General features: G+C 68.9%; 63 protein-coding genes and 1 tRNA gene (2 of these 64 cut by a window edge). 22 read left to right on the top strand and 42 right to left on the bottom strand.

Annotated elements, in window-relative coordinates; translation table 11 throughout:
- Positions 1-720: the 3' portion of a mechanosensitive ion channel family protein gene (locus IEY26_RS04515; protein WP_188976254.1), read on the top strand. It extends 171 nt beyond the left edge of the window; the window shows 720 of its 891 coding nt (coding positions 172-891); its start codon lies off the left edge, out of view; the stop codon is at positions 718-720.
- Here IEY26_RS04515 and IEY26_RS04510 read toward each other — a convergent pair.
- Positions 701-1,105 (bottom strand): universal stress protein, encoded by a 405-nt coding sequence (locus IEY26_RS04510; protein WP_188976252.1) that lies wholly within the window; start codon positions 1,103-1,105, stop codon positions 701-703. The genes IEY26_RS04515 and IEY26_RS04510 overlap by 20 nt on opposite strands.
- 24 nt (positions 1,106-1,129) lie before the next feature.
- Positions 1,130-2,500 (bottom strand): bifunctional metallophosphatase/5'-nucleotidase, encoded by a 1,371-nt coding sequence (locus IEY26_RS04505; RefSeq protein WP_229773921.1) that lies wholly within the window; start codon positions 2,498-2,500, stop codon positions 1,130-1,132.
- 105 nt (positions 2,501-2,605) lie between these two features.
- On the opposite strand from IEY26_RS04505, the gene IEY26_RS04500 reads away from it, so the two are divergent.
- On the top strand, positions 2,606-2,845 hold the full coding sequence (locus IEY26_RS04500; RefSeq protein ID WP_188976250.1) for a DUF5816 domain-containing protein: 240 nt from the start codon (positions 2,606-2,608) through the stop codon (positions 2,843-2,845).
- 232 nt (positions 2,846-3,077) lie between these two features.
- On the top strand, positions 3,078-3,389 hold the full coding sequence (locus IEY26_RS04495) for a DUF7116 family protein (RefSeq protein ID WP_188976248.1): 312 nt from the start codon (positions 3,078-3,080) through the stop codon (positions 3,387-3,389).
- A gap of 38 nt (positions 3,390-3,427) precedes the next feature.
- Here the strand turns inward: IEY26_RS04495 and IEY26_RS04490 are convergent, their stop codons facing one another.
- Positions 3,428-4,609 (bottom strand): pyridoxal-phosphate-dependent aminotransferase family protein, encoded by a 1,182-nt coding sequence (locus IEY26_RS04490; protein ID WP_188976246.1) that lies wholly within the window; start codon positions 4,607-4,609, stop codon positions 3,428-3,430.
- 85 nt (positions 4,610-4,694) lie between these two features.
- Between IEY26_RS04490 and IEY26_RS04485 the strand changes: the two genes are divergently transcribed.
- From IEY26_RS04485 to IEY26_RS04460, 6 genes are all read left to right on the top strand, one after another.
- On the top strand, positions 4,695-5,216 hold the full coding sequence (locus tag IEY26_RS04485; protein ID WP_188976244.1) for a mechanosensitive ion channel domain-containing protein: 522 nt from the start codon (positions 4,695-4,697) through the stop codon (positions 5,214-5,216).
- Positions 5,217-5,318: 102 nt separating this feature from the next.
- The gene (locus IEY26_RS04480; RefSeq protein WP_188976242.1) at positions 5,319-6,260 is read left to right on the top strand and encodes a metal-dependent hydrolase; all 942 of its coding nucleotides are present in this window, start codon (positions 5,319-5,321) and stop codon (positions 6,258-6,260) included.
- 25 nt (positions 6,261-6,285) lie between these two features.
- The gene (locus tag IEY26_RS04475) at positions 6,286-6,912 is read left to right on the top strand and encodes a hypothetical protein (RefSeq protein WP_326838274.1); all 627 of its coding nucleotides are present in this window, start codon (positions 6,286-6,288) and stop codon (positions 6,910-6,912) included.
- Positions 6,912-7,550 carry a hypothetical protein gene (locus IEY26_RS04470; protein ID WP_188976240.1) on the top strand — a complete coding sequence of 213 codons (639 nt, stop codon included), beginning with the start codon at positions 6,912-6,914 and terminating at the stop codon, positions 7,548-7,550. Before IEY26_RS04475 ends, IEY26_RS04470 begins: the two co-directional genes overlap by 1 nt.
- Positions 7,551-7,581: 31 nt before the next feature.
- The gene (locus IEY26_RS04465; protein ID WP_188976238.1) at positions 7,582-7,779 is read left to right on the top strand and encodes a dodecin; all 198 of its coding nucleotides are present in this window, start codon (positions 7,582-7,584) and stop codon (positions 7,777-7,779) included.
- Positions 7,780-7,959: 180 nt separating this feature from the next.
- Complete coding sequence (locus IEY26_RS04460; protein WP_188976236.1) at positions 7,960-8,148, top strand: DUF5786 family protein; 189 nt, start codon at positions 7,960-7,962, stop codon at positions 8,146-8,148.
- 18 nt (positions 8,149-8,166) lie between these two features.
- On the opposite strand, the gene IEY26_RS04455 is transcribed toward IEY26_RS04460, so the two are convergent.
- The 6 genes from IEY26_RS04455 to IEY26_RS04430 all read right to left on the bottom strand — a co-directional run bounded on the left by IEY26_RS04455 (position 8,167) and on the right by IEY26_RS04430 (position 12,982).
- Positions 8,167-8,562 (bottom strand): hypothetical protein, encoded by a 396-nt coding sequence (locus IEY26_RS04455; RefSeq protein ID WP_188976234.1) that lies wholly within the window; start codon positions 8,560-8,562, stop codon positions 8,167-8,169.
- Positions 8,563-8,690: 128 nt separating this feature from the next.
- The gene (locus tag IEY26_RS04450) at positions 8,691-9,056 is read right to left on the bottom strand and encodes a HesB/IscA family protein (protein WP_188976232.1); all 366 of its coding nucleotides are present in this window, start codon (positions 9,054-9,056) and stop codon (positions 8,691-8,693) included.
- Between the two features lie 310 nt (positions 9,057-9,366).
- Positions 9,367-10,638, bottom strand: a complete 1,272-nt coding sequence (hisD, locus tag IEY26_RS04445) for a histidinol dehydrogenase (RefSeq protein WP_188977110.1) — start codon at positions 10,636-10,638, stop codon at positions 9,367-9,369.
- Between the two features lie 293 nt (positions 10,639-10,931).
- The gene (locus IEY26_RS04440) at positions 10,932-11,606 is read right to left on the bottom strand and encodes a hypothetical protein (protein WP_188976230.1); all 675 of its coding nucleotides are present in this window, start codon (positions 11,604-11,606) and stop codon (positions 10,932-10,934) included.
- On the bottom strand, positions 11,607-12,110 hold the full coding sequence (locus IEY26_RS04435; protein WP_229773918.1) for a permease: 504 nt from the start codon (positions 12,108-12,110) through the stop codon (positions 11,607-11,609).
- Positions 12,111-12,736: 626 nt separating this feature from the next.
- Positions 12,737-12,982, bottom strand: a complete 246-nt coding sequence (locus IEY26_RS04430) for a hypothetical protein (RefSeq protein ID WP_188976229.1) — start codon at positions 12,980-12,982, stop codon at positions 12,737-12,739.
- A 263-nt stretch (positions 12,983-13,245) separates the two neighbouring features.
- Here IEY26_RS04430 and IEY26_RS04425 point away from each other — a divergent pair, with 263 nt between their 5' ends.
- Positions 13,246-14,196 (top strand): D-2-hydroxyacid dehydrogenase, encoded by a 951-nt coding sequence (locus tag IEY26_RS04425; RefSeq protein WP_188976227.1) that lies wholly within the window; start codon positions 13,246-13,248, stop codon positions 14,194-14,196.
- Here IEY26_RS04425 and IEY26_RS04420 read toward each other — a convergent pair.
- The 8 genes from IEY26_RS04420 to IEY26_RS04385 form a co-directional block, all read right to left on the bottom strand.
- Positions 14,156-14,350 carry a hypothetical protein gene (locus IEY26_RS04420; RefSeq protein WP_188976225.1) on the bottom strand — a complete coding sequence of 65 codons (195 nt, stop codon included), beginning with the start codon at positions 14,348-14,350 and terminating at the stop codon, positions 14,156-14,158. The two genes, IEY26_RS04425 and IEY26_RS04420, sit on opposite strands and share 41 nt — an antisense overlap.
- A gap of 112 nt (positions 14,351-14,462) precedes the next feature.
- The gene (gene asd, locus IEY26_RS04415) at positions 14,463-15,494 is read right to left on the bottom strand and encodes an aspartate-semialdehyde dehydrogenase (RefSeq protein WP_188976223.1); all 1,032 of its coding nucleotides are present in this window, start codon (positions 15,492-15,494) and stop codon (positions 14,463-14,465) included.
- A 55-nt stretch (positions 15,495-15,549) separates the two neighbouring features.
- Entirely contained in the window at positions 15,550-15,729 is a 180-nt protein-coding gene (locus tag IEY26_RS04410; RefSeq protein ID WP_188976221.1) for a 30S ribosomal protein S17e, read from the bottom strand.
- A 160-nt stretch (positions 15,730-15,889) separates the two neighbouring features.
- Complete coding sequence (locus IEY26_RS04405) at positions 15,890-16,558, bottom strand: DUF447 domain-containing protein (RefSeq protein ID WP_188976219.1); 669 nt, start codon at positions 16,556-16,558, stop codon at positions 15,890-15,892.
- Positions 16,555-17,394 carry a triphosphoribosyl-dephospho-CoA synthase gene (locus IEY26_RS04400; RefSeq protein ID WP_188976217.1) on the bottom strand — a complete coding sequence of 280 codons (840 nt, stop codon included), beginning with the start codon at positions 17,392-17,394 and terminating at the stop codon, positions 16,555-16,557. Before IEY26_RS04400 ends, IEY26_RS04405 begins: the two co-directional genes overlap by 4 nt.
- Positions 17,394-18,137 (bottom strand): tRNA-dihydrouridine synthase, encoded by a 744-nt coding sequence (locus tag IEY26_RS04395; RefSeq protein ID WP_188976215.1) that lies wholly within the window; start codon positions 18,135-18,137, stop codon positions 17,394-17,396. The genes IEY26_RS04400 and IEY26_RS04395 overlap by 1 nt, the downstream gene beginning before the upstream one ends.
- Positions 18,134-19,138 carry a 2-phospho-L-lactate transferase gene (cofD, locus tag IEY26_RS04390; RefSeq protein WP_188976213.1) on the bottom strand — a complete coding sequence of 335 codons (1,005 nt, stop codon included), beginning with the start codon at positions 19,136-19,138 and terminating at the stop codon, positions 18,134-18,136. Before cofD ends, IEY26_RS04395 begins: the two co-directional genes overlap by 4 nt.
- A gap of 73 nt (positions 19,139-19,211) precedes the next feature.
- Positions 19,212-19,949: a DUF7537 family lipoprotein gene (locus tag IEY26_RS04385; RefSeq protein ID WP_188976211.1), complete on the bottom strand. Its 738-nt coding sequence runs from the start codon at positions 19,947-19,949 to the stop codon at positions 19,212-19,214.
- An 82-nt stretch (positions 19,950-20,031) separates the two neighbouring features.
- On the opposite strand from IEY26_RS04385, the gene IEY26_RS04380 reads away from it, so the two are divergent.
- Together IEY26_RS04380 and IEY26_RS04375 are read left to right on the top strand one after the other, a co-directional pair.
- Positions 20,032-21,276: an HD domain-containing protein gene (locus IEY26_RS04380; protein WP_188976209.1), complete on the top strand. Its 1,245-nt coding sequence runs from the start codon at positions 20,032-20,034 to the stop codon at positions 21,274-21,276.
- A gap of 353 nt (positions 21,277-21,629) precedes the next feature.
- Entirely contained in the window at positions 21,630-22,664 is a 1,035-nt protein-coding gene (locus tag IEY26_RS04375) for an amidohydrolase family protein (protein ID WP_188976207.1), read from the top strand.
- A gap of 70 nt (positions 22,665-22,734) precedes the next feature.
- On the opposite strand, the gene IEY26_RS04370 is transcribed toward IEY26_RS04375, so the two are convergent.
- From IEY26_RS04370 to IEY26_RS04330, 9 genes are all read right to left on the bottom strand, one after another.
- Positions 22,735-23,676, bottom strand: coding sequence for a biotin--[acetyl-CoA-carboxylase] ligase (locus IEY26_RS04370; protein WP_188976205.1), 942 nt, complete (start codon positions 23,674-23,676; stop codon positions 22,735-22,737).
- Between the two features lie 44 nt (positions 23,677-23,720).
- Positions 23,721-24,308, bottom strand: a complete 588-nt coding sequence (locus IEY26_RS04365) for a DUF7504 family protein (RefSeq protein WP_188976204.1) — start codon at positions 24,306-24,308, stop codon at positions 23,721-23,723.
- An 84-nt stretch (positions 24,309-24,392) separates the two neighbouring features.
- Positions 24,393-24,971 (bottom strand): DUF7504 family protein, encoded by a 579-nt coding sequence (locus IEY26_RS04360; RefSeq protein ID WP_188976202.1) that lies wholly within the window; start codon positions 24,969-24,971, stop codon positions 24,393-24,395.
- A gap of 147 nt (positions 24,972-25,118) precedes the next feature.
- The gene (locus tag IEY26_RS04355; protein ID WP_188976201.1) at positions 25,119-26,918 is read right to left on the bottom strand and encodes an acetyl-CoA carboxylase biotin carboxylase subunit; all 1,800 of its coding nucleotides are present in this window, start codon (positions 26,916-26,918) and stop codon (positions 25,119-25,121) included.
- Positions 26,919-27,154: 236 nt separating this feature from the next.
- Positions 27,155-27,349 (bottom strand): cold-shock protein, encoded by a 195-nt coding sequence (locus tag IEY26_RS04350; protein ID WP_188976199.1) that lies wholly within the window; start codon positions 27,347-27,349, stop codon positions 27,155-27,157.
- 121 nt (positions 27,350-27,470) lie between these two features.
- Positions 27,471-27,716, bottom strand: coding sequence for an acc operon protein (locus IEY26_RS04345; RefSeq protein WP_188976197.1), 246 nt, complete (start codon positions 27,714-27,716; stop codon positions 27,471-27,473).
- Positions 27,717-29,261, bottom strand: coding sequence for an acyl-CoA carboxylase subunit beta (locus IEY26_RS04340; RefSeq protein WP_188977108.1), 1,545 nt, complete (start codon positions 29,259-29,261; stop codon positions 27,717-27,719). It abuts the gene before it with no gap.
- A gap of 99 nt (positions 29,262-29,360) precedes the next feature.
- Positions 29,361-30,797 carry a sodium-dependent transporter gene (locus IEY26_RS04335; RefSeq protein ID WP_188976195.1) on the bottom strand — a complete coding sequence of 479 codons (1,437 nt, stop codon included), beginning with the start codon at positions 30,795-30,797 and terminating at the stop codon, positions 29,361-29,363.
- 147 nt (positions 30,798-30,944) lie between these two features.
- Entirely contained in the window at positions 30,945-32,297 is a 1,353-nt protein-coding gene (locus tag IEY26_RS04330; RefSeq protein WP_188976193.1) for a sodium-dependent transporter, read from the bottom strand.
- A 236-nt stretch (positions 32,298-32,533) separates the two neighbouring features.
- Between IEY26_RS04330 and IEY26_RS04325 the strand changes: the two genes are divergently transcribed.
- Positions 32,534-32,764, top strand: coding sequence for a hypothetical protein (locus IEY26_RS04325; protein WP_188976191.1), 231 nt, complete (start codon positions 32,534-32,536; stop codon positions 32,762-32,764).
- Between the two features lie 4 nt (positions 32,765-32,768).
- Here IEY26_RS04325 and IEY26_RS04320 read toward each other — a convergent pair whose 3' ends face one another.
- Together IEY26_RS04320 and IEY26_RS04315 are read right to left on the bottom strand one after the other, a co-directional pair.
- Complete coding sequence (locus IEY26_RS04320; RefSeq protein WP_188976189.1) at positions 32,769-33,725, bottom strand: NADPH:quinone reductase; 957 nt, start codon at positions 33,723-33,725, stop codon at positions 32,769-32,771.
- Between the two features lie 87 nt (positions 33,726-33,812).
- Positions 33,813-34,187 carry a hypothetical protein gene (locus IEY26_RS04315; protein WP_188976187.1) on the bottom strand — a complete coding sequence of 125 codons (375 nt, stop codon included), beginning with the start codon at positions 34,185-34,187 and terminating at the stop codon, positions 33,813-33,815.
- 129 nt (positions 34,188-34,316) lie between these two features.
- Between IEY26_RS04315 and sucC the strand changes: the two genes are divergently transcribed.
- Complete coding sequence (gene sucC / locus IEY26_RS04310) at positions 34,317-35,459, top strand: ADP-forming succinate--CoA ligase subunit beta (protein ID WP_188976185.1); 1,143 nt, start codon at positions 34,317-34,319, stop codon at positions 35,457-35,459.
- Entirely contained in the window at positions 35,456-36,325 is an 870-nt protein-coding gene (gene sucD / locus IEY26_RS04305) for a succinate--CoA ligase subunit alpha (protein WP_188976183.1), read from the top strand. Before sucC ends, sucD begins: the two co-directional genes overlap by 4 nt.
- A gap of 21 nt (positions 36,326-36,346) precedes the next feature.
- Here the strand turns inward: sucD and IEY26_RS04300 are convergent, their stop codons facing one another.
- Entirely contained in the window at positions 36,347-36,910 is a 564-nt protein-coding gene (locus IEY26_RS04300; RefSeq protein ID WP_188976181.1) for a hypothetical protein, read from the bottom strand.
- Between the two features lie 97 nt (positions 36,911-37,007).
- Between IEY26_RS04300 and IEY26_RS04295 the strand changes: the two genes are divergently transcribed.
- Complete coding sequence (locus IEY26_RS04295; RefSeq protein ID WP_188976179.1) at positions 37,008-37,277, top strand: hypothetical protein; 270 nt, start codon at positions 37,008-37,010, stop codon at positions 37,275-37,277.
- Between the two features lie 33 nt (positions 37,278-37,310).
- On the opposite strand, the gene IEY26_RS04290 is transcribed toward IEY26_RS04295, so the two are convergent.
- The gene (locus tag IEY26_RS04290; RefSeq protein WP_188976177.1) at positions 37,311-38,342 is read right to left on the bottom strand and encodes a DNA-methyltransferase; all 1,032 of its coding nucleotides are present in this window, start codon (positions 38,340-38,342) and stop codon (positions 37,311-37,313) included.
- An 89-nt stretch (positions 38,343-38,431) separates the two neighbouring features.
- Here IEY26_RS04290 and IEY26_RS04285 point away from each other — a divergent pair, with 89 nt between their 5' ends.
- Complete coding sequence (locus tag IEY26_RS04285) at positions 38,432-38,959, top strand: GNAT family N-acetyltransferase (protein WP_188976175.1); 528 nt, start codon at positions 38,432-38,434, stop codon at positions 38,957-38,959.
- 159 nt (positions 38,960-39,118) lie between these two features.
- On the opposite strand, the gene IEY26_RS04280 is transcribed toward IEY26_RS04285, so the two are convergent.
- The 4 genes from IEY26_RS04280 to IEY26_RS04265 form a co-directional block, all read right to left on the bottom strand.
- Positions 39,119-39,430, bottom strand: a complete 312-nt coding sequence (locus tag IEY26_RS04280) for a hypothetical protein (protein WP_188976173.1) — start codon at positions 39,428-39,430, stop codon at positions 39,119-39,121.
- Positions 39,431-39,609: 179 nt separating this feature from the next.
- On the bottom strand, positions 39,610-41,466 hold the full coding sequence (locus tag IEY26_RS04275; RefSeq protein WP_188976171.1) for an SLC13 family permease: 1,857 nt from the start codon (positions 41,464-41,466) through the stop codon (positions 39,610-39,612).
- A gap of 69 nt (positions 41,467-41,535) precedes the next feature.
- Complete coding sequence (locus IEY26_RS04270) at positions 41,536-42,180, bottom strand: SDR family oxidoreductase (protein ID WP_188976169.1); 645 nt, start codon at positions 42,178-42,180, stop codon at positions 41,536-41,538.
- A 112-nt stretch (positions 42,181-42,292) separates the two neighbouring features.
- Positions 42,293-43,084 (bottom strand): helix-turn-helix transcriptional regulator, encoded by a 792-nt coding sequence (locus tag IEY26_RS04265; RefSeq protein ID WP_188976167.1) that lies wholly within the window; start codon positions 43,082-43,084, stop codon positions 42,293-42,295.
- 193 nt (positions 43,085-43,277) lie between these two features.
- Here IEY26_RS04265 and IEY26_RS04260 point away from each other — a divergent pair, with 193 nt between their 5' ends.
- Together IEY26_RS04260 and IEY26_RS04255 are read left to right on the top strand one after the other, a co-directional pair.
- The gene (locus tag IEY26_RS04260) at positions 43,278-44,255 is read left to right on the top strand and encodes a DMT family transporter (RefSeq protein WP_188976165.1); all 978 of its coding nucleotides are present in this window, start codon (positions 43,278-43,280) and stop codon (positions 44,253-44,255) included.
- A 57-nt stretch (positions 44,256-44,312) separates the two neighbouring features.
- The gene (locus IEY26_RS04255) at positions 44,313-44,486 is read left to right on the top strand and encodes a hypothetical protein (protein WP_188976164.1); all 174 of its coding nucleotides are present in this window, start codon (positions 44,313-44,315) and stop codon (positions 44,484-44,486) included.
- 286 nt (positions 44,487-44,772) lie between these two features.
- On the opposite strand, the gene IEY26_RS04250 is transcribed toward IEY26_RS04255, so the two are convergent.
- From IEY26_RS04250 to IEY26_RS04235, 4 genes are all read right to left on the bottom strand, one after another.
- Positions 44,773-44,847 (bottom strand) — tRNA-Val (locus IEY26_RS04250).
- 39 nt (positions 44,848-44,886) lie between these two features.
- Positions 44,887-45,144, bottom strand: coding sequence for a DUF7553 family protein (locus IEY26_RS04245; protein ID WP_188976162.1), 258 nt, complete (start codon positions 45,142-45,144; stop codon positions 44,887-44,889).
- Positions 45,145-45,187: 43 nt separating this feature from the next.
- Positions 45,188-45,721 carry a cob(I)yrinic acid a,c-diamide adenosyltransferase gene (locus IEY26_RS04240; protein ID WP_188976160.1) on the bottom strand — a complete coding sequence of 178 codons (534 nt, stop codon included), beginning with the start codon at positions 45,719-45,721 and terminating at the stop codon, positions 45,188-45,190.
- Positions 45,722-45,982 (bottom strand): glutaredoxin family protein, encoded by a 261-nt coding sequence (locus IEY26_RS04235; protein ID WP_188976158.1) that lies wholly within the window; start codon positions 45,980-45,982, stop codon positions 45,722-45,724.
- A gap of 217 nt (positions 45,983-46,199) precedes the next feature.
- Between IEY26_RS04235 and aspS the strand changes: the two genes are divergently transcribed.
- The 3 genes from aspS (at position 46,200) to IEY26_RS04220 (ending at position 49,210) form a co-directional block, all read left to right on the top strand.
- Positions 46,200-47,510, top strand: coding sequence for an aspartate--tRNA(Asn) ligase (gene aspS, locus IEY26_RS04230; protein WP_188976156.1), 1,311 nt, complete (start codon positions 46,200-46,202; stop codon positions 47,508-47,510).
- 63 nt (positions 47,511-47,573) lie between these two features.
- Complete coding sequence (locus IEY26_RS04225) at positions 47,574-48,623, top strand: Vms1/Ankzf1 family peptidyl-tRNA hydrolase (protein ID WP_188976155.1); 1,050 nt, start codon at positions 47,574-47,576, stop codon at positions 48,621-48,623.
- 419 nt (positions 48,624-49,042) lie between these two features.
- Complete coding sequence (locus IEY26_RS04220) at positions 49,043-49,210, top strand: DUF7838 family putative zinc beta-ribbon protein (RefSeq protein WP_188976154.1); 168 nt, start codon at positions 49,043-49,045, stop codon at positions 49,208-49,210.
- A gap of 184 nt (positions 49,211-49,394) precedes the next feature.
- On the opposite strand, the gene IEY26_RS04215 is transcribed toward IEY26_RS04220, so the two are convergent.
- From IEY26_RS04215 to gcvPA, 4 genes are all read right to left on the bottom strand, one after another.
- Complete coding sequence (locus IEY26_RS04215; RefSeq protein WP_188976152.1) at positions 49,395-50,132, bottom strand: hypothetical protein; 738 nt, start codon at positions 50,130-50,132, stop codon at positions 49,395-49,397.
- A gap of 72 nt (positions 50,133-50,204) precedes the next feature.
- Positions 50,205-50,624: a nickel-responsive transcriptional regulator NikR gene (gene nikR, locus IEY26_RS04210; protein ID WP_188976150.1), complete on the bottom strand. Its 420-nt coding sequence runs from the start codon at positions 50,622-50,624 to the stop codon at positions 50,205-50,207.
- 50 nt (positions 50,625-50,674) lie between these two features.
- Complete coding sequence (gene gcvPB, locus IEY26_RS04205; protein WP_188976148.1) at positions 50,675-52,096, bottom strand: aminomethyl-transferring glycine dehydrogenase subunit GcvPB; 1,422 nt, start codon at positions 52,094-52,096, stop codon at positions 50,675-50,677.
- On the bottom strand, positions 52,093-53,138 hold the 3' portion of the coding sequence (gene gcvPA, locus IEY26_RS04200) for an aminomethyl-transferring glycine dehydrogenase subunit GcvPA (RefSeq protein ID WP_188976146.1). Its footprint extends 286 nt past the window's final position; 1,046 of the gene's 1,332 nt are visible here — the last part of the coding sequence; its start codon lies off the right edge, out of view — the gene reads right to left on this strand; its stop codon occupies positions 52,093-52,095. The genes gcvPB and gcvPA overlap by 4 nt, the downstream gene beginning before the upstream one ends.

Here is a 53,138-nt window from a genome sequence, read left to right as displayed (position 1 = left end):
CTCCGCCTCGTGAAGGCCGGCGGGGTCGCCGTCGGGGTGCTCAGCGCGTTCCACTTCGCGGGCATCGGCCTCGGGAACGTCGTCCTCTCGGTCACGGTGTTCTCCGCCGTGCTCGGTGTCGTGCTCGCGCCGCTCGTGGGGAGCGTCATCAACGGGGTGTTCGTCCTCTGGGACCAGCCCTACGAGATCGGGGACATGATCGAGTTGACGGACCGCGGCCAGACGGGGTTCGTCGAGGACATCACGCTCTCCTACACGAAGATTTTCACGCTGGACAACACGTTCATCGTCATTCCGAACGCGTCGATGCGCGAGCGCGACGTCGTGAACTACTCGGCGGAGGACGAGCGCACGCGCCTCTCGCTCACGCTCGAAGTGACGTACGAGGGAGACCTCGAACACGCCCGGGCGTTGATGGAGGGGGCGGCGGCGAGCGTCGACGGCGTCCTCGCGGGCGGCCCGGACATCCGCATCGGGAGCGCGCGGTATCCGGCGGGGCCGCGCGCGCACATCGACACGTTCGCGGACAGCGCGGTGCGCCTCCGCCTCCGGTACTGGGTGCGCGAGCCCTACCAGCTCTCGCGCGTCAAATCGAACGTGCAAGAAGCCATCTGGGAGCGCTTCGAGAGCGCGTCGGACGTCGAAATCGCCTACCCGCACATGCACCACGTGTTCGACGAGACGAGCGGCGAGGCGGCGGTCAGTCTACGCGAACGGTGACGACCTCGCAGTCGAGTTTCTCCTTCAGGTAGGATTCGATGTCGGGCGTGCCGACGAGTCGGCGGAGCGCGCGCCGCCACCGGCTGACGTGCGCGCTCCCGATGACGACGACGTCGGCACCTTCGGCGGCGGCCTCGTCGAGGATGGTCTCCTCGACGAGGAAGCTCCGGCGGACGACGTACCGGACGTCGGTGAGTCGGCCGAACGCGCGCTCGACGGCGTGTTTCAGCGCCGTGCGCGTGACGTGGCCGTCGTCCTGGTAGAGCGCGACGTGGAGGACGGTGAGTTCGGCGTCGCGCTCCTCGGCGACGTCGATCGCTGCTTCGAGGGTGCGCTTCGAGTGGTCCGAGAGCGGGTAGCGGACCGGGACGAGGACGCGAGTCATACCGGCGGTATGCGGGGCGTCCGCCTAAATCTGGTCGTTGACGCCGCGGCGGACGACGCGGCCTTCGATTTCGGGGTCGATGCCGTGCTCGCGGGCGTAGGCGGCGAGGACCTCGTGCTGGACGTCGAGGGCGGCGACGCGGTGGTCGGTGTCGAGGACGGGGAACTCCTCGTCGGAGAAGAAGAGGTAGTTCGTCGTCGCGAGCGTGTACGTCTCGTCGGGGGCGACGGCCTCGCCGCCGACGCGGAGGTCGACGAGTTCGTCCTGCGCGGCGTCCCACGTGACGCTCGCGCCGGAGAGGTGGGCGTGCCACCAGTCGGCCTCTCCGAACCCGAGCGTGGAGCCGGCGGCGTGTTCGAGGAGCGCTTCGAGCTCTTCACCCGTGAGTTCGGCGACGGCGACGGCTTCGTCGAAGGGGACGACGCTGACGAGGTCGGCGATGGTGACGTCTCCGGCGAGCGGGTGGCCCTCGCGGATGCCGCCGGAGTTCTGCAGGCCGACGTCGGCGTCCGCGGCCCAGCGGTAGGCGTCGGCGACGAAGTTCCCGACGCGCGACTCCCCGCGGAACGCGGTCGCTTCCGTTCGCTCGATGGGGTCGTCGACGCGCGCGACGACGTCCGTGAGGTCGGCGTCCCGCATGCGCCGGCGGAGGCGGTCGGCGAGAGCGGCGTCGAGCGGGCCCTCGGAGACGTCGTGCCGGGTCGCTGTCGGGCGTACACCCGAGAAGTCGATTTCGAGGAGGACGCGGCCGCCGACGCCGGGGCGGGTGAGGAGGACGTCGTCGACGTACTCGATTCGCTCGGAGTGGACGTGGCCGCCGAGAACGGCGTCGACGTCGGCGGCGAGCGCGAGTTCCTCGTCGCCGCGGCCGAGGTGACTGAGCGCGACGACGTGGTCCGCGCCGGCGTCGCGGAGGCGGTCAGCGGCGTCGGCAGCGGCCGCGTAGGGGTCGGTGACGGTCAGGCCGGCGGCTTCGGGGTTGAGCGCGGGCGTGTCGGCGTCGAGCACGCCGAAGAACCCGACTCGTTCGCCGTCTCGCTCTTCGAGGAGCGTATCGCGGACGCCGACGTCGCGGCCGAACGGCTCGCCGTCGAGTTCGATGTTCACGGACACCCACGGCTGCGGGCTGGCGGCGACGAGTTCTTCCGTTCGTTCGAGGCCGTAGTCGAAGTCGTGGTTCCCGAAGGTCTCGGCGTCCGGGCGGACCGCGTCGAAGAAGTCGAGCGCCTGCTCGCCCTCGGTGACGAGGGAGAGGACGCCGGGCGCGGTGTTGTCGCCCGTGCCGACGACGAGCGTGTCGGCGGCGCGGCGGTCGTCGATGAGGCCCGCGAGCCGGCCGATGCGACCGGGGTCGTCGTAGGCGTTCTCGACGTCAGAGTAGTGGAGGACTCTCACTGGCTGGAGAGAGCCGGTAGAGGCAGTAATGGGTTTCGTCCCGGGGCAGCGTCGGGCGGGTCGGGGGCGAAGCCACTAAGACGCGGCCGGGAAAACGAACGACGCATGGAAGCACGCGAACTCGACGACGGGACGACGGTCTACGTGTCGGACGACGAGGTGGAGCGCGGACAGAACGGCGCGTTCAAGGCGACGTACAAGGACCCGGACGCCGACGAGCGCTGGGGGTGGTTCTGCGCGAACTGCGAGACGTTCGACAACGCGATGGACTCGATGGGCCGCATCCAGTGTAACGTCTGCGGGAACCTCCGGAAGCCCGACGAGTGGGACGCGGCGCACGAGTAGTTCTCCCGAACGGACTCGCCCGCCTGGCCCTCCCTCACTTCGTTCGCGAGAACGCGGCGCACGAGTAGTTCTCCCGAACGGACTCGCCCGCCTGGCCCTCCCTCACTTCGTTCGCGAGAACGCGGCGCACGAATAAGCGCTCGCCTACTCCCCCTTGTTCTCGACGTCGGCGACGTGCTCGAAGTCGTTCCGCAACAACAGTTAAGACCCATCCGAGCGAATGGCGTGATAGATGGTGGCACACACCACCCCACCGGCGGCGGACGCGAAGACCATCTTCACCGACCTCGGCTACGACGTCGTGGGGGACGGCCCCGAGTTCCGAGCGACCCGCGACTGGAAGGAGGTGACTGTCCGCGCGGTCGCCGACGACGCGACCGACGCCCCGGACGCCGACCTCCAGTGTTACGTCACGTGGTCCGAGCACGCGCCAGCCCTCCAGCGACGCCTCGACGGCCGCGACTGCGACGAGTGGGCCGTCATCGGCGTCGACGACGACGGCGGCTACGAAGTGACGCGCGCCCCGCCCGCCGAGCGCGCATAAAACGAAGTACGGATTTTTCGAGACGTCGAGGACGCCGCTCAGAACGCGTCCCGGACGGCCGCGGGGCCGGCGTTCACGTCGACGTCCGCGCCCTGTTCGTCGAGCGCGTCGGCGAGCGCGGACACGAGGAAGGTGACGTTCTTCTCGCGCGCGCCGTGGCCCATGCAGCCGATTCTGAAGATTTCGCCGCTGAGGTCGCCGAGGCCGCCGGCGATTTCGAGGTCGTACTCGTCGAGGAGAAAGTCGATGACGTCGCTGTCCGTGACGCCGTCGGGGACGCGGACGGCGTTCAGGCTCGGGAGCCAGTAGTCGTCCTCGGGGTTGAGATCGAGGCCCATCGCTTCGACGCCGGCCTTGAGCGCGCCGGCGACGCGCTCGTGGCGCGCCCACCGCTCCTCGATGCCTTCCTCTGCCACTAACCGCAGGGCCTCGCGGAGCGCGTAGACGTTCGTGATGGGCGCGGTGTGGTGGTACGCGCGCTCCTCCCCCCAGTAGCCTTCGAGGAGGCTGAGGTCGAGATACCACGACCGCGCGGGCTCCTCGCGGGAGAGCACCTTGTCCATGGCGTCGTCGTTCAGCGTGAGCGGGCTCGCGCCCGGCGGGCAGGAGAGGCACTTCTGCGGCCCCGAGTAGGCGACGTCGATACCCCACTCGTCGACTTTGAGCTCGACGCCGCCGAGGCTCGTGACGGTGTCGGCGACGACGAGCGCGTCGTGGCTGTGCGCGACGTCCGTGAGCTCGGGGACGTTCGTCTGTTTCGCGCCCGTCGACGTCTCCGCGTGCACGAACCCGAAGACGTCCGGCTGGTGTTCGTCGAAGGCGTCCTGAACGTCGACGGGGTCGAGCGGTTCGCCCCACGGCGCGTCCACCTCGACGACGTCGCCGCCCGCGCGCTCCGCCATCGACGCCATCCGCCCGCCGAAGTAGCCGTTCGTCGGGACGAGCATCGTGTCGCCCGGCTCCACGAGGTTCCCGATAGCCGCCTCCATCGACGCGCTCCCTGTCCCTGAGACCGGAATCGTCCACTGGTTCTCCGTCCGGAACGCGTAGCGCAGGAGCTCCTGCGTCTCGTCCATGATGTCGAGGAAGGACGGGTCGAGGTGGCCGACGAGCGGCGTGCTCATCGCCCGCAGTACGCGCGGATGGACGGGGCTCGGCCCCGGTCCCATGAGCGTTCGATTCGGCGGTGCGAGTTCGTCAACGTCCGGCGGCGTCTCCATAGACACCCCTTCCCGCGAACCCCGCAAAAAGCTCAGGAATCCGGTTAGCCCCGAGGCCTTTACCCCGCCCGGTCGAACGCCGCGTATGGCCAACGTCGTCACGACAACGCTACGCTCGTTCGTCGACGGTATCGTCACCGCGCTCCCGGACATCCTCACCGGCCTCGTCTTCCTCGCGCTCGCCTTCGTCGTCATCCGCGTCGTCACGTGGGTCACCGGCGTCGTCGCCGCGCGCGCCTTCGGCGACGAGGAGATATACGTCCGCCTCGTCCGGCTCGTCGTCGCCATCTTCCTCTGGTTCGGCGCGCTCTTGACCTTCCTCACCGTCGTCGGCCTCGGCGACATCGCGGCCTCCCTCGGCACCGCGTCCGGCTTCCTCGCGCTCGGCGTCTCCTACGCCCTCTCCGGGATGCTCGCCGACGTCGTCGCCGGCATCTACCTCATCCGCGACCCCGACTTCGAACTCGGCGACCACGTCGTCGCCGGCGACACCGACGGCGTCGTCGAAGCCATCGAACTCCGTAAGACGCGCTTCGACGTCGGCGAGGACACCGTCGTCCGCGCGAACGCCGAAGTCGAGAAGAAGTGGACGAAGAAGAGCGAGTAGCCCACACTCTTCGAGCGCTGGCGCGCCAGCGCGCAGCTCGCGTGAGTCACTCGCACGATTGGGGCTAGCAGCATTTATTCGCGCGTCGCGTACTCGGGGACGATGTTCATCGGACACGAGACCGTCGCGTTCGCCGTCGTCGCGCTCGCCGCCGTTCGGCTCGGCGTCTCGAAGGAGCGGGCGCTCGCGCTCGGCGTCGCCGCCGGCCTGTTCGCCGCGGTCCCCGACGCGGACATGGTCTACGCCCTCTCCGGGCTCCTCTCCGCGCAGGGCGGCGTGTTCGGCGCGACCGAGGCGTTCTGGGCGGCGTCCACGGCGGTCCACCGCACCATCACGCACTCCGTCGTGCTCGCCGCCCCCGCCGCGCTCGCGTTCGCCCTCCTCCACGACGAACAGACGACGTTCCGCGCCGCCGGCTGGACCGTCCTCGTCGGCGTCGCCGGCGTCGCCTTCCTCGTGAGCGGCCCGCTCGCCCTCCTCGTCACGGCCGCGTTCGCCGCCGCCGGCCGCCTCGTTCTCCTCGCTCTCGACCGCTACGTCACCCCCGCCCTCTCCGCGCGCGACGTCGGGGTCGCCGCGTTCGCCGGCCTCGCCACCCACCCCTTCGGCGACTACCTCACCGGCCACCCGCCCGACCTCCTCTACCCCCTCCCGATCCACATTCTCACGGCGCGCCCCGACCTCTTCGGCGACGAGACCCTCAACCTCCTCGCCGCCTTCGGCTTCGAACTCGCCTGCATCTGGGCCGGCGTCCTCGTCGCCCTCCACCTCCTCGACCGCGACCCCCGCGACTACGTCTCCCCGAAAGCCACCGCCGGCATCGCGTACGCCGCCGTCGCCTTCGTCGTCACGCCGCCGACGCTCGACCTCTCCTACCCCTTCGTGTTCAGCGTCCTCGCCGTCGGCGTCGTCGGCGTCACCCCCGACTACACGCGCCGCCTCCCCGACGCCCCGACCGCCGCCCTCACCGGCCTCGCCGCCGTCACCCTCGCCGGCGTCGCCTACCTCGCCACCTACCTCGGATTCGTCTCCGAATACCTCTAAGTACCCGCCCCGTCACGAACTGGTAATGATGGACTCCGACCGCCTCGGTCGTCTGATCGAGGCGAAACGCTCGAACGCGGTGCTCGCGTGGCTCCTCGTCGCCTTCATTCTCCTCGTCTTCGCCGAGAGCCTCTGGATGCGCGACCTCGTCTGGGCCGGCTTCACGCTCGTCGTCGCCGGCGTCGCCCTCGTCCCGCCCGTCGTCGCCCGCGACCCCGAAATCATGCTCCCGTGGGAGGTCGTCCTCCTCGCCGCCCTCCCCGTCCTCGCGCGTACGGTCACGACGTGGGGGCCGGCGACCGACCTCGCTACCTCCCTCTCCATCGCCGCGCTCGCGCTCCTCGTCGCCGTCGAACTCGACGTCTTCACGCCCGTCCGCATGACGCCGTGGTTCGCCATCGCCTTCACCGTCATCGCGACGATGGCCACCGCCGGCCTCTGGGCCGTCGGCCAGTGGCTCGCCGACCTCTTCCTCGGTACCTACTACGTCCTCCCGCCGCCCGGGAGCGGGATGACCGAGGGCGACGCCCTCTACCGACTCATGTGGGACTTCGTCGGCGCGACCGGCGTCGGCCTCGTCGCCGGCGTCGTCTTCGAGTGGTACTTCCGCCGCGTCGTCGACAGCGCCACCCGCATCGAGGTGGTCGACTGATGCGCGTCCGCGACGTCCTCGGCGTGAGCCAACGTCGCCAGCGCCAGCTCACCCGCGCCCTCCAGCTCTCCCTCGTCGGCTTCATCTTCGTCGGCTTCGACCGCGGGAACCTCGGCATCGTCGTCAACGCCGCCATCGCCCTCGGCGTCACCTACCTCCCCGCCGTCCTCGAACGCGACTACCAGGTCCCGATGGACGCCGCCCTCACCCTCTGGGTGTCGCTCGCCGTCTTCCTCCACGCCCTCGGCACGCTCGGCCCCTACCAGAACATCTGGTGGTGGGACCACCTCACGCACGCGCTCTCCTCCAGCGTCGTCGCCGCCGGCGGCTACGCCGTCGCCCGCGGCATCGACGAACACACCGAGGACATCCACCTCCCCACCGGCTTCATGGTCCCCTTCCTGTTCATGGTCACCCTCGCCTTCGGCGTCTTCTGGGAGGTCATCGAGTTCGGCGTCTCCGGCGCGGCCTCCCTCCTCGGCAGCGACACCGTCCTCACCCAGTACGGCATCGGCGACACCATGCTCGACCTCGTCTTCGACACCGCGGGCGCGGCGCTCGTCGCCGCCGGCGGCTGGGCCTACCTCACCGACGTCACCACCGCGATCAGCGACCGACTCGACCGCGGCGGTGGATAGTTTTACCACGCCGCCCCGCGACATCCCGCCTATGGTGTACAAGAAGATCACGCTGATCGGCCGTAGCACCGAGAGCTTCGACGACGCCGTCGACGACGCCGTCGACCGCGCCGAAGACACCCTCGACAACGTCTCCTGGGTCGAAGTCGTCGACCAGCGCGTCGGCATCGAAGGCAAGGAAGACCGCGAGTACCAGACCGAAGTCGAAGTCGCGTTCGGGCTCGAGTAACGTGATTCGGAGCGAGCGCCGCAGGCGCGAGCGAGAATCACGGGAAGGCGAGCGGCTCACTGCGCTCGCCGTTCGCGCGTTCGGCGAACCTTCGGTTCGCCCGCCCGCCGCCCGTTTTTTCAGCGTACTGTCGGATTGCAAGCCAATCACCCTTTCCGTGCCCCTCGCGTAGAGGCGGACATGGGGTTTGGTAGCTACGACGAGTCCGAGCAGGAGAACCAGCAATCCGACAGCGAGTACGACGAGGACGACGTCCTCAACGTTCACGAGAACGACCACGAGGGCGAGGTGAGCTTCGACACCGACGCTTCCCAGGACGAGCTCATCGGTCGCCTCCAGGACATGAAGGACGACGAAGACGACGAGTAACGCGCTTCTCTCCCACTTTTACCGCCGCATATCGTCTCGCACGGGCTTGAGCGCGATCCCCGCGCCGGCGAGAAAGACGAGTACTGGGCCGAACGTCCGCGGGTTCGACCAGTCGAAGTACCGCGGGGGCTCCGCGGTGTAGTACGTCCCGTTCTTCACGACGACCTCCGGCATCGGTGTGTCGTCCTCGAAGCGCACCGTCTCACCCGAGACCGCTCGGTCGAATATCGCCTGCTTCTCCGGCCGCATGTTCTCGTACTGCTCGTAGTGGAGGTTCCCCGGCGGCGCGTGGTCCGCCGTCGAGTCGATGGCGAACTTGTAGTCCGCGTCCGCGACGCCCACGAAGAGCACGACGCCCGCCATCGCGACGACGACGCCGACGAACAACACCACGGTCTGCTGCCACGTCACCATACCCCCCACTCCACCGTCACCGGGCATAAACCCCTGCGCCGGTCGACGTGAATCCGACTGGACGCGACGCTGGCGGAAAGTCGAGAGAAGCGAAAAGACCGGGAGAACGCGAGCGGCTGAGAGCGTCGCTACGTCCGGAAGGACTCACCGCACCCGCACTCTGCCTCGACGTTCGGGTTGTCGACGTCGAACCCCGCGCCCTGGAGGCCGCCCTCGAAGTCGAGGCGGCTCCCCGAGATGTACTTGTGGCTCGACGGGTCGACGAACACTCGCAGCCCGTGGCCCTCGTAGATGTGGTCGTCGTCCTCCGGCTCCGTGTCGAACCGCATCCCGTAGGATAACCCCGCACACCCGCCCTGCTGAACGAACAGCCGCAGCCCCGCGACGTCCGTATCCATATCCTCACCGCGGAGGAGGCCGAGCGCTTGCTCGGCCGCCTCCTCCGTGATGACGAGACTTCCGTTCTCCCCGCCGTTCTCGGCGCTCGTACTCATACGCGTTGGTTGTCCGTCCAGCGGCATAACGGTGGCGCTGGTTCAGGTGATTGCCGGTTTACCGGACGGTAAAACGTGGGGTCGGAGCGGTCGGCACCGCGTCCGCCGGCTTGCGGGCGCGTGAAGGCGACGGCGTCGACGCGCCGGCGAACGCTCGCGTTCTCGTGGGTCTCGTGAGTGATAGCGAGTGCGAGCAGGGGGGAACGCGTTCCGGCCGTGCTCGTTCGGCCGCCTGCGGCGCTCACGGCTGACGCCGCTCGCGTTCCCGCGGTTCTCCTCCGCTCCCTCCGGTCGCTCCGTCCGAACCGCGTTACTCCTCAAACCGGGCGTCGATGCTCGCGCTGTGGGCTTCGAGTCCTTCGGCGTCCGCGAGCGTCGTGACCGTTTCGCGGAGGTCGGCGAGGGCGTCCTCGTCGAGGCGCTGGACAGTCGTCGCGCGGAGGAAGGTGTCGACGGAGAGGCCGCCCTGCACTTTCGCGGTGGCGTTGGTGGGGAGGACGTGGTTCGTGCCGGTGGCGTAGTCGCCGGCGGCGACGGGAGTGAAAGGACCGAGGAAGACGCTGCCGGCGTTGGTGATGCGGTCGAGGAGTTCCGCATCCCCGTCGGCCTGGATGGAGAGGTGTTCGGCGGCGTACTCCTCGGCGAAGAGGACGGCTTCGGGCATGGAGCGGGCGACGAGGACGCCGGACTGCTCGCCCTGGAGGGCCTCTTTGATGACGTCGTCGCGTTCGCGTTCGGGGAGGCGTTCGGCGACTTCGACGCAGACGGCGTCGGCGAGCGCCTGGGAGTCAGTCACGCAGACGACGCTCGCGTTCGGGTCGTGTTCGGCCTGCGCGAGCAGGTCGCTGGCGACGGCGGCGGGGTCGGCGGTCTCGTCGGCGAGCACGCAGACCTCGCTCGGGCCGGCGAGGAAGTCGATTTCGACGTTGCCGCGGACTTCGGCTTTCGCCGCGGTCACCCACTTGTTCCCGGGGCCGACGATTTTCTGTACCCTATCCACCGTCTCCGTTCCGTAGGCGAGCGCGCCGACGGCCTGCGCGCCGCCCGCGGCGTAGACGACGTCCGCGCCGGCCGCGTGGATGGCGGCCAGCGTGACGGGGTTCATCTCCTCGGCGGGCGGCGTGACGACCGCGACCTCCTCCACGCCAGCGACCTTCGCCGGCACGACGGTCATGATGGCGCTCGACGGGTACGCGGCGGACCCGCCGGGAACGTACGCGCCGACGCGGTCGATGGGGCGGAATCTCCGACCGAGCTCCCGTCCGTCGAAGTCCTCCGTCCAGTCCCCGGGGAGCTGGGCTTCGTGGAACGCGCGGACGTTCTCGATGGCCGCCTCGATGGCCTCGCGGTGTTCGTCGCCGAGGTCCTCGTAGGCGCGCTCGGCGTCGTCCGTCACGTCGACGTTCCCGACTTCGACGCCGTCGAACTCGCTCGCGAACTCGCGGAGCGCCGCGTCGCCCTCCGTGCGGACACGAGAAACGATGTCCGCGACGTCGCCGCGTACGGCGTCGATGCCCGCGTCCCGCTCGAAGAACGCCCGCCGCCGCCCCGGACCGAGGTCGGCGAGGGCTTCGGGTTCCAGACTCATACCTAGACGGAGGCCGTCGGGCCGGAAAACCGTTCGGACTTTCACGACTCGCGTCGCGCACCGAGTAGAATGTACGCCCGCGACACGATTCACCCTCTCGTGAGAACACTGCGATGGTTTCGTGCAAATCGAACGTGTGGCTACACGAGAGCGTCGTTGGCCGGACAAAGCGGAAGTCGTCACAGCGTTCGATGGCTGTCGCGAGCAGCCACCCACGACGACGACGTCCCGCCGCGTGAGAGTAGCTCGAACCTGCTCGACCGCGGTCGTTGCGGGTGATTATCGGGTCATTCCCGGGCCACCTCCCCTGACTCGGTCGCCTGATTCGTATCGCGGCGATGTGCTTCGTAGAGGGCGGGAAGTCCGAGGGGGAGCGAAAGCACGCCAAACACCGTGATCGCGTATTTCGTGGCCCACCGATACCGAGTATCGAGCAAGATGCTGAGGGCACCAAGGGTCGCAACTGCGTACGCGAGATCGCTCCAGATCGGGTGGTACGACGAGCAGTAGAGCCAGCAGACGAACGTGTACGACGGTGCGTTCCACGTCGGCGGATGTAGTTTCGGCCAGAAGAACCGACAGTAGGTCGTCCACGCGAACATCGCTCCGGTCGGGAGGCCAACGAGCCACGCCATCGGTGAGATGCGACGAGCCGCGCTGTATCGCTCATACCCCTTCAGAAAGAGTCCGGGGAAGCCGACGATCCACAGCCAGATCCCAGCCGTGTAGGTGACTGGCCAGTGCTCGATGCGCGGCTGTCTGAACGGTAGTCGCAGCGACGCCGGCAACGTCGCCCACGGGAACGATGGGTCTGGAACCGGGTTCGTAAACAGGGCAAACAGACACAGCGCCGCCCCGGCGACGAGTCCGTACAGTGCGGCGTCTGTATATCGCGCGAGCGAGTCTGGCAGAACCCGTTCACTGCGACCGCTTTCGACGGGCGCGGGAGTGCTATCTTGCATTCAACTCCCCTCGTGTAGCTCGTGCGTCATCCCCATCTCGTGTTCAGCGGGTTCCTCACCGCTCTGTGTCGCCCAGTGACCGACGTAGACCTGACCGGGGAGAAGCAGTGTGAACACGGCGTTGAGGTACAGCGTATAGCCGGACGGCGCGGTTCCACCGGCTTCGCCCTGCGGCGGGACGAGACCCACATGACACGGCCCAGTTCGATCACGAGGTTCGTCGAGGCGAACTGAGAGGCGGCCGCTCGCAACAGGTGATGCACCTCTCTCGAACGGCGACTCGGTCGCCGCAACCGCGCCAAGCGAACACCGCGAGGACGCCGCCCCGAAGACCGTCCCGAGACCGAGTTCACGCCGGCCGTTCCCACCGAGAACGGCGGACGTCCTTTCCTCACTGACGAACGCCTCGACGGCACCAGCGACCGTGAACCCCACGAGCGCCCACCGGGTTTCCCAGAACACCTCCCCAGCGAGGCGCAAGCCCTCAACGACGGTCTCAGTCACCACCTCGTGACCACCTCTGGTTAGGTGTCGGCGGGCACCAATCGCGCTCCGCGTTCTCGCCGATCATCCCAGTAAATAATACAACCACCCCGTTCAATGCTCTTGTGCTTAAGAGATAACGCATGAATGGTAGTTTCAAGTTTGGTGTGTTAGGTTCGAAATATCAGACACCGATATTTTTAAACTGATGATGGGGTCAATGTGTGGTACGCGCTCTGTAGCCAGCGCGACGATCCAAAGCCGGCAGATGTCGATACCCCGGCAGCCCCCGTTCCAGGCTCGTCAGCGTTGACTGTGTCCACAACGCGGTAGGAGGCGCAGTCACGACGTCGCTCTCAAGGGTAGACCGTAACTGGAGCACTAGATATTATTTATGGACGCATCTAGCAGTATATTGAAATGTGCGCCCGCGACACTAACGACCGGCGTCATCCCTGGGCGGCGTGCCGTGTCGGCCGGGAAACCCTCGTGGCGGGCGAGTACGTGCGTGTACCAGGCGGGCCCGTGTGGGCCGGATGTCGCGTCCCTGGGTTCTCCGCTCGTCATCGCGCCCGGAGCGGGTAGGCTCGGGCGGGGACTTGTGGGACGCGAGAGAACGTATGCGGGCGGGGCGTATGAGGGCTGCGCTACGCCTGTCCGGCGGGCTCGGGTTCGGATTCGGTGCGGAGTTCGTAGACGACCTCTTTGGTGGCGCAGACGCCGCAGACGCAGTCGACGAGGCCGGCGGTTTCGAGTTCCGTGAGGGCGTCCTCTGCGTCGGCTTCGGTGATTCGCGCCTCGGTCGCGACTTCCGCGGGAGAGAGCGGGCCGCGGTTGTCGAGCACCACGCGCGCCAGTTTCGCGTGGCAGGAGAGGTCGGGAGCGTCGCTCATGTTCGTCCCTATTCGATGTGCGGCAAAAACCCTTGGCTTACCGGCGAGGAGGGCTGACGGCGGCGTTCACCCGGAGAGAACGCGGCGCAGAACGCCGCGACCGTCGCGCGCTCCGGGCGGCGGGAGGCGAGCGACGCACGGACGCAGGTCGATGTAGCGTCGACGGCGGGCTGGTGGCGGTCTGTGGGGCGTCTGCGGCGGGCCGGCGGCAAGCGGGCGCGGTGACGAGAACGTTTAGGTCGGTTCCGGTGCGACGACCCGGTATGACCGATGTTGTGGTGCTCCGTGCGGACACGCACGGGCTGACCGCCCGCGACCTCGCCGCGGAAATTCGGAGCCGACTCCCGGACGCCGACGTCGCGTTCGCCGCGACGCCCCGTGAGGAGCGCGAACTCGTCGCCGACGCGCCCGTCGTCGTCGGCACCGGCATCGACACCGACCTGCTCGACGCCGCCGAGGAGCTCGAACTCTTCGCGTGCGCCTACGCCGGCTACGGCCACCTGCCGCTCGCCGAACTCGACGAGCGCGGCGTCGTCGTGACGAACGCCGCCGGCATCCACGCGCCCGCCATCGCCGACCAAGTCCTCGGCTACTGTCTGACGTTCGCGCGGAACCTCCACGAGGGAATCCGCCGGAGAGAACGCGGCGAGTGGCGGCACTTCCAGGGGTACGAACTCACCGAGGCGACGGTGACCGTCGTCGGTCTGGGCGCGATTGGCCAGGCGGTCGTGCAGCGCCTCGACGGCTTCGACTGCCACACTATCGGCGTGCGGTACACGCCGGAGAAGGGCGGGCCGACGGACGAGGTCGTCGGCTTCGAGGCGGACGCGGTGCACGACGCGTTCGCCCGCTCCGACTACGTAGTCATCGCGTGCCCGCTCACGGAGACCACGGAGGGACTCGTCGGCGCGGCGGAGTTGACGACGATGGAGCCGCACAGCGTCCTCGTCAACGTCGCGCGCGGCGGCGTCGTCGACACGGACGCGCTCACTGCGGAGATTCAACGAGAAGGCATCCGCGGCGCGGCCATCGACGTCGCCGACCCCGAACCGCTCCCGAGCGACCACGCGCTCTGGGACATGGGGAACGTGCTCATCACGCCGCACAACGCCGGACACACGCCCCGGCACTGGGAGCGCCTCGCCGACATCGTCGCGGAGAACGTCGAGACGCTCAGAGCCGGCTCACGCGACTTCCGGAACCGGGTCCCATGACCTCGTAGACCTGATAGAGGAGGGGGCCGGCGAGCGCGACGGCGAGCGCGATGGCGAGACCGAGGACGTCGTCGATGAGGTACTGCGCGAGCACCAGCCACGTCGCGAACCCGCACAGCAGACTCCCGGCGAACACGACGCGCTTCCAATCCATATCTGACGCCACGACACCGCGCACTAAAAAATCGGGGGACGAGACGGACGAACGAACAGGCGGACGGACAGACGGGCGGATAGACAGACGGGCGGGCGGGCGAAGCCGGGCGTTAGAGCCAGCCGTCGCGTTCGAGGAGTTCGCCGTTGAGGACGGACGCGCCGGCCGCGCCGCGAATCGTGTTGTGCGCGAGGCAGTTGTACTGCACGCCGTCCGGGGTCTGCTGGACGCCGCCGGCGGCGACCGCCATGCCGTCGCCGAGGAAGCGGTCGAGGCGGGGCTGCGGGCGGTCGGGCTCCTCGAACGTCTCGATGAGCGGGCTGGGCGCGCTCGGGAGGTCTTGACCGGCGTAGTCCTCGAAGGCGGCGAAGACGTCCTCGACCGTCGGGTCGTCGTCGAGCTCCGCCCAGACGTTCTCCAGGTGGCCGTCGAGCGTCGGCACGCGGTTACAGGACGCGGAAACGTCGACGTCGTGCCAGTCGATTTCGCTCCCCGTGAACTCGCCGAGGAGTTTGCGACTCTCGGTCTCCATCTTCTCCTCCTCGCCGCCGATGTGCGGGATGACGTTGTCGAGGATCTCCATCGAGGAGACGCCGGAGTAGCCCGCGCCGGAGACGGCCTGAAGCGTGGACACGTGGACGCGGTCGAGGCCGAAGCGGTCGAGCGCCGCGAGCGTCGGGACCATCGTGATGGTCGAGCAGTTCGGGTTCTTCACGAGCGCGCCGTCCCACCCGCGCTCGTCGCGCTGGACCTCGATGAGGTCGAGGTGGTCGGCGTTCACCTCGGGGATGACGAGGGGGACGTCGGCGGCGTTCCGCTCGTTCGAGGAGTTTGAGGAGACGACGTAGCCGGCCTCGCAGAAGCCGTGCTCGACGCGCTCGGCGACGCTGGAGGGGAGCGAGGAGAAGAGGAGGTCGACGTCGTTCGGAACCGCCTCGGGCGTCGTTTCGAGGACGTCGACGTCGGCGACCGAATCCGGGATGGGCGTGTCGACGCGCCACTTCGCGGCCTCCTTGTAGGGTTTCCCGGCGGAGTCACTGGAGGCGGTGAGCGCGGCGATTTCGAAGTCGTCGTGGCTAGAGAGGAGTTGAATGAAGCGCTGGCCGACGGCACCAGTGGCTCCGAGTACACCTACGCGAGTCATACGCGTCCCCTATCGGCGGGACGGACAAAGCACTTCGGGTGCTGGAAAATATGGCTTAGTTGCGTTTGTGCGTGATGTAGCCCGCGATGCGGTTGCGGACCGGCTTCGACTCGATGTTCGTGAGCTGCTCGACGGCTTCCTTGTTGTGATCGAAGTCCTCCGTGCTGAACGCGTCCGGGTAGCGCTCCATCAGGATGTTCCCCGTCTTCTTGACGTAGTCGGGCTTGATGGCCATACTTCCGCTATCTATCGCCGCGCGTTAAAACGTTCTGAATGTCCTCCCGCCGCCGGCCGCAAACGCCCCGCACGCGACCCACGCGTATGCGGGAGATACGCACGGGCGTGGTCGTGGTCGTAAACGCGCCGAGAGCCCGCGCCGAAGCCGAGACCGATTGCTACTCGCGCCAGCCGGTGAGTTCGTCGAGGAGCGCGAACGCCTCGCGCTCTCGCTCCCCGCCGCATGTCTCGCAGACGCCCGCGAAGTAGTCGAGGCGCTCGCGGAGCGCGTCCGTCTCGTAGCCCGGCACGTCCAGCCGCGACGCCGCCACCGTCGCCTCCACCACGGCGTAATACCCGCGGTTCGCCGTGAACGGCCGCTCCGCCACGACCCGGCTCTCCACGGGCGTCACCGCCCACTCCTCCCACTCCGTCCCGCCGTCGACGCCCGCCTCCAGCGACTCGACGTCGACACGCGCCCACGCGTCCGCCGACGGCAGTATCGGGTCGTCGACTTCGTGCACCGAACACGCCGCCCGCACGAACACAACCGGGTCCGGCGTGAACTGCACGTAGCCTTCGCCTTCCCGGTGGAAGTTCCCCCGCGTCCGCGTCCGCCCCCACGTTCGCGCCGACGCGCGGCTCTCGACTCCGTCGCTCGCTCCGTTTGCGTCGGTATTCGCCGACGCACGGCCCGCGGGTCCTTCCCTCCCGTTCCCTTCCTCCGCACCGCCGCTCCGTGGCGGCGCGTGGACTCCCAGCGCCGCGACGTTCCACCGGCCGTTCGGACCGCGCGTCGTGACGACGGTTTCGGTGACGCCGCGGAGGACGACCGGCCACGCGGTCATACGGTCACCCCGCGTTCGAGGGCGAGGAAGATGCCGGCGCAGGTGAGGTCCGCCGTCGTTCCCGGATTGACGTCGCGCGCGACGAGGTCGTCCGCCCACTCCTCGACGGCTTTTTCCGACGCTCCGCGGAGTTCGTCGGCGCGCTCGCGCACGCGTTCGGCGGTCTCGCGGTCGTGCTGTGTGGCGACGAGCGTGTCGGGTTCGCGCGCCAGTTGGTCGAGGAAGGCGCGGGCGGCGCGGTCCGGGAGCGGACCTTCGCCCCGCTGAATGACGTCGGCGATGCGGAACGCGCGCGGGAACCCCTCGCGCCACTCGGCGGCGTTCAGGTCGCCGTCACTGTTCCCCATGACGTCGGCGAGGGTGAGGTCGCGTTCGCGGAGCGCGGGAATCGCGTCGCTCCCGTGGCGGACGTCGAGGGCGTCCCAGCCGTCGGGCGGGTCGGCGACGGCGACGTCGACGTGTTCGAACGCGCGGTAGAAGCCGGCGGCGTCGTCGACGGTCGTCGCGTCGGTGACGCGCGCGGCGGCCTCGCGGGTCGGCGGTCGCCCCCCGCGGGCGGCGGCGACGAGCGGAACGAGCAGGAGGAGGCAGCCGAACTGCGTGTTCCCGCCGGTCTGCTCGCTCATCCCCGCGACGGCGCGTTCGAACGCCTCGCCGACGGGCGCGCCGGATTCGGCGGCTTCGAGGCCGGGGCGCGCGCCGACCCCGCCGGCGAGGAAATGCTCGAACCGGAGGCCGTCGAGGTCGCGGTGGCGGTCGACGTTCCCGGGTTTCGGCGTGCTCGCGACTTCGAGGTGGAGCGCGAGTTCGGCGTTCGCGGCGGCGCTCCGCCGCATCACTCGCCCCGCTCGTCGAGCGCGTCGCGGACGCGTCGGAGGACGCGCGGGTTGTCGCTCGGCCGGCCGACGGAGACGGCGTCCGCGCCGTACCCGAGGTATTCGTCGACCGACTCCCGGCCTCGAACGCCGTTGTTCGCCACGAGGACGCCCGGGAAGGCGTCGCGGCACGCCTCGACGACCGCCTCGGAGTCCATCGCGTCGACGTGGAGGACGCTCGCGCCGGCGGCGTCGAGGCGGCCGGCGAGCGCGGGGAGGTCGACGCCGTCGACTTCCGCGCGGACTTTCACCGAGACCGTCGCGCCTTCGCCGGCCGCGGCGGCGACCTGCTCGCAGAGCGCGTCGGGCCGCGCGAGGAGCGATTCGCCCGCGCCAGCGGCGCACATCTCGCCCTGCCGGCAGTGCGCGTTCACCTCCAGCCACGCGTCTCGCTCGGCGCAGACGCGCGCCGCCTCGCGGAGCGGGGCGAGCGTCGTCGCCCGGACGTTGAACCCCGTCTCGATGGGTGCGTCCGCGAGCGCGTCGAGCTGGTCGGCGACGAACGCGACGGGGTCGTCGGGGAGGAACTCCGTCCGCTCTCTGTCACGCGCCATCTCCCGCGCCGCCTCGCGGGTGGCGTCGTCGAGCGCAATCCCCCCCAGGACGGCGCGGTCGGCGTACTCGCTCGCGGCGCGCGCCCACTCGGCGTCCGCCTCCCCGGAGAGGCTCGCGAGCACGAGCGCCGGGGGGTCGCGTCCGCTCACGCGCCCACCTCCGCGAGCGCGTCGCGGCAGGCGCGCGCGACCCGTTCGGCGTCCTCGTCGTCGTCCATCCGCGTGTCCGTGCGGACGACGGGGCGGTCGAGGTCGGTCCCGTCCGCCGCGTCGAGGACGAAGGCGTCCGCGAAGTCGTAGGCGTCGGCGACGCCGCGCGTGCTCGCCTCCCGCCCCGTCCCCGCCATCAGGTCGGCCGCGGGCCCGGAGAACACGTCGTCCTCGACGAACGGCGACACCGCCACGACCCGCGTCTCGTCGAGCGCCTCCCTGAGCGCGTCGAGCGCGAGCATCGGCCCGAGGCTCGTCACCGGATTCGACGGGCCGACGACCACCGGGCCCTCGCGAATCGCGTCGACGGCCGCCGTCGCCGCCGTCGCCGCGTCCGCGCCGCGGAACTCCACGTCGGCGACTGTCGGGGCCGCGCGCTCGCCGACCCAGTACTCCTGAAAGTGCATCGGGTCCGCTCGTTCCTCCACGTGGATCAGCGTCGCCACCGGGTCGTCGCTCATCGGCACGACGTCGTAGGGCACGTCGAAGGCGTCGGCGAGCGTCCGCGTCACTTCGGTGAGCGATTCCCCTTCGTCGAGCAGGCTCGTCCGCAGAACGTGAACCGCTCGGTCCTCGTCGCCGAACGTCATGAACTCGCGCGCGCCCGAGAACCGCCGCCAGCGCGAGATGTCGCGTCCGCTCGTCTGCGCGTCGGCGTCGAGATACCGCGGGCCCTCGGGAATGCCGGCGGCGTCGGCGAGCCGCTCCAGTTCGTCGTGCGTCGTCGTCGTGTCGCCCTCGATACCCCACCAGAACTCGCGGTCGAGGACGCCGCCGCCGTCGAAGAGCACCGTGTCGATGTCGGGGGAGACGAACAGCCCGCCGAACTCCACGTCGTCGCCCGTGTTACAGACGACAGTGGTGTCCGCCGGGTCGAAGACGTCGCCCGCGCCCGCGAGCAACTTCGGCGTCCCGGTGCCGCCAGCGAGAAACGTCGTCATATCCGGAGAGAACACTGGGAGGCATTAACCGCTTGCGTCGTCGGGGAAAAAGCGCGATACCGCGGACGGCGCTCTACGAGGCGGTCGTGTTCGCCCTCGCGTCGTCGAGCCACGGCGGCGGAGAGACGTCCGTGGACCCGAGGTCCGTGTAGCGGCCGGTGACGTCCATCGTTCCGACGCCCTCGTAGGCGACGTGGTAGCGGTACTTCTTCACGAGGCCGTCCGAGCGGACGTAGACGCGGAGCGTCGACGTGACGTTCGCGTCACTCCCGCCCATCGTGGTGTTCGTGCCGGCGAGCGCGGAGAGCGTCTGGTTCTCGTGCGCGACGTACTCGTGGACGGTGTCGCCCTCGACGGTCGCCGTGCCGTTGTGCGTGAAGTTCACCGACTCGGTGAGGTTCCCGAGGCCGAGGTGCGTGAACTGCGAGGCGTTGTACCGGCCGTCGTCGCCGCGCGCGTACTGCGTGCGGTCACCCATGGTGAGGCGGAGGAACGCCGTGCCGTTCCCGAACTGGTAGACCGAGAGATTCCCGAGCGCCGTCGTCGTGTTCACCGCGAGCGCGTCCGACTCGGTGTCGACTTTCACGGTCGTGCCACCGGAGAGGCTCGACGACGCCTGCTCGTCACCGAACGACGTGTTCGTCGTGAGTCGGTACGTGAAACTCCCCGACTCCTCCAGAGCCTGCGTGTGCGACTGCTCGACTTGCGTGCTGTTCAGCGGCGTCTGATAGGGCTGCCCGCCGCTCCCGCTACACCCAGCGAGGACGACGAGCACGACGAGGAGGACCGGTCCGAACTGGCGGAGACGCATACCCGACCGGTCGCCCGCGCCGGATAAATAGCCGGCGTTCCGCGAGCGACGGTTTTTGTATCGTGACGGCGAACCACGAGGTATGTCGACTATCAAGGACTCCGTCCACGACCACATCACGGTCGACGGAGTCGCCGCCGACCTCCTCGACACGCCGCCCATCCAGCGCCTCCGCCGCATCAAACAGTTAGGGACGGTCTCCTACGTCTACCCGTCCGCGAACCACACGCGCTTCGAACACTCCCTCGGCGTCTACCACCTCGCCTGCGAAGCCCTCGACCACCTCGGCATCGACGGCGCGCGCGCCGAACGCACCCGCGCCGCCGCCATCCTCCACGACATCGGCCACGGCCCCTACAGCCACAACGTCGAATCCCTCCTCCACCGCCACACCGGCCGCTACCACGACGACGTCGACGACCTCGTCGCCACCGGCCCCGTCGCCCGCGTCCTCGACGACCACGGCATCGACCCCGCGACCATCGCCGACATGGTGCGCGGCGACGGCGAACTCGCCCAGCTCGTCGCCGGCGAACTCGACGTCGACCGCATGGACTACCTCGTCCGCGACGCCCACCACACTGGCGTCCCCTACGGTACCATCGACCACGAACGCCTCGTCCGCGAACTCGCCTTCATCGACGGCGAACTCGTCCTAGGTGAAGGAAACGTCCAGACCGCCGAATCCCTCCTCGTCGCCCGCGCCCTCATGAACCCCACCGTCTACAACCACCACGTCGCCCGCATCTCGAAGGCGATGCTCCGCCGCGCCACCGAAGCCCTCGTCGACGCCGGCGACGCCCAACCCCAGCGCGTCCGCCGCATGGACGACGCCGAACTCCAAGTCGCCCTCCGCGCCCACGACGCCTCCCGCGACCTCGCCGACCGCCTCGCCGACCGCGACCTCTACAAACGCGCCGTCTGGGCCGAAATGGCCGACGTCTTCGAAGACGTCGTCGACCCCGACGCCGGCCTCCTCGACGCCACCCACGGCGAACGCCGCGCCCTCGAAGACGACATCGCCGCCGACGCCGACGTCGACCCCGACCACGTCATCATCGACGTCCAATCCGCCCCCGGCATGCGCGAAACCACCACCCGCGTCCTCGTCAACGGCGACATCCGCCGCCTCGGCGACCAATCCACCCTCGTCCGCGCCCTCCAGATGGCCCAACGCGAACAGTGGCGACTCGGCGTCTACACCCCCACCGAACTCACCGAACCCGTCGGCCGCGCCGCCGAACGCGTCCTCGGCCTCCAAACCGACGGCGCACTCATCGCCGAAAACGCCTCCCACGGCCAATACACGAGTCTGAGCGACTTCTAGCAAGCCCTTTTCCGGGCGCAAAGCGCCCGGAAAACCCCTTGCAGATTCCCACCCTTGCCGTTGGCAGACGCAGACGGGCCGCCTTCGGCGGCCCGCGTCATCACGCGGTACGTCGACCGCTTCCGCCACCGCACTGCTCCGCTTCCGCTACCGCACTGCTCCGCTTCCACCACCGCACTGCTCCGCTTCCGCCACCGTACTGCTCCGCCACCGTACAACTGCCGCTTCCGCATTGACCATCATTCGGCGGGCTGTCGCGCGTTTGGAGTCGTGACCGGCGCGCGGGCGCGGTGGAAGTCCCGAGGGATGCCGAAGGCGAACGACCCATAGGGCGGGGCGTCGAAGCGGCGAGTATGCAGGAAACGTTCGAAGGGACGGTTCTCGTCGGCCCCGAGTTCGAGGCCGTCGAGGGCCGCGTCGTCGTCGACGACGGCGAAATCGCGAGTATCGAGGAGGAGTCGGTGGCGAGCGACGACATCGTGCTGCCGGCGTTCACGAACGCGCACACGCACATCGGCGACTCCATCGCCAAAGAGGCCGGTCGGGGGATGGAGCTCGACGAGCTCGTCGCGCCGCCGGACGGCCTGAAACACCGCCTGCTCCGGCGGGCGTCGAGCGAGGAGAAGGTCGCGGCGATGCGGCGCAGCCTCCAGTTCATGGCCGAGACGGGGACGGTGTCGACCATCGAGTTCCGCGAGGGCGGCGTCGAAGGCGTGGAGAACATCCGGGAGGCCGCCGACGGGACGGGCGTCGACCCGTTCGTGCTCGGCCGCGAGGACGAAGCCGTGCTCGAAATCGCGGACGGGTTCGGGGCGAGCGGGCCGAACGACGGCGACTTCACCCGCGTGCGGAACGCGACGCGAGAGCAGGAGAAGTTCTTCGGGATTCACGCGGGCGAGCGCGACGACTCGGACATCAACCCCGCGATGGACTTAGACCCCGACATGCTCGTGCACATGGTGCACGCCGACACCATCCACTTAGAGCGGCTGGCGGACGCCGACATCCCCGTGGCGGTCTGCCCGCGCTCGAACCTCGTCACGAACGTCGGAACGCCGGACGTGAACGCCCTCCTGGAGACGACGACGGTCGCGCTCGGGACGGACAACGTCATGCTCAACTCCCCGAGCATGTTCCGGGAGATGGAGTTCACGGCGAAAGTCTGCGGCGTGGACGCCGTCGACGTCCTCCACATGGCGACGCGCGCGGGCGCGGAGATTATCGGCGCGGACAGAGGCGTCGTCGAGGAAGGCCGGCCCGCCGACCTCCTCGTGCTCGACGGCGACACGGACAACCTCGCCGGCTACCGGGACGCCGTCCGCGCGGTCGTCCGGCGCGCCGGCGCGAGCGACGTCACGGACGTTCACGCAGCGAGCGTCGACCAGTAGCCGGTCAGGAATCGAACGACAGCCGAACGGTAGCCAAACAGCAGTCGGCCAGTAGGGACGACAGCGCGGCTTAGGCCGGCCGGAGGTGCTCGCAGTCGCCGGCGTGGACGACTTCTTCTCCTCCGTCGGTGTCGACGACGAGCGCGCCGACGTCCGTGACGTCGACGGCGTCGCCTTCGACGGGTCCCTGTGCGGTGCGGACGCGGACGCGCTGGCCGAGGGTGGCGCTGCGGTCGCGCCACGCGTCGAGAATGTCGTCGGGGGCCGCGCGGAGGCCGTGGAAGCGTTCGAGGACGTCGCGCGTGAAGGCGGCGCGGTCGACGTCGCCGCGTTCGGCGCGGAGGCTCGTCGCGTCCTCGCCGAGTTCGTCGGGGTCGAGGTTCGCGTTGACGCCGACGCCGAGGACGACCCAGGACACGCGGCCGGCCTCGCCCTCCATCTCGGTGAGGATGCCGGTGAGCTTCCGGCCGCCGCGAGCGGTAGACGAGTCGGGGACGAGGACGTCGTTCGGCCACTTGATGGCGGCGTCGACGCCGCGGGCTCGGGCGGCGTCGGTGACAGCGACGGCGGCGGCGAGCGTGAGGAGCGGGACGCGAGCGGGCGGCCAGTCCGGGCGGAGGACGAGGCTCAGCCAGATGCCGCCGGACGGGCTGGCCCAGGCGCGGCCGCGGCGGCCGCGGCCGCCGGTCTGTTCGTCGGCGAGCACGACGACGTCGTCGCGGCCGGCGGCGGCGAGTTCTCGCGCTCGGTCGTTCGTGGACGCGACGCTGTCGTGGTATTCGAGGTCGAAGGGCGCGTCGAGGCCGAGTTCGACGGCCGCGCCGCCGAACTCCGGGGCGGCTTCGAGGACGTAGCCGTCGTCGGTCGAGTCGATGCGGAAGCCGTCCGCGCGGAGGGCTTCGACGTGCTTCCAGACTGCGGCTCGGGAGACTCCGAGGGCGTCGGCGAGCGTCGGCCCGGTGACGGGGCCGTCGGCGACGCGTTCGAGGACGGCCCGGCGCGTCTCGTGCATACCCGGCTCTCGGGGCCGGACGGAGAAAAGCGTAGACGTCTCGCTCAGAGTTCGAACCAGCCGCTCGCCTCGTCGAGGTGCCAGCGCTGCTCGATGCGGTGGGTCGCGCGGAGTTCGACCTGCGCGTCGAAGCCGTCCGCGATGTCGGTGACGAGGTGGTCGTCGCTCGGCGCGTCGAGCGTGCAGTGACCCATTCCTTTCGTTTCGAGGAACACCTCGGCGAGGTGGTCGAGGGTCTCTCGGATGTCGGCGTACGCGTCGGTGGCGTGGAACTCGCCGAAGCACGGGACGCCGACGCGGAGTTCGCTCGGGTGGTAGCCGCGGTCGGGTTCGAGGTCGTCGACGGCGTCGGCGACTGCGTCTCGGAGACTCGTCGGGTCGCCGGCGTCGGGTCTGAGCACGCGGACCGTGTCGTCGTCGGCGCTCACACCGCTCGGCAGGTAGTGTCCGGGGTGTTCGTCGTTCAGCACGAGGACTCGGCGGCGCGGCTCCTCTGGCGCGCCGAGAAGCCGCCTCGTGGCGAGCATGCGGCCTTCGTCCGGGACGTCTCCCGTGACGAGAAGCGAGCAGCCGCGCTGTTTGAGCGATGCGAGCCGTGACGTGAAGTCGGGTGCGTGTTCTCGTGTGACCATCTTCCCCCGCCCCCCAGCGGATCCGTGTTAGCCAATGACAACTCGGCGGTCGCGTCGGAAAAGGCTGGTGGCTGACGTGAGAGGTTAGAGGTCGAACCAGCGGGTGGGTTCGTCGAGGTGCCAGCGCTGCTGGACGTGCGGGGTTTCGCGGAGTTCGAGGTGGGCGTCGAAGCCGCCGGCGACGGCGTGGGCGTCGTCGCTGGCGACGTGGAGGCGGCAGTGGCCCATGCCGTTCGCGTCGCGGACGCGGTCGCCGACGGAGCGGGCGGTGCGCGCGACGACGTCGACGTCGCCGCCGCGGTCGGTGGTGACGACGCCGACGCGAAGCTGGCCGGGGTCGTAGCCGGCGTCGGGTTCGAGGGCGGTGACGGCGTCGCTGACGTCGGCGGCGACGTCGGTCGGGTCGGCGGTGTCGGGCCCGTCGTCGACGACGGCGACGTGGTCGTCGGTCGGGGCGACGCCGCCGGGGAGGCAGTGGCCGGCCGGGACGTCACCGCCGAGGACGAGGACGCGTCGGCGCGATTCGGTCGGCGCGCCCATGAGCCGCCGCGTCGCCGCGTGTCCCGCGTACGAGGAGACGTCCCCGGAGACGAGGAGTGAACACCCGTCCGTCTTGAGTGCGTCGAGGCGCGTGACGAACGACCGGTGGTCACCCCCCGTCATGCGTCGATAGGTCGCCCATCCATCTTCATTCTTATTTCTGAGAACATCATTGTTGCAAAAAAGGGTGGCGGCCGGGTGAAATCGCATGAAGACGGACGTCTGACGCTCGGACGACAGAAAATGTCTATAGAACGAGAAGAATCGGAGTTACTCGATGACGACGAGGACGTCACCCATGTCGACGCTCTCGCCCTCCGAGACGAGCACCTGCGAGACCGTGCCGCCGTGGCTCGCGACCACGTCGTTCTCCATCTTCATCGCCTCCAGCACGAGGAGGACGTCGCCCGCCGCGACCTCGTCGCCCGCCGCGACGTCAACGGAGAGAATCGTCCCCTGCATGTCCGCCTCCACCGTCTCGCCGTCCCCTTCGACGACCGGCGTCTCCGCCTCGCTCCCGCTCGACTGCGCCGACTCGGGGCGCTCCGCGCGCCCGCTCGACCCCGACGCCGGAGCCGCCAGCGCCGCGCCGCCGACGTCCTCCAGACTCACGTCGAAGCGCTTCCCGTTCACCTCGACCGTGAACTCACGCTCGACGCGCTCTTCCTCCTCGCTCTCCGAGGAGTCGTGCTCCGGCCCCCACTGCTCCTGGGCGTCCACGAGCCGGCTCTTGTCGAAGTCCTCGTCGAGGTACTTCGTCGTGTGCTCGCCGTCGACGAACGTCTCGTCCTCCAGCATCAAGCGGTGGAACGGGATAACCGTAACTAAGCCGTCGATTTCGAACTCCGCGAGCGCGCGCTTCGACCGCGCGATGCACTCCTCACGGTTCTTCCCGTACACGACGAGCTTCGCAATCATCGAGTCGTACTCGCCGTTGATTTCGTCGCCCTGCCGGAGCGCGTCGTCCATCCGCACGCCGATGCCGCCCGGCGGGTCGTAGACGTCCAGCGTCCCGGTCGCCGGCGCGAACGACTTCGACGCGTTCTCCGCGTTGATACGGAACTCCATCGCGTGCCCCTCGATCGCTACCTCGTCCTGCGAGAAGTCGAGTTCCTCGCCGGCAGCCACCCGGAGCTGGTGCTTCACGATGTCGATACCCGTAATCTCCTCGGTGACCGTGTGCTCGACCTGAATCCGCGTGTTCACTTCGAGGAAGTAGAACTGGCCCTCGGACACGAGGAACTCGACCGTGCCGGCGTTCACGTAGTCGGCCTCGCCGACGCCGCGCCGAGCGGCCTCGCCGATGTCCGCGCGCACGTCGTCGGAGAGCGTCGGCGACGGCCCCTCCTCGATGACCTTCTGGTGGCGGCGCTGCAGGCTGCAGTCGCGCTCGCCGAGGTGGCGGACGTTCCCGTGCTCGTCCGCGATGATCTGCACCTCGATGTGCTTCGGGTCCTCGAGGTAGCGTTCGAGGTAGACCGAGTCGTTGTCGAAGTACGCCTCGCCCTCGCGCTTCGCGGACGCGAGCTGGTCTTCCGCTTCCTCCTCGCTCTCCACGATCTTCATCCCGCGGCCGCCGCCGCCGCCCTCCGCCTTGATGGCGATGGGGTAGCCGTGCTCCTCGCCGAACGCGCGGACTTCCTCGGCCGTCTCGACCGGGTCCGTCGTCCCCGGCACGATGGGGACGTCCGCGGCGTCCATCACCTTCCGCGCCTTCGTCTTCTCGCCGAGCGTCTCCATCGACTCCGACGCCGGCCCGACCCACGTCACGCCCTCCGTCTCCTCGACGAGCGCCGCGAAGTCGGCGTTCTCCGCTAAGAAACCGTAGCCCGGGTGAATAGCGTCCGCACCGGCCTGTAACGCGGCGTCCACGATGGCCTCCTGGTCGAGGTAGGAGTCCGCGGCGCGCGCCGGCCCGACGTTGTACGCTTCGTCCGCGTACCGCACGTGGCCCGCGTGCTTGTCCGCGTCACTGTAAACCGCGACGGTGTCGATCCCGAGGTCCTCGCACGCGCGCATCACGCGCACGGCGATTTCTCCCCGGTTCGCGACGAGAACCTTCTCGAACATACCTGCAATTCTTACACCGCCCTACTGAGAGTGTCGGTTCCGAGTCGCCCCCTCCCTCTGGTCGGTGGCGACTCGGAACTCGGGAGCGGCTCCGCTATCCGTCGTCGACGTCACCAGTCGCGTGCGTCGGCGTCGCCGGTCGTGAGTTGTGTGTGGGTTCGGCGAGCGTGTCGCTCGTCGGGTAGTTTCGCTAAAAATCTGCGTTTCGAGTGCCGCCGTGTGGCGGCGAGAGCGCCTTAGAGGCGCTCGAGGTTTTTCGCGCGGGGACCCTTGGGAGCGTCCTCGATTTCGAACTCTACTTCCTGTCCCTCTTCGAGGTCGGGTCCGCCGATGTCTTCCATGTGGAAGAAAACGTCGTCGTCTGCGTCCTCGGTGGAGATGAAGCCGTAACCGCCAGTGTCGTTGAAGAAGTCGACCTTACCGCTTGCCATTGCAACTCCTCGTATGCGGGGGCCACTGATAACCCTTCCGTGAGTCGGCGTCCCACGGCGACCGGGGTGGAGTGGGGTGCGGTGGGAGCGTCGCGGGGCGAGGAGAGGTGTCGCGAGTGGGTTAGAGCCGGTCGATGCGGCCGGCGGCGGTCCAGGCGTCGGTGGGCGCGCCGTCGGGGACGCGTTTCGGTTCCTCGCCGAGGGCGTCGAGGCGGCCGGCGAACCGCCACTTCTCGCCCTGCCAGGTCTCCTCGGTCGATTCCGCCGCGGCGGCTGCGGCGGCGACGTCCGTGAGGTGTTGGCCGACGGCGGCCGTGATCGCGGCGGCCTCCTCGACGTCGGCGTCCTCGGGGATGTCGAGGCGCATTTAGAGGGGGATGTTGCCGTGTTTCTTCGACGGGCCCTCCTCGCGTTTGGACGCGAGCATCTCGAGGTCGGAGACGAGCCGGGGGCGGGTGTCCTGCGGTTCGATGACGGCGTCGAGGTAGCCGCGGTCAGCAGCAGTATATGGGTTCGCGAACTCCTCGCGGTATTCGTCGATGAGTTCCTCGCGGAGTTCGTCGGGGTCGTCGGCGTTCGCGAGCTCCTTCCGGTAGAGGACGTTCACCGCACCCTTCGGGCCCATGACGGCGATTTCGGCGGACGGCCACGCGTAGTTGACGTCCGCGCCGAGGTGTTTAGAGGCCATGACGTCGTACGCGCCGCCGTAGGCCTTCCGGGTGATAACGGTGAGGAGGGGGACGCTCGCCTCGCTGTAGGCGTAGAGGAGTTTCGCGCCGTGCCGGATGATGCCGCCGTGCTCCTGGTCGGTGCCGGGCATGAAGCCGGGGACGTCGACGAAGGTGAGGATGGGGACGTTGAACGAGTCGCAGTGGCGGACGAACCGGCTCGCCTTCTCGGACGCCTCGATGTCGAGCGTGCCCGCGTTCACGCGCGGCTGGTTCGCGACGATGCCCACGGAGCGGCCGTCGAGGCGCGCGAACCCGACGACGATGTTCGGCGCGTACTGCTCTTGGACTTCGAAGAACGAGCCCTCGTCGACGACGGAGTCGATGACGCTCGTCATGTCGTAGGGCTTCCGGGGCTGGTCGGGGACGATAGAGGTGAGCTCTTCGTCGCGGCGCTCGGGGTCGTCCCAGGGCTCCACGCGGGGTGGGTCTTCGACGTTGTTCTGCGGGAGGTAGGAGAGGAGTCGCCGAATCTGGTCGAGTGCGGCCTCTTCGTTCTCGCAGGCGAAGTGCGCGACGCCGGATTCGCTGGCGTGCGTGGTCGCGCCGCCGAGCTCCTCGAAGCCGACCTGCTCGCCGGTGACGGTCTCGATGACGTCGGGGCCGGTGATGAACATGTGGCTCGTGTCCTTCACCATGAAGATGAAGTCGGTGATGGCGGGCGAGTAGACCGCGCCGCCCGCGCAGGGCCCCATAATGGCGGAGATCTGGGGGATAACGCCAGAAGCCTTCTCGTTGCGGGTGAAGATGTCGGCGTAGCCGGCGAGGCTGGAGACGCCCTCCTGGATGCGCGCGCCTGCCGAGTCGTTCAGGCCGACGACGGGCGCGCCGACCTCCATCGCGCGGTCCATGACCTTACAGACTTTCTCGGCGAAGACCTCGCCGAGCGAGCCGCCGAAGACGGTGAAGTCGTGGGCGAAGACGAAGACGGTGCGGCCGTTCACTTCGCCGTAGCCGGTGACGACGCCGTCGCCGGGGATCTGTTCTTCTTCCATCCCGAAGTTGTGCGAGCGGTGCGTGCGGAGCTTGTCGAACTCGTTGAAGGTGTCGTCGTCGAGGAAGTAGTCGACGCGTTCGCGCGCGGTCATCTTCCCCTTGTCGTGCTGGGATTCGATGCGCGCCTCGCCCCCGCCGAGCTCGGCGCGTTCGACGCGTTCGCGTAACTCCTCGATGCGCTCTTCCATCGTCATCTGTTACTCGTGGCTTCAGCCACGGCGTGCAAAAGGGTTGCGAGACGGCGAGCCGCGAGAAATCGGGGTTCGACGCGCGTCGATAGCGCGGGGTCAGACGGCGGAGCCGGGCCGGCGGAGGGTCGCGTAGGCGGTGAGGGCGAGGAGGACGGCGACGCCGACGAGCTGGGTCGTGCCGGAGACGGTGACGCCGCCGAGCGCGACGTCGGCGACGGTGACGCCGAGCGCGCCGAGGACGCCGGTGACGAGGGTGAAGAGGAGGAAGACGGGGAGGACGACGGCGACGGCGTAGAGCCACGGGGTGGCGAGGCGGCCGGCGAAGTCGCCCGCGCCGGTGCGGAACTCGTCGACGGCGTCCTTCCCGAGGACCCAGCCGACGAAGAGGAGGAAGCCGACGAGGCCAGTCGTGAGGAGGAGGTCGACGAGGGTGCCGGAGACGAAGGCGAATATCGCGGGGAAGAACGCGCAGACCCCGCTCGTGACGGCGAAGAGGCTGAGGAGGCCCGCGACGGCGGTGTGCCGCGAGTGCTCGCGCTCCTCCACGAGGTAGGCGACGGGGATTTCGAGCATGCTGATGGAGCTGGAGAGGGCGGCGAGGAGGACGACGCCGAAGAAGACGACTCCTAACACCTGGCCGTAGGGGAGGGTCGCGAAGGCGGCGGCGATGGAGACGAAGACGGCACCGGGGCCGCCAGCGCCCGCGCCGTCGCCGAGCGCGAAGAGGAGGGGGAAGACGACGAGGCCGGCGAGGACGCCGACGAGCGTGTTGAGGACGGCGATGGCGGTGGCGTCCGCGGGGAGCGAGCGGTCCTCGGAGAGGTAGGAGGCGTAGGTGAGCATCGTGCCGCAGCCGAGGGAGAGCGTGAAGAGCGCCTGGCCGGCGGCGGCGGGCAGGATGTCGAAGGCGTTCGCGCGGAGAGTGGCGAGGTCGAAGGCGAGGTAGAAGGAGACGCCAGCGCCCGCGCCGGGGAGGGTGAGCGCCCACGCGGCGAGCGCGACGAGGAGGACGAGGATGGCGGGCATCATCACTTTCGAGGCGCGTTCGATGCCGGCGTCGACGCCGCGGTAGACGACGAATCCGGTGAGCGCGAGGAAGGCGAGCGCGAACGCGAAGGCGTCGAGGCCGCTGCTCGCGCCCGAGAAGTACGCGCCGGGTTCGGCGAAGTACGCGCCGGTCGCCGAGGTGAGGAAGTAGCGGAGCGTCCAGCCGCCGACGACGGCGTAGAAGGAGAGGAGGAGGACAGCGGTTCCGACGGCGAGGAGGCCGGGGGCGCGCCAGCGGTCGGAGTCGGCGAGTGAGACGAGCGCGCCGACGGGGCTTCGGTTGCTTCGCCGGCCGATGACGAGTTCCGCGAGGAGGCCGGGGACGCCGACGAGGACGATGACGGCGAGGTACACGACGAGGAAGGCGCTGCCGCCGTTGTCGGCGGCCATCCAGGGGAATCGCCAGAGATTGCCTAGCCCGACGGCGCTGCCGACGGCGGCGAGGATGAACCCGAGGCGTGTCCCCCACGAGCCACGTGTTGTCATTGACCCCTCGTAGCGAGTAGGCGGTAAAGAGGATTTCGACTAACGAACCGTCAAAACACAAATCTCACGGTCGTTGATGGCCGTTGCGCCGTCTTTCGGGTTCAAAACGGTCGGCTGAAATCGGGTTGAAGTTACGATTCGTCGGCGCTAGAAGTAGCCGCCGGTGGTGAGACCGGTGTAGAGGGAGGTCACGCCGAGGTAGAGCGTGTAGAGGACGACGATGGGGACGACGACGCGCACCCACCAGAGCCAGATGGTGGTGAGGGGCGCGGTGCCGGGGACGTCGCCGACGACGCTGCCGCGGCCGAGTTCATCGAACGCTTCCGCGTCAGCCACCCAGCCGACGAAGACGGCGATGAGGAAGACGGCGACGGGGAGGAGGACGTTGAAGACGAGGTCGTTGTAGAAGGCGAGCCAGGTGATGCCGAAGGTGGAGGGGACGCCGACGACGAAGGTGACGACGCCGACGCCGACGGCGATCTTCCAGCGGTCGTAGTCGTAGGTGTCGACGACGTACGAGGTGGGGGCTTCGAGGAGGCTGATGGAGCTGGAGAGCGCGGCGAAGAGGAGGACGACGAAGAAGACGAATCCTAACACTTGGCCGGCGGGGAGCTGGCCGAACGCGCCGGCGAGCGCGGTGAACGCCGTACCCATGCCGCCGGAGGTCGTCGTCGGGTCCTCGAGCGTGGAGAAGAGGACGGGGAAGACGGCGAAGCCGGCGAGGAGCGCGACGACGGTGTTGAGGACGACGATGATGGCGCTGTCGCCGGGGAGGCTGTCGTCGCTACCGAGGTAGGAGGCGTACGCGATCATCACGCCGAACCCGAGGGAGAGCGTGAAGAAGGCCTGTCCCATGGCGGACGGGACGATGGAGCCGAAGTTGCTGAGGATGACGTCGACGTCCGGGGAGAGGTAGTAGCTGTAGCCCGCGCCAGCGCCGGAGAGCGTCGCGCCCCAGCCGGCGAGACCGATGAGGAGGACGATGATGGCGGGAATCATGAACTTGGTCGCGCGCTCGATGCCGTCGGCGACGCCGAACGCGACGATGCCGATTGTGATCGCCATGAACGCGGCGTGCGTGACGATTGCGCCGGGGCCGGCGGAGATGGCGGCGAAGTAGCCGGCGGTGTCACCGAAGTACGCGCCGGTGAGGCTGCCGACGATGTAGCGGAGCACCCAGCCGCCGACGACGCTGTAGAAGGCGAGCGTGACGAAGGCGGCGAAGACGCCGAGCGCGCCGGTGAACGTCCAGTTACTGAAGCCGAGTCGCTCGAAGGCGGAGATGGCGTTCTGCTCGGAGCGCCGGCCGATGACGAACTCGGCGAGCATCGTCGGGAAACCGATGAGGAAGACGGCGAGGAGGTAGACGACGAGGAACGCCGCCCCACCGTTGGAGGCCGTCTGGAAGGGGAACGACCAGATGTTGCCTAACCCCACGGCGCTGCCGACCGCGGCGAAGATGAACCCCGCGCGCGTCGTCCAGGTTTCTCGTGTTGACATAGCGTGTCACGTCACTGGTCGGCCCCCCGCAATAAGCCACACGGATTGCTGCTCCGTCACACATTCTCGACACGCATACAGAACAGACAGATATCCGATGGGAACGAGAGAGTCGCCGTCACGGAACCACGGTCGCAACTCGTTCCCGACGCCCACGCGTCTCGTTCGTCGGCGAACGCGACACCGCGTCCCGTCCGCGCGAACCGCTTAAGCCGCGCGCCCGTCACGCATCGAGTATGCCCGCCACATTCGACCCGTCCCGGCTGTTCAGTGGGGACGCGCTCGTTCTCGCAATCGGCGTCGTCGTCACCGTCCTCTTCGTCGCACCGCTCCTCAACGTCTCTCTCGCCGGCGTCGTCGGTGGTTTGCTCGCGCTCGCCGAGTTCGCCGCCGTCGCGCTCGCGCTCTACTTCCTCCTTCGCATCGCGGTCGCCGCCGAGCGCATCGCCGCGGCGCTCGAAGACTGAGGCGTTAGACGTCGACGACGAGCTTCCCGAAGAAGGACGCGTCGAGGACGTCGCGCTGGGCGTCGGCGGCCTCGTCGAGCGCGTAGGTGTCGTGGACGTCGGGGACGAGCAGGCCGTCCGCCATCAGCGTGGCGAGCGACTCTAGCACGCCCGCGAAGTCCGGCGTGTTGTACATGCTCATGAAGTGGAATTCGACGTCCTTCGAGCGCGCCGCGCCGACGGCGTCGAAGCCGACGGCGGGGTCGTCCTCGCCGATACCGACGACGCGCGCGCCCTCGGCGGCGACGTCCGCGTCGAACTGGAGGTAGTGGTCGAGCTTGTGGTCGAGGACGACGTCGGGGTTCCCGGCGTCGACGACGGCTTCCGCGAGGTCGTCGCGCGCGTAGTCGAGGATCGCGTTCGCGCCGAACTCGGGCAGGCGGCGGTGGTACGCCTCGCTCGCTGTTGTCGTTACGCGTGCGCCCGCGGCGTCCGCGAGCTGGACGGCGACGTGGCCGACGCCGCCGCTCCCGCCGTGGACGAGGCAGGTCTCGGCCGGGTTCAGGTCGCCGTGGTCGAAGAGCGCGCGCCACGCGGTGACGCCGACGAGCGCGACGGCCGCGCCCTCGACGAAGGAGACGCCGTCGGGGAGCGCGGCGAGGCGGTCCTCGGGCGCGAGGACTTCCTCCGCGTACGTCCCCTGCCGGTCGTTCCCGAGGCCGGTGCCGAAGACGCGGTCACCGGGCTCGAAGCGGGTGGCGTCGTCGCCGACGGCGTCGACGACGCCCGCGACGTCGCTCCCGGGAATCATCGGGAGCGCCGGCGGAGCGTACGCGCCCTCGCGGAAGTAGGTGTCGACGGGGTTCACGCCCGCCGCTTCGACGGCGATTCGCACCTCGCCCGGACCGGGCTCCGGCGTCGGCACGTCGTCGACCTGCAGGACCTCGGGACCACCGTGCTCGTGATAGCGGACTGCGCGCATACCCGAACCGTCGGCCGCGGCGCGGATAAGTGTAGGCGGCACGTCCGGCCGCGAGGCGATTCGTCGACACGCGCGAGTAGCGGCGGATCAGCCCTTGTTCCAGGCTTCGAGCGTCATGACGGCCATGGCGGCGAGGAGGCAGAGACCCCAGACGAATTCGAGGATGCCGATCTGGTGCATGCCGGTGACGCCCTGGGCGACGAGGGTGGCGGGGAGGAGCCACTGACCGAGGACGAAGCCGTAGACGACGACCGTCCGGCGGGTGCCGCTGGTCTCGAAGTGGTCGACGGCGAAGCCGGTGGCGACGGCGAGGATGCCGAGGACGCCGAAGTGCGCGTGCGCGCCGACCCACTCGGCCCAGAAGGCCGGCGGGCTCCCCATGAGGTAGACGACGTTCCCCATCCCCCACAGCATCTGTACGGTCAGTCCGAGGAAGCCGGACGTCTTGAGTAGTCGTGACATCAAGACAACTGTAAAATCCGGACGTGATAGTTCTTGGTGTCACGGGTGTCGCGGGCCCTGTGAGCGGGGCGCGTCACCACATACCCAAATGGACGGTTTTATGCGCGGACGGGTTGGACCATCGAACGCATGAGGCTTCACGAATTCCAGGCGAAGGATGTTTTCGCCGAGGCGGACATCCCGACGCCGCCGTCTGCGCTCGCGACCACGGTCGACGAGGTCGTCGAGCAGGCGGAGCGCATCGGGTATCCGGTTGCGGTGAAAGCACAGGTCCACGTCGGCGGCCGCGGGAAGGCCGGCGGCATCAAACTCGCCGAGGACGAGGAGGAGGCGCGCGACGCCGCCGAATCCATCCTCGGCATGGACCTCAAGGGCTACCAGGTCGATAAGGTCCTCGTCGAGGGCGCTGTCGACTTCAAGAACGAGCTCTACGTCGGGGTCACGATGGACCGCGGCGAGGGCAAGCCCGTCGCCATGGTGTCCACGCAGGGTGGCGTGAACATCGAGGAGGTCGCCGAGGAGAACCCCGACGCGATCGCCCGCGAGCACATCGACCCCGCGTTCGGGATGCATCCCTATCAGGCGCGGAAGGTCGTCTACGACGCCGGCGTGCCGAAGGAGCTCGCCCGCGGCGTCTCCAGCGTCCTCACGACGCTCTACGACATCTGGGAGGACTCGGACGCGAGCGACGCCGAGATCAACCCGCTCATGGTCACGACGGACGACGAGATCATCGCGGCCGACGCCGTCCTCAACATCGACGAGGACGCGCTCTTCCGCCACCCCGAGTTCGCCGAGTACGAGACCGAGGCCGCCGAGAACGACCTCGAAGCCAAAGCCAACGAGTACGGCTTCGACTACGTCCGCCTCGACGGCAACGTCGGCATCATCGGGAACGGCGCGGGGCTCGTCATGACGACGCTCGACCTCGTCGACTACTACGGCGGGAAGCCCGCGAACTTCCTCGACATCGGCGGCGGCGCGAAAGCCGAACGCGTCACGAACGCCCTCGACATGGTCTTCTCCGACGAGAACGTCGACTCCGTCGTCTTCAACATCTTCGGCGGCATCACCCGCGGCGACGAAGTCGCGAAGGGCATCAACACCGCCCTCGAACAGTTCGACGAGATTCCCAAACCCGTCGTCGTCCGCCTCGCCGGCACGAACGCCGTCGAAGGCCGCGAAATCCTCAACGACGAACTGGTCACGGTCGAAGAAACCCTCGAAGGCGCTGTGCAGCGCGCCGTCGAATACGCGGAGGACGAACAATGAGCATTCTCGTAGACGAAGACACCCGCGTCGTCGTCCAGGGCATCACTGGCGGCGAAGGGAAGTTCCACACCGAACAGATGATCGAGTACGGCACCAACGTGGTCGCCGGTACCTCGCCCGGGAAGGGCGGTCAGGAAGTCAGCGGCGTCCCCGTCTACGACACCGTCGACGAGGCCGTCGAGGAAGAGGACGCGGACGCCTCCGTCGTCTTCGTCCCGCCGGCGTTCGCCGCCGACGCCATCTTCGAGGCCCTCGACACGGACCTCGACCTCGTCGTCGCCATCACCGAGGGCATCCCGACGCAGGACATGGCCAAGGTCAACAAGCGCCTGTCCGAGGTCGACACGCGCCTCCAGGGCCCGAACTGTCCGGGGATTATCACGCCCGGGGAAGCCAAACTCGGCATTTTACCCGGTAATATCTTCTCCGAGGGGAACGTCGGCCTCGTCTCCCGCTCTGGCACCCTCACCTACCAGGTCGTCGACTCCCTCACCGAGCGCGGCATCGGCCAGACCACCGCCATCGGCATCGGCGGCGACCCCATCATCGGCACCTCGTTCATCGACGCTCTCGAAGAGTTCGAGAACGACCCCGAGACCGACGTCATCGCCATGTGCGGTGAAATCGGCGGCGAGGACGAGGAAGAAGCCGCCGCGTACATCGCGGAGCACATGGATACGCCCGTCGTCGGCTTCATCGCCGGCCGCACCGCGCCCCCCGGAAAACGCATGGGGCACGCCGGCGCAATCGTCTCCGGCAGCGGCACGGGCACCGCGGAATCCAAAATCAACGCCCTCAACGACGCCGGCGTTCCTGTGGGAGATACCCCCGAGGAAGTCGCCGAGCACGTCGAAGACCTCCTCTAACTCCGCCGACGCCTTCTCTCTTTATCGAACGCCGCCGTAGCCGTGCTCGCCGTAGCCCTGCCGCCCGTAGTCCGACGAATCGTTCGACGTCGTCGGCGCGCTCCCGAACCCACCGCCGCCCGTCGACCCACTACTGCTACCGCCCGTCGACCCATCACCGCTCCCGCCTGTCGATCCACTACCGCTTCGTGTCGACCCGCCGCCAGCGCTGCCTGTCGACCCACCGCTCCCAGTCGCCGACTCGCTGTTCTCCGGGGTCTCGGTCGTGGTCTCGTCGCTGGTCGCCCCACCGTTTGACGAGTCCGGGGCGGTCGTCGTCGCCGTCGGTGGCGTCGTTCCGGGGGCTGTGGTCTCGTTCGACGCCCCGGTGGACGTCGACGTGGTCGGCGCGAGTGTCGTGCCGCCGTAGCCGACGGGCGTCGGCGTCGACGTTTCGTCGCTCGCGCTCTCACTCGCCGTCGCGCCCTCGTCGGGCTCGTCGGGCTCGCCGTCGCTCACGGCGTTACAGCCCGCGAGGGACGCCGCGCCGAGCGCCGCGAGGAAGCCGCGTCGCCGCAGCCGCGACCGTGAATCCCCATCCTCCATACCCACCCCTAGCGCTCGAAGTATAAACGTCCGTGGCGGGGTCTCGGAGCGGCGCGGAGTCGGGACTGATAAGTCCCACAGGCCCCCGAGAGGACGTATGGGAGTGCGTTCGTTCTTCGACCGGTTCGTCCACCCGTACGTCGCGATGGTCGTCGTCGTCGGCATCGCGATCTGGTTCCTCTCGTTCTTCGTCGCCGCCGCCGGCCTCTACTTCCAGCGGCTCGCCGGCGAGTACCAGCTCGCCGTCCTCCTCTTCTACTACTCCGGCGTCATCGGGACTATCGGCATCGTCGTCATCGCCGCCTGCATCCTCTACCTCGGCGCGATATGGCTGCTCCGCGACGTCCTCGGCGTCATCGGGAGCTGACGCGAAGAAAGCGAAGGAGGGCGAGGGAGAGGGTTATTGTTCGAGGCGAGTGTGGTCGGCGACGTAGCCGTCGGGCGTCGGCTCGACGTCGTCGACGGCGTAGAGGCGGATGTCGCGTTCGGTCTTCGTGACGACGGGGAAGTCGTAGTAGGTCGCGTCGTACCCGGGGGTGTCGCCGTCCTCGCGGCGCGCGTCGACGAACGCGCGGTGGTCGTCGAGTCGCTCCGACTGGATGGCCGTGGAGAGCCCGGGAACCTCGTCGGTGTGTTCGCGGAAGGCGTCGACGAGGTCGGGGAGGCGTTCGACGCCGACGGAGTGGCGGCCGGCGACCATCGCCGCCGTCGTCGTCGTCCCCGTCCCCCAGAAGGGGTCGAGGACGGTGTCGCCGTAGGCGCTGTACATGTTTATCAGGCGGAAGGGGAGTTCGAGCGGGAACGCGGCGGAGCGCTCGCGCGCGTCCCCGTCGAGCGCCTGTCGCTTCCCCCGGATGTCCGTCCAGAGGTCGGAGAACCACTCGTTGCGCTCCTCCCAGAAGTACGCCGCGCCGTAGCGGTCGTCGTCGCCCGGCGGGAAGGACCGCCGGCGGCCGTTCCGGAACACGAGGACGTGCTCGTGTTCGAGGGTGACGTAGGCGTTCGGCGGGAGCGTCCCCGACCCCATGAACTTCGCCGCCGAGTTCGTCGGCTTCCGCCAGAGCACGCCCGGGAGCTGGTCGAACCCGCGCTCGCGGAACGCGCGAACGACGCGTTCGTGGTTCGGGTAGAGTTCGAAGGAGTCGAGCGTCCGCGTCGCGTCCCCGACGTTCACGCAGGCGATGCCGCCGTCTACGAGGACGCGCGCGACCTCGTCCCAGGCGTCGTCGAGCACGTCGTGCATCGCGTCGAACGCCGCGTCGCCGTCCCCGCGGTCGAGCGCCGGCGCGACGCGGTCGTCGAGCGCCCCGAACGCCTCGTCCCACATCTCCACCATCGGATACGGCGGCGACGTCACCACGAGCTCCACGGAGTCGTCGGGGAGCGGGAGCGAGCGAGCGTCCCCGACGGTCACGGTGTGCCGCGTGCGCATTGGCGAGGACTCCGCCGTCCGCCCGCAAAAACCCCCGCCATCGGCGGAAACGTGATAACGACTCCCACCCACGGGTCGGTCGATAGCGCATGCTGGACGGACTCCGCCGACTCCTCGACCGCGTCCGCCCCGACGACGACTTCCCCACCCCGCCGCGAACCGTCGAGGACGCCCACGGCCGCCCAATCCACTACCGCGCGTTCACCGACGCCGACGTCGACGCGCTCGCCGCCATGTACGACGACTTCGACCCCGCGATGCGCGCGCAGGGCACGCCGCCCGTCGGCGAAGCGGCCGTCCGCGACTGGCTCGACCACGTCACCACCGGCCCCGGCGTCGTCGCCCGCCACGACGACCGCGTCGTCGGCCACGTCGCCTTCGTCCCCGACGACGACACCCACGAACTCGCCATCTTCGTCCACCAAGACTACCAGCGCGCCCGCGTCGGCACCGAACTCATCCGCACCGGCCTCGGCCACGCCAGATCGCAGGCCGTCACCCGCGTCTGGCTCTCCGTCGAATCCTGGAAGCGCGGCGCACAGAAACTCTACCGCCGACACGGCTTCACGACTGACGACCCCGTCGGCGCGACCTACCGCATGTCCCGCCGCCTCTAACCGCGTCGCTCACGCCCTCCGAACCGCATCGCCCGCGCGAACGCCAGTGAGTGCGAGCAGGGACGAACCCGTTCGGACCGTGCTCGCGGGTCGTACCTCCCCGCTCGCTTTTTCGCGGTTCTCGCTCGCTCCCGTCCCGGTCGCTCGTTCCGAGCCGCGTCACCCCCCGATTTCGAGGTCCTGCCGGCTCACGTAGATACGCTCGAGCGGCTCGTCGTCGCCGACGAGCGTGACGGTGAATCCGGAGCCGTCGGTCTCGACTTCGACGTCGACGCGTTCGACGTCCGCGGTGGCTTCCGCGGTCCACGTCTCCCCGTCGTAGTCGTCCTCGCGGAGCGCTTCCTCGCCGTAGTCCTCGTAGTCGAGGCGCGTCGAGGCGACGATGAGGTCGTCGGCACCACGGACTTCGACGTCGAGGCCCGCGTGTGAGTCGTCCTCCGTCACGACCAGCTCGTAGGTCTGCATCGACATACGGGGAGTTCGACGCGGTGACAGTTGAGCGTGGGGGCCAGCCGCGGTTCGGGGAAAGACCGCCGCGTCGGTGCGAGCGGCGCTGGGTGCGAGAAAGCGCGGACGTCGACGCCGTGAGCGCGGACGACGGCGGCGACTGTGAGCGAGGGGAAGGCGTCGGAGAACCGGTGAGTGGAGCGTTAGAGGCCGAAGAACGCGGGGATTGCGAGCGTGACGACGACGGCGAGGAGGAGTTGGAGGGGGCCGCCGACGCGGACGTAGTCCGTGAACCTGTAGCCGCCGGGGCCGTAGACCATGAGGTTCGTCTGGTAGCCGATGGGCGTCATGAAGGCGGCGGAGGCGGCGAAGGTGACGGCGAGGAGGAAGGCGAAGGGGTCGGCGTCGACGCGGGTGGCGGTGTCGATAGCGATGGGGCTCATCAGGACGACGCTCGCGACGGGCGTGATGACGTTCGCGAAGAGGCCGGTGAGGACGTAGAAGAGGCCGAGGACGGCGATGATGGGGAGGACGTGCGCGCTCTCGACGAGGAGGCCGGCGACGACGGCCGCGCCGCCGGTGCGCTGCATGGCGACGCCGAGCGGGAGGACGCCGGCGAGGAGGAAGACGATGTTCCAGCTGACGGCGTCGTAGGCGTCGGCGGGCGCGAGACAACCGGTGACGACCATGGCGACGACGCCACCGAGCGCCGCGATGACGATGGGGACGACGCCGAGCGCAGCGAGGCCGACGACGACGGCGACGATGCCGACGGCGACGGGCGTCTTCGCGCTGAGCGGCGCGACGTCGGCCTCGTCGGCGTCGGGTTCGAGGAGGTCCAGTTCGCCCTCGGGGACGTGGGTGACGGAGACGTCGCCCCGCGCTTGGAGGTGGTCGACGCCGGCGGGCGTCGCGTGGAGGAGGAGGGTGTCGCCCGCGCGGAGTTCGACGGTTTCGACGGCGTCGCGGAGGAGGTCGTCGCCGCGCTGCACGGCGAGCACCGTGGTGTCGTAGCGGACGTCGAGTTCGGCTGACGCCGGGGTTTCGCCGACGAGCGCGGAGTCCGGGAGGACGACGGCTTCGGCGACGGTGCTCGCGTCGGTGACGAGGTCGTCGTCGGAGACGTCGCCCGCCCGCGGCTGGCTGAGACCGTACTGGTCGAGGAGGCGGTCGGCGGTTCGCGCGGTCGCGCGGAACGTGAGGACGTCCCCGGCGGCGAGCGTCTGGTCGGAGGACTGCGCGTGGAAGCCCTCGCCGTCCCGCTCGACCTGGAGGAGGTCGGCGTCGGCACCCTGTGCGTCCAGTTCCTCGTGGAACGCGTCGACGCCGCGGCCGACGAGCGCGGAGTCCTCGGGGACGCCGAAGCGAACGAGGTGGCGGTCGACCGCGAACTCCTCGGTGAGGGCCGCGAGCGGCGGGACGCGTTCGGGCGTGAGTCGGCGGCCGACGGTGAGGAGGTAGGCCGCGCCGACGATGAACACCAGCACGCCGAGCGGCGTGAACTCGAACATCCCGATGGGGCCGCGGCCGGGAATCTCGCGCGCGAAGTCGCTCGCGAGGAGGTTCGTCGCCGTGCCGATGAGCGTGAGCGTGCCGCCGAGCATCGCGGCGTAGGAGAGCGGGAGGAGGAGTTTCGACGGCGAGATTCGGGCGCGCTCGGCGAGCCCCGTCACCATCGGGATGAAGACCGCGACGACCGGCGTGTTGTTCACGATGCCGGCGGAGAGCCCGGTCGTCCCGATGGTCGCCGCGAGCAGTCGCGTCTCGTCCCCGCCGGTGAGCCGCGCGAGGTAGACGCCGAGGCGCTCGACGATACCGGTCTGCTGGACGCCCTCGCTGAGGATGTACATCGCGAGGATGGTCACCGTCGCGGGGCTGGCGAACCCCGCGATGGCGTCCGCGGCCGGAACGCCCGTATAGGGTTCGAGGACGGCGAGCGCGACCAGCACGCCGATAGCGGTGAAGTCCGACGGCACCACCTCCGTCACGAACAACACGAGCGCGACGGCGATGAGCGCGAAGACGACGAGCGTCCCCGTCGTCACCGGTGGGACGACCATACACTTCCCGCGTCACGGCCCCGGCAGAAAAGCGATGCGTCCCGCCCGTCCGTTCGTTCCCGTCCGCGCTCAGGCGTCGTCGACCGGGTCGTCGAGCGCGCGCTCGATGGGGTCGTCGCCGCTGAGCACTTCGAACGTCACGCCGTGCGTGCTCGCCATCGGAAGGGCGGTGACGAGGGTTTCCGCGACGTCCTCGCGTGGAATCGTCCCTTCGCCGCGGTCGAGGTCGCGGCCCGTCCGAACCCGGCCGGTTCCGGGGTCGTCAGTCAGCGCGCCCGGCCGCACGATGGTGTCGGTGCGGTCGCTCTCGCGGAGGTAGGCGTCCGCCTCGGCTTTCGCGCGGAGGTACTCGCGGAGTTCCTCGGGCCCCTCCTCGGGCGCGTCGGCGTTCATCGCGCTCAACATCACGAAGCGGTCCGCGCCCGCGTCGCCCGCGGCGTCGACGAGGTGTTTCGCGCCCTCGCAGTCCACGCCCCAGACGTCCGCGCCGCTCGACCCCGCGGCGAACACGACCGCGTCACACCCGCCGACGGCGTCCGGGAGCGACACCGGGTCCGTCAGGTCCGCCACTACCGGCTCCGCGTCCAGCGCCTCGATATCTGCCGCGTACTTCGGGTCGTGCACCATCCCGCGAACCCCGTGCTCGCTCCCCGCGAGCAGTTCGGTCACGTGCTGTCCGACCTTCCCGTGCGCGCCGGCGACGAGTACGTCCATACTCGTCCTTGCGCGCTCGCCCGGAAGAAGTCGACGCCCGTCGGCGGTCTCGCCGAAAACCCCCTTGATGAGTCGTCTCGATGAGTCGAATCAGTAAGTGGAATACCGCGAGTCAGGCGAGGTCGGCGGCGTCGAGGGGCGTCGCGGTGCGCCAGTAGTGGTCGAAGGTGTCGCGCGCCCACGACCGGACCGCGTCGTCATCGGTGTCGAGCGACGCCTGCAGCACGCCGTTCTCGTCGCGCAAGAGCATGTGGACCGTCTCGTCCGCCGTCGTGACGGCGAGCGGGATATCCTCGTCGCGCACGCGGATTTCCGCGCCGTCCGCGTCGAGGAGGGACTCCAACTGCCGGCGGAGCGGCGCGTCGTCCGCGAGCGCGTCGATGGCGCGCTCCGAGAAGACCGCGCGGAACGTCTGCTCGCCCGCCGCGACGCGCGCTTCGACGGCCTCCAGACTCTGGTTGTTGAACGCGTGCGAGAACACCGTGACCGCCTCTGCGTCCCGAATCAGGTCGACGACGCGTTTTACGGGTGCGTCCGGCCGCGTCTGACTCGGCGTCACGATGGTCGCGTCCGCCAGCCGCCCCAGATCGAAATCCATCGCGTGCGTCGGCAGATACTCCACGATGTCGCGGAGCTCCCGCTCCGTCTCGATGATGTTGAGGAGGTCGGTGAACCCGCTCGCCACCAGCCGACCCGTCGCCGTCGCGACGTACTGCGCGCCCGCCCGCCGCACCCACGACCGCTCCTGGAAGTCGGTGAGGATGCGGCCGAGCGTCGCCTGCGACGCCCCCGTCGCCGCCGCCAGTTCGTCCCGCGTCTGCCGGTCCTCCGCGAGCAGCCGCAGGACCTCGACGCGGTTCGGCGAGCGCGCGAGAAACTCCACTTCCTCCAGCACGGACTCCATATACTCCTCCTTCCTCGCCCTCGCGGTAAATCGCTTTCCACCCTGCAAGGGTTGCACGCCGTGCAACGTCCCGCGCGCCGCCCGCCCCGGCCGCGCCCGCGAAACGATTTCTGGACGGCACTATCCCCCTGACGCCCCTCCATCCGTGTATGCACGAACTCCTCGCTCTCTCGCCCGCGGAGGTGACCGCGTAGTGGCCGCGCGCCGCACCGCCCTCGCCTTCCTCGCCGCCAGCCTCCTCTTCGGCGGCACGTTCGTCGCCGCGAAGTACGGCCTCCAGTTCTTCCCGCCGCTCCTCTTCGTCTCCCTCCGCTTCGACGTCGCCGCCGTCGCCCTCGCCGCCTACGTCCTCCTCACCCGCCCGCTCCGGAGCCTGCTCCCCCGCAGCCGCCGCGACCTCGCCGCCATCGCCGCCGCCGGCGTCTTCTCCGTCGGCCTCACCAACGCCTTCCTCTTCGTCGGCCAGCAGTACGCCACCAGCGCCATCGGCGCGATCGTCTTCAGCCTCAACCCCATCCTCACACCCGTCTTCGCCGCCCTCCTCCTCGACGACGAACGCCTCTCCCGCCGCACCGCGCTCGGCATGGCCGTCGGCCTCCTCGGCGTCGCCGTCGTCGTCAACCCCACCCCCGACAGCCTCCTCGCCGGCGGCCTCGGCAAACTCCTCCTCCTCGGCGGCGCCGCCAGCGCCGCCCTCGGCAGCGTCCTCATCCGCCGCGCCGACGGCGACCTCTCCAGCACCACGCGCACCGCCTGGGCCTTCCCCCTCGGCGCACTCCTCACCCACGCCCTCGCCGCCGCCGACGGCCAGACCCTCGACGCCGTCACCTGGACCCACACCGGCCTCGCCGCCCTCGCCTTCGTCGGCGTCTTCGCCGGCGCGCTCGCCTTCATCGCCTACTTCACCCTCCTCGACGACGCCGGCCCCACCCACGCCAACCTCATCTTCTACGTCGTCCCCCTCGCCGCCACCGCCGGCGGCGCACTCGTCCTCGACGAAACCATCACCCCCCTCACCGTCGCCGGCTTCCTCGTCGTCTTCGCCGGCTTCGCCATCATCGGCAGCCGCCACCTCACCACCGCCCTCACCGACTTCCTCCCCACCGACGCGACCCAGAACGCCACCCCCACCGTCCGCCTCGACGACGCCACCGGTCACGACGCCGACTGACCAACACAACACCTTGGCTAGGCAATAACTAAGGGGCACCGACACGAACGGTTGTTCATGACCGATAGCGCCCCCGTGGAACCGTGCCCCGACTGCGACCGACTCGTCAACACCTTCGTCAACACCACCCACTGCCCCTTCTGCAACGAACGCCTTCCAACCCCCGACGCCACACCACCACCGACCGCCCCCGACGAACCCGAGCCCGAACCCGACCACACCGAACGCTAACCGAACACCACAGCAACGCTATCGGTCACCCTCGTCGTTCCAGAGACGCGCTTCGCCGACGCGGATTCGTCACGGCCGATTTCGAACCACTCGTGCCGCTCCCCGCGACCATGGTCACTATCGCTCGTCGAGAACGTTCATGGGTCGAGGCGGATTCGTCCTTGACGCTCGCTCCGCTCGCGTCAACTACGGTCGGACGCGCTCGCTACCGCTTGCGCGTCCTCCCTAGTTCGAATCGCCCCTCCGAACGAATTCGTCGCTCGTCGGTGACTCGCGACAGAATTAGTGGGTCGGGGCGGATTCGAACCGCCGGCCTGCTCCGTGTGAAGGAGCCGTCATAACCGGACTAGACCACCGACCCGGACAGTTCGATGTAGAGGGAGGGAACCCTTAAGGGTGCTTATTCGGAGTTGCGGTAGGCGTCGATTTTGAGGCGGGCGTCGCCGATGGCGTTCTTGGCTTCGCCTTCGGCGCGCTGTTCGAGGTTCTTGAGGTCCGCTTGGAGTTTTTCGACGCGGGAGGGCTCGGGGTCTTTCTCCTTGCCGATGAGTTCGCGGACGCGGGTTTCGACGTCGTCGAGTTCGTCCTCGATGCCGTGTCGGGCGTCTTCGGCGGCTTTGGTGAGGTGGTGTTGCGCGTCTTTGAAGTGTTGGTTCATAGGCGACAGTATACCCGGACGGAGAATAAGCGTGTCGGCGGACTCAGTAGGTTGGCTGGTGTTCGGGGACGCCTTCGCGGGCGTTGACGAGGCGCGCCCACTCGAAGAGGGCGTCGGAAAGGCGGTTGAGGTAGGCGACGACGGCGGCGTTGACGTCTTCGTCGTCGGCGAGGGTGACGGCGCGGCGTTCGGCGCGCCGGCAGACGGCGCGGGCGTGGTGGAGTCGCGACCCGGTCTCGCTCCCGCCGGGGAGGATGAAGTGCGTGAGCGGCTCCAGTTCGGCTTCGGCGGTGTCGATCCACGCTTCGAGTTCGTCGACGTGCGCTTCGGTGATGACGGGCGAGTCCTCGTCGGGGTCGGGGTTCGCGAGGTCCGCCTGGATGACGTGGAGGTGGTTCTGCGCGCCGGAGAGCCACTCGTCGATGTCGTCGTAGCCGGTGGGGCGCGCCATCCCGACGACGGTGTTCGCCTCGTCGACGGTGCCGTAGGCCTCGATGCGGGGGTTCGTCTTCGAGACGCGGGACATGTCCTGGAGGTCCGTCATCCCCTCGTCGCCGCGGCCGGTGTAGATCTTCATCTATGCGTCTACCGCGGGCGCGAGCGTCTTCTCGACGTACTCGACGATGTTCGCGGACTCCGCCATCGTGACGCCGCGGTCGTCGTCGACGAGGACGGGCACGGCGCGCTGCCCGCTCACGCGCTTCACCTCGTTCCGCGTCGAGTGGAGGCCCTCCACCCAGCGCGTCTCGTAGTCGAGACCGAGGTCGTCGAGGGCGTCGTGGACTTTCTGACAGTACGGACAGCCGTCCAGCGAGTACAGCACGAGGTCGTCGCTCATACTCGAAGTGGGACGGGAAGCCTCATAGGAGTTTCCCGCGAACACGCCCGGTCGTTTCGCGCCCGGTCGGTTCCTCTGGGTCAGTGGTCCGGCGGCCCGGCCGCCTGAGGAGGCGGCTCGCCGGAGCGGGCCGGAACTGCGCGTCGGGGCTGGCCGTCGACGCCGGATAGCAGTAGTCAAGTGCCCGAGTCAGATAGAGGAGGGTAACCGACCACTCATGATCGAACGCACGTATACGAGTGAGATTACGGAAGCGATGGACGGCGAGACGGTGTCCGTCGCGGGGCACGTTCACGAACTCCGCGACCTCGGCGGGCTGGTGTTCGTCATCGTCCGCGACCGCGACGGCCTCATTCAGGGCGTCTTCAAGGAGGACCGCGAGCCCGAGCTCTTCGAGCAGGCCGAGGAGCTGGGCGCAGAGGACGTCGTCCGCGTCACGGGCGAGGTCACGGAGTCCGGGCAGGCCCCCGGCGGCGTCGAACTCGTCCCCGAGGAACTGGAGGTTATCGACGAGGCGGACGCGCCGCTCCCGCTCGAAATCTCGAAGGACGTCGACGCCGACCTCTCCACGCGCCTCGACCACCGCGGCGTCGACCTCCGCCAGCCCGAGGTGATGGCGGTCTTCACGCTGAAGTCGAAGCTGATGGACGCGATGGAGGAGTGGTTCCAGAACGAGGGCTACGTCGACGTCGAAACTCCCTTAATCTCGAAGGGCGGCGCGGAAGGCGGCGCGGAGCTCTTCCCGGTCGTCTACTACGAACAGGAGGCGTTCCTCTCGCAGAGCCCGCAGCTCTACAAGCAGATTCTGATGGCGTCGGGCTTCGATAAGATCTACGAGGTCGGGACGGCGTTCCGCGCGGAGGACTTCGCGACGAGCCGTCACGTCTCCGAGATCTCGATGTTCGACGTCGAGCTCTCCTACATCGAGGACCACCACGACGTCATGGACGTTCAGGAGGAGTCGCTGCGCTACGCGCTCCGGGCCGTCGCCGACGAGGCCGAGCGCGAACTCGACGAGCTCGGCGTGGACCTCACCGTCCCGGAAGAGGACTTCCCGCGCATCACGTTCGACGAAGCCCTCGACATCCTCGAAGCCCAGTTCGGCCACTTCCCCGAGGACCCCACGGACCTCGACACGAAGGGCGAGCGCCTGCTCGGCCAGCACTTCGAGGAGCAGGGCCACCCCGCGTTCTTCGTCGTCGGCTACCCCGGCGAGAAGTTCTACTACATGCAGGACGTCGAGGGCGACGACATCGCCTCCCGGAAGTTCGACCTCATCTACAAGGGCCAGGAGCTCTCCTCGGGCGGCCAGCGTCAGCACGACGTCGACGTCATGAAGGAGGTCATGGCGGAGAACGACGTCCCGGAGGAGAACTTCGAGTTCTACCTCGAAGGCCTCAGCTACGGGACGCCGCCCCACGGCGGCTACGGCCTCGGTATCGACCGACTCGTCCAGAAGGTCTGCGACCTCGACAACATCAAGGAAGCCATCCTCTTCCCGCGCGACCCGACGCGCCTCACGCCCTAGGTTCGCGGTCCCACGGCGATTCGGCGGGAAGACCTTTTTCTCGGCGTCCGATAACGGGAGACGATGGCTTCGTTTGCTGATCGGCTCGCGGCCGTCCGGTCCGTCGACGCCGACGAGAACCGCCTCGTCTCCCTCACGCTCCCGCCGGACGGTGATTTGAACGCCGCGCTAGCGGACGTGGAAGAAGACCACGCGGCGGCCGAATACTTAGACGAGTCGGCGAGCGAGCCCGTCGTGGAGGCGCTCGGTGCGGTGCGCCACCGCCTCCACGAGTATACGGAGATCCCCGACGGCGGCCTCGCGGTCTACGCGGGCGTCGTCGACGGCAGCCTGACGGAGTTCGTGTTCGACGACCTCGACCGGCCAGTCAGCGAGCGGGTCTACGCGGTCGAGAACGCGTTCGTGACCGAGCCGCTCGACGCCGCAGAACGCGGCGGCGGGCGGTACGGCCTGCTGGTGGTGGAGCGCGGCGGCGCGGCGCTCGGCGTCTACGAGGACGGCGGGGTGACGCCCGTGGAGCGGGTCGACAGCGACGTGATGGGGAAGCACTCGAAGGGCGGGCAGTCGGCGGCGCGGTTCGCGCGCCGCCGCGAGGCCCAGAAACGCGCGTTCTTCGCGGAGGTCGGTGCGGCCGCGGCGGACGCGTTCACCGACCCGCTCGTCGACGGCCTCGCGCTCGGCGGCACCGAAATCACGGTCGAGGAGTTCCGCGACGCCGACGTGCTCGACTATCGACTCGCCGACCGCCTCCTCGACACGTACCCCGTCGACCACGCCTCCGAGACGGGCCTGCGCGAACTCGCGGAGCGGGCGCGCGACGACTTCGACGCGGACGGCGAGGTTCGAGAGACACTGGACGCGTTCTTCGACGGGGTGGGCGACGAAACAGTCGCGTACGGCGTGGACGCGGTGGACGACGCGCTCACGTACGGCGCGGTCGATACCCTCCTCGTCGCGGCGTCGCTGGACGCGGAACGCCGACAGCACCTCCGCGAGCGCGCGGAAGACGAGGGCGGCGACTGCGTCGTCGTGTCTGCGGACTCCGACCGCGGGGCGCGGTTCGTCCGCGGGTTCGACGGCGTCGGCGCACTCCTCCGCTTCCCCATCGAGTAGATATCCATATCGCCACATTCGGTTTATCGACTCGTGGTGGCGTCGCTCGGGCGGTGCGGAGGCGTTCGGTGCAGAGCGGTCTCGGCGCGGCGGCGTGGTCGGTCCGAGGTGTTCAGATACGCATAGACCATCGCCACAACCACCGCGGGGTTGGAAATCGAAAGGGGGCCGACTGCTCGGCGAGCGAGATCGTTCGAAAGGCGCAAAGCGCCTTTCGTGATGACGAGAGAGCTTCGCTCTCTCGAACCAACCCGCAAGCACGGCCGGAGGCCGCGCGCAGCGGCGTTCGCAGCCGCCGAGCAGTCGGGGGGTTTCGGAAACGACGGCTCCGACGTTTCTCCCGTCACAATCGCCTCATGTGAACAGTACCGGCCGGTCGAACCAGTACGTTAACGTACGCGCCGGCCAGAGGAGCGAGTATGGCTACGGAACTGGAACGGGAGTGCCCCGACTGCGACGCGGAACAGGAGTTCTACCGCGCGGCCGCGACCCACCTCCACCTCGGGTTGAAGACGAAGTGGTTCTGCACCGACTGCGGCTACGGGTTCGTCAAGATCGACGGCGACATCGACTCGCTCCCCGCGTAACGATACGGATTCTCTCCGTCCTCCACCGCCGCGTAGCCATCGCCACGCGACGCCGCTCGACGCGAGTACGGCGCAAAATGCTGTCGCGGGCAATGTCGGGAGCGAGAGCGAGTGTCGGGTGAGGAAGGCTCGCAGAGGCGTCGCCGGGGTCGTAGCGCGTTGTCGCCGGGCGTCAGTGGCGGAGTTAGTCGTAGTGGGCGTCGACGTGCGTGGTGATAGCGTCGACTGTGCGGTCGCTGTACGCCTCGACGGCGCGGTCGAGGTCGGCGGGGTCGACGGGACAGGTGGATTCGACCTCATTCGGGTTGCGCGCCCACGTGGAGAGCTGGTCGTCGTACCAGTAGGTCATCGGGGTGACGTGGGCGTGCGTCTCGTCGGCGTCGTAGTAGGCTTGTTCGCCGAGGTAGTGTTCGTTCTCGGCGTCGATACCCGCCATGAGCGAGTGGCCGAGCTCGTGGATGGCGGTGACGGGGATAGCGCGTTTCGGCGAGTAGGGGACGGGGGCGAGCGAGACGAAGGCGTCGACCCACGTGTTCGTGTAGGCGAGACCGTGGGCGTAGCCGTCGTCGCCGGCGATTCCGGCGACGCGCGTGCAGACGCCGGCGGCGAGCGCCGGACCGACCGAGCGGGTGCGGAGGGCGTCGCTCGCGAGGCGCGTCGGCCCGGCGTCGACGAGGACGTGGAAGGTCGTATTCCGGGTTTCGTCCGGTGAGAATCGGTCTTTCAGCCAGCCGTCGACGGCGGCGTCGAGGGCGCTTCGGTCGGCGGTGTTCGGCCGGTCGCCGTCGTAGGTGACGGTGTCGCCGACGGCGAGGTAACCGTCGGGAAGTCGGTCGGCGGCAGTGTGGAGCGCGCGTTCGGCCTGGTCGCGGTCCTCGCCGGAGACGCCCGTGTCGAGGATGCGAACGGTGAGCTTCGCCATCGTGAGTTCCCACGCGTGTAAACCCCCCGCGCGAACTTAATTGTGTGTGCGCTCCCAGAGAAATCTATTGGGTTACTGGCTGTAGGGGAAGGCGTCGACGGGGATGACCGAGTAGTCGACGCTGAGGATGTCACGGGTCGCGCGGACGCGGCCGACGAAGGAGGAGATGCCTTCGAGACTCCCCTCGAGGATGAAGAGCTCCATGCAGTAGTGGTCGCCGACGTGGTTGTGGACGTTCGCCGTCACGAGGTTCTCGTGCTCGTGGCGGAGGTGCATCATGCGCTCTTCGACGGCGGTCTCCTCGTAGTTGAAGAGCACGGTGACGACGCCGATGAGGTCGCGGTCCTCCAACTGTTTGTCCTCGAACTCACCGAGGAGGTTGCGCGCCGCTTCCCTGACGACCTCGCTGCGACCGGTGTAGCCGTGGTCGTCGGCGAACTCGTCGATACGCTCTAAGAGCTCGTCCGGCATGGAGACGCTGACGACGGTCATATTGTTAACTGAGTCGCCAATGAGTAATAAGAAGCTAGTAAATCGGCCGGTCAGTCGTCGAGGGCCTGCCAGGACAGGCGGGGGTTCCGGGCGGCGGTGGTCTGGTCGATGCGGCGCGCGGTCGTGCGTTCGGGGGCGGCGTGGAGGGTTTCGTCGTCTTCGTCGGCGACGGCGGTGAAGGCGTCGGCGAGCTGGTCGAGGCTCCGCTTGCTCTCGACCTCCGTCGGTTCGGTCATGAGGGCTTCGGGGACGATGTCCGGCCACTTCGTCGTGGGCGGGTGGACGCCGTAGTCGAGCATGCGCTTTGCGACGTCGGCGGCGTCCTGGTCGCCGGCGGACGCGACGAACTCGTGGTGGAAGGGGCCGTGCGGAACGTCGTAGGGAACCCGTTCGGCGAGGTAGTTCGCGTTCAGGACCGCCTTCGCGGAGGCGTCGCTGAGGCCGTCGTCGCCGAGACGCGCGATATAGGCGTAGGCCTTGACGAGCACGAGCCAGTTCCCGGCGAAGCCGTGGAGGTGACCCACCGAGTTCTCGGGAGTGTACGTCTCGAACACGCCGTCGTCCGTCTGGCGGACGTGGGGGTCGGGGAGGAAGTCGGCGAGACGGTCGACGACGCCGACCGGGCCGGCTCCGGGGCCGCCGCCGCCGTGCGGGGTCGCGAACGTCTTGTGGACGTTGTAGTGCATGATGTCGAAGCCCATGTCGCCCGGGCGAGCGCGGCCGAGGAGCGCGTTCAGGTTCGCGCCGTCGTAGTAGAGGAGGCCGCCGGCGTCGTGGACGGTCTCGGCGATGGTCTCGATGTCGCGTTCGAAGAGCCCGAGCGTGTTCGGGTTCGTGAGCATGAGCGCGGCGGTCTCCTCGCCGACCGCGGCGTCGAGCGCGTCGAGGTCGACGCGGCCGTCGTCGGCAGAGGGGAGTTCGACGACGTCGTAGCCCGCGAGCGCCGCCGACGCGAAGTTCGTGCCGTGCGCGCTGTCCGGGATGACGATTTCCGTCCGCTGGTCGCCCTCGCCGTTCGCCTCGTGGAACGCCGCGGCGATGCGGATGCCCGCGAACTCGCCCGCCGCGCCCGCGGGCGGCTGGAGCGTCACGGCGTCCATCCCGCCGATTCTCGCCAGCTGGTCCTGAAGGCCGTGCATGAGGCCGAGCGTTCCCTGTACGCTCTCCTCGGAACGGTCCGGGTGAACGGCCGCGGACGGCCGCGCCGCGAGGTCCTCCGTGAACTTCGGATTGTACTTCATCGTACAGCTCCCGAGCGGGTACGGCCCGGAGTCGACACCGTAGTTCTGCTCGCTCAGGCGGACGTAATGTCTCGCGAGCTCGGGCTCGGAGAGCTCCGGGAGCTCCAGTGAGTCCCGCGTGAGGTCGTCGGGGAGCGAGGACTCCACCTCGACGTCGCGCGTGCCTTTCTCGGAGAGGAGCGGTTCGTACGTCTCGTCGTCGTGCGTCCAGCGTGCCTGGTCGTAGTTCATAGTGCCTCCTCGAAGGCCGCGACGAGGTCGTCGGCGGCGTGTTCGTTCACGTCGGTGATACAGACCTGAATCTCGGTGTCGCCGACTTGGTGAACGGCGAATCCGTCAGTTTCGAGTTCCTCGCAGACCTCGCCGGCGGGCCGGTCGACGGCGACGACGAACTCGCGGAAGTGGTGGCGGTCGTGGACGGGCGCGGTGACGCCGTCGATGGCGTCGAGGTCGGCGGCGAGCGCTCGTGGCAGGTCGACCATGTCGTTCGCGAGGTCGACGAGGCCCTGCGGGCCCAGGGAGGCGGCGTGGATGGCCGTGCGGAGCGCGACCCACGCCTGATTCGTGCAGATGTTCGACGTGGCGCGCTCCCGGCGGATGTGCTGTTCGCGCGTCTGGAGCGTGAGGGTGTACGCCCGCACTCCGTTCTGGTCCTCGCTCGCGCCGACGAGTCGCCCCGGGACCTGCCGGAGGAACTCCTCCCTACACGCGAAGAGGCCGAGCCCCATCCCGTAGGCGTGGCCGACGCCGAGGGCGGCGGCGTCGCCGACGACGACGTCCGCGCCGACGTCGCTCGGCCGCTGGAGGAGAGAGAGGGCGACGGGGTCGCTGCCGAGGCAGAAGAGCGCGCCCGCCTCGTCCGCGATGTCGCCGATCTCTCGGAGGGATTCTTCGATAGCGCCCGTGACAGTCGGGTTCTCCGCGTAGACGAACGCGGTGTCCGCGTCCGCGGCCTCGCGGAGCGCGTCGACGTCGAGCGTCCCGTCGACAGTCGGGACGGTCTCGACGTGGAGGTCCTGGCCGCCGAGGTAGTTCTCCAGCACTTCGAACTGCGCCGTGCGGAGGTTCTCGGGGACGAGAACCGCGGTGCCGTCGACGCTCCGCGCGCGGTCGGCGAGGAGCGCGGCCTCCGCGAGCGCCGTCGCGCCGTCGTACATCGAGCAGTTCGCGATTTCGAGCCCCGTCAGCTCGACGAGCATCGACTGGTACTCGAAGAGCACCTGCAGGAAGCCCTGCGTCACTTCCGGCTGGTACTGCGTGTACGAGGTGATGA

Source organism: Halocalculus aciditolerans (assembly GCF_014647475.1).
In the GTDB taxonomy this organism is placed as follows: domain Archaea; phylum Halobacteriota; class Halobacteria; order Halobacteriales; family Halobacteriaceae; genus Halocalculus; species Halocalculus aciditolerans.
Note: the sequence above shows the minus strand (reverse complement) of the source record. Positions and strands in the feature narration are given on the sequence as shown.

Excerpts from the sequence above, each read along its gene's own strand:
- IEY26_RS04510 (WP_188976252.1), bottom strand. The coding sequence starts at position 1,105 with ATGACTCGCGTCCTCGTCCCGGTCCGCTACCCGCTCTCGGACCACTCG.
- IEY26_RS04500 (WP_188976250.1), top strand. The coding sequence starts at position 2,606 with ATGGAAGCACGCGAACTCGACGACGGGACGACGGTCTACGTGTCGGAC.
- IEY26_RS04495 (WP_188976248.1), top strand. The coding sequence starts at position 3,078 with ATGGTGGCACACACCACCCCACCGGCGGCGGACGCGAAGACCATCTTC.
- IEY26_RS04490 (WP_188976246.1), bottom strand. The coding sequence starts at position 4,609 with ATGGAGACGCCGCCGGACGTTGACGAACTCGCACCGCCGAATCGAACG.
- IEY26_RS04485 (WP_188976244.1), top strand. The coding sequence starts at position 4,695 with ATGGCCAACGTCGTCACGACAACGCTACGCTCGTTCGTCGACGGTATC.
- IEY26_RS04480 (WP_188976242.1), top strand. The coding sequence starts at position 5,319 with ATGTTCATCGGACACGAGACCGTCGCGTTCGCCGTCGTCGCGCTCGCC.
- IEY26_RS04475 (WP_326838274.1), top strand. The coding sequence starts at position 6,286 with ATGATGGACTCCGACCGCCTCGGTCGTCTGATCGAGGCGAAACGCTCG.
- IEY26_RS04470 (WP_188976240.1), top strand. The coding sequence starts at position 6,912 with ATGCGCGTCCGCGACGTCCTCGGCGTGAGCCAACGTCGCCAGCGCCAG.
- IEY26_RS04465 (WP_188976238.1), top strand. The coding sequence starts at position 7,582 with ATGGTGTACAAGAAGATCACGCTGATCGGCCGTAGCACCGAGAGCTTC.
- IEY26_RS04460 (WP_188976236.1), top strand. The coding sequence starts at position 7,960 with ATGGGGTTTGGTAGCTACGACGAGTCCGAGCAGGAGAACCAGCAATCC.
- IEY26_RS04455 (WP_188976234.1), bottom strand. The coding sequence starts at position 8,562 with ATGGTGACGTGGCAGCAGACCGTGGTGTTGTTCGTCGGCGTCGTCGTC.
- IEY26_RS04450 (WP_188976232.1), bottom strand. The coding sequence starts at position 9,056 with ATGAGTACGAGCGCCGAGAACGGCGGGGAGAACGGAAGTCTCGTCATC.
- IEY26_RS04440 (WP_188976230.1), bottom strand. The coding sequence starts at position 11,606 with ATGCAAGATAGCACTCCCGCGCCCGTCGAAAGCGGTCGCAGTGAACGG.
- IEY26_RS04430 (WP_188976229.1), bottom strand. The coding sequence starts at position 12,982 with ATGAGCGACGCTCCCGACCTCTCCTGCCACGCGAAACTGGCGCGCGTG.
- IEY26_RS04425 (WP_188976227.1), top strand. The coding sequence starts at position 13,246 with ATGACCGATGTTGTGGTGCTCCGTGCGGACACGCACGGGCTGACCGCC.
- IEY26_RS04420 (WP_188976225.1), bottom strand. The coding sequence starts at position 14,350 with ATGGATTGGAAGCGCGTCGTGTTCGCCGGGAGTCTGCTGTGCGGGTTC.
- asd (WP_188976223.1), bottom strand. The coding sequence starts at position 15,494 with ATGACTCGCGTAGGTGTACTCGGAGCCACTGGTGCCGTCGGCCAGCGC.
- IEY26_RS04410 (WP_188976221.1), bottom strand. The coding sequence starts at position 15,729 with ATGGCCATCAAGCCCGACTACGTCAAGAAGACGGGGAACATCCTGATG.
- IEY26_RS04405 (WP_188976219.1), bottom strand. The coding sequence starts at position 16,558 with ATGACCGCGTGGCCGGTCGTCCTCCGCGGCGTCACCGAAACCGTCGTC.
- IEY26_RS04400 (WP_188976217.1), bottom strand. The coding sequence starts at position 17,394 with ATGCGGCGGAGCGCCGCCGCGAACGCCGAACTCGCGCTCCACCTCGAA.
- cofD (WP_188976213.1), bottom strand. The coding sequence starts at position 19,138 with ATGACGACGTTTCTCGCTGGCGGCACCGGGACGCCGAAGTTGCTCGCG.
- IEY26_RS04385 (WP_188976211.1), bottom strand. The coding sequence starts at position 19,949 with ATGCGTCTCCGCCAGTTCGGACCGGTCCTCCTCGTCGTGCTCGTCGTC.
- IEY26_RS04380 (WP_188976209.1), top strand. The coding sequence starts at position 20,032 with ATGTCGACTATCAAGGACTCCGTCCACGACCACATCACGGTCGACGGA.
- IEY26_RS04375 (WP_188976207.1), top strand. The coding sequence starts at position 21,630 with ATGCAGGAAACGTTCGAAGGGACGGTTCTCGTCGGCCCCGAGTTCGAG.
- IEY26_RS04370 (WP_188976205.1), bottom strand. The coding sequence starts at position 23,676 with ATGCACGAGACGCGCCGGGCCGTCCTCGAACGCGTCGCCGACGGCCCC.
- IEY26_RS04365 (WP_188976204.1), bottom strand. The coding sequence starts at position 24,308 with ATGGTCACACGAGAACACGCACCCGACTTCACGTCACGGCTCGCATCG.
- IEY26_RS04360 (WP_188976202.1), bottom strand. The coding sequence starts at position 24,971 with ATGACGGGGGGTGACCACCGGTCGTTCGTCACGCGCCTCGACGCACTC.
- IEY26_RS04355 (WP_188976201.1), bottom strand. The coding sequence starts at position 26,918 with ATGTTCGAGAAGGTTCTCGTCGCGAACCGGGGAGAAATCGCCGTGCGC.
- IEY26_RS04350 (WP_188976199.1), bottom strand. The coding sequence starts at position 27,349 with ATGGCAAGCGGTAAGGTCGACTTCTTCAACGACACTGGCGGTTACGGC.
- IEY26_RS04345 (WP_188976197.1), bottom strand. The coding sequence starts at position 27,716 with ATGCGCCTCGACATCCCCGAGGACGCCGACGTCGAGGAGGCCGCCGCG.
- IEY26_RS04340 (WP_188977108.1), bottom strand. The coding sequence starts at position 29,261 with ATGGAAGAGCGCATCGAGGAGTTACGCGAACGCGTCGAACGCGCCGAG.
- IEY26_RS04335 (WP_188976195.1), bottom strand. The coding sequence starts at position 30,797 with ATGACAACACGTGGCTCGTGGGGGACACGCCTCGGGTTCATCCTCGCC.
- IEY26_RS04330 (WP_188976193.1), bottom strand. The coding sequence starts at position 32,297 with ATGTCAACACGAGAAACCTGGACGACGCGCGCGGGGTTCATCTTCGCC.
- IEY26_RS04325 (WP_188976191.1), top strand. The coding sequence starts at position 32,534 with ATGCCCGCCACATTCGACCCGTCCCGGCTGTTCAGTGGGGACGCGCTC.
- IEY26_RS04320 (WP_188976189.1), bottom strand. The coding sequence starts at position 33,725 with ATGCGCGCAGTCCGCTATCACGAGCACGGTGGTCCCGAGGTCCTGCAG.
- IEY26_RS04315 (WP_188976187.1), bottom strand. The coding sequence starts at position 34,187 with ATGTCACGACTACTCAAGACGTCCGGCTTCCTCGGACTGACCGTACAG.
- sucC (WP_188976185.1), top strand. The coding sequence starts at position 34,317 with ATGAGGCTTCACGAATTCCAGGCGAAGGATGTTTTCGCCGAGGCGGAC.
- sucD (WP_188976183.1), top strand. The coding sequence starts at position 35,456 with ATGAGCATTCTCGTAGACGAAGACACCCGCGTCGTCGTCCAGGGCATC.
- IEY26_RS04300 (WP_188976181.1), bottom strand. The coding sequence starts at position 36,910 with ATGGAGGATGGGGATTCACGGTCGCGGCTGCGGCGACGCGGCTTCCTC.
- IEY26_RS04295 (WP_188976179.1), top strand. The coding sequence starts at position 37,008 with ATGGGAGTGCGTTCGTTCTTCGACCGGTTCGTCCACCCGTACGTCGCG.
- IEY26_RS04290 (WP_188976177.1), bottom strand. The coding sequence starts at position 38,342 with ATGCGCACGCGGCACACCGTGACCGTCGGGGACGCTCGCTCGCTCCCG.
- IEY26_RS04285 (WP_188976175.1), top strand. The coding sequence starts at position 38,432 with ATGCTGGACGGACTCCGCCGACTCCTCGACCGCGTCCGCCCCGACGAC.
- IEY26_RS04280 (WP_188976173.1), bottom strand. The coding sequence starts at position 39,430 with ATGTCGATGCAGACCTACGAGCTGGTCGTGACGGAGGACGACTCACAC.
- IEY26_RS04275 (WP_188976171.1), bottom strand. The coding sequence starts at position 41,466 with ATGGTCGTCCCACCGGTGACGACGGGGACGCTCGTCGTCTTCGCGCTC.
- IEY26_RS04270 (WP_188976169.1), bottom strand. The coding sequence starts at position 42,180 with ATGGACGTACTCGTCGCCGGCGCGCACGGGAAGGTCGGACAGCACGTG.
- IEY26_RS04265 (WP_188976167.1), bottom strand. The coding sequence starts at position 43,084 with ATGGAGTCCGTGCTGGAGGAAGTGGAGTTTCTCGCGCGCTCGCCGAAC.
- IEY26_RS04255 (WP_188976164.1), top strand. The coding sequence starts at position 44,313 with ATGACCGATAGCGCCCCCGTGGAACCGTGCCCCGACTGCGACCGACTC.
- IEY26_RS04245 (WP_188976162.1), bottom strand. The coding sequence starts at position 45,144 with ATGAACCAACACTTCAAAGACGCGCAACACCACCTCACCAAAGCCGCC.
- IEY26_RS04240 (WP_188976160.1), bottom strand. The coding sequence starts at position 45,721 with ATGAAGATCTACACCGGCCGCGGCGACGAGGGGATGACGGACCTCCAG.
- IEY26_RS04235 (WP_188976158.1), bottom strand. The coding sequence starts at position 45,982 with ATGAGCGACGACCTCGTGCTGTACTCGCTGGACGGCTGTCCGTACTGT.
- aspS (WP_188976156.1), top strand. The coding sequence starts at position 46,200 with ATGATCGAACGCACGTATACGAGTGAGATTACGGAAGCGATGGACGGC.
- IEY26_RS04225 (WP_188976155.1), top strand. The coding sequence starts at position 47,574 with ATGGCTTCGTTTGCTGATCGGCTCGCGGCCGTCCGGTCCGTCGACGCC.
- IEY26_RS04220 (WP_188976154.1), top strand. The coding sequence starts at position 49,043 with ATGGCTACGGAACTGGAACGGGAGTGCCCCGACTGCGACGCGGAACAG.
- IEY26_RS04215 (WP_188976152.1), bottom strand. The coding sequence starts at position 50,132 with ATGGCGAAGCTCACCGTTCGCATCCTCGACACGGGCGTCTCCGGCGAG.
- nikR (WP_188976150.1), bottom strand. The coding sequence starts at position 50,624 with ATGACCGTCGTCAGCGTCTCCATGCCGGACGAGCTCTTAGAGCGTATC.
- gcvPB (WP_188976148.1), bottom strand. The coding sequence starts at position 52,096 with ATGAACTACGACCAGGCACGCTGGACGCACGACGACGAGACGTACGAA.